Genomic DNA, 56,854 nt, shown 5'->3' with positions numbered 1-56,854 from the left:
GAGCGCGCCCGGCCCGCCGCCCGCCATGCCGTACGGGGGGACGCGCCGGTGCCCGGTCAGCAGCGCCACGGTCATCGGCTCCAGGAACCGGATCTCGCGGACGGCGCCGCACCCGCCGTGCCACCGGCCCCGCCCGCCGCTGCCGTCGCGCACCGCGAACGAGTCCACCCGGACGGGGAACCGCAGTTCCAGCACCTCGGGGTCGGTGAGCCGCGAGTTGGTCATATGGGTCTGTACCGCGTCCGCGCCGTCGAAGCCGTCGCCGGCGCCGGAGCCGCTCGCCACCGTCTCGTAGTACTGCACGCGCTCGTTGCCGAACGTCACGTTGTTCATCGTGCCCGAGCCCTCCGCCTGCACCCCGAGGGCCGCGTACAGCGCGCCGGTGACGGCCTGGGAGGTCTCCACGTTGCCCGCGACGGTGGCGGCCGGAGAGGTGGGGGCGAGCATGCAGCCGTCGGGCACCCGTACCTCGAGCGGCTCCAGGCAGCCGCTGTTGAGGGGGATGTCGTCGGCGACGAGGGTCCGGAACACGTAGAGGACGGCGGCCATGACCACCGAGGTCGGCGCGTTGGTGTTGTCGGGCCGCTGCGGCGAGGTGCCGGTGAAGTCGACGACCGCGCCGCGCCGTTCGCGGTCCACCCGCACGGCGACCTCGATGACGGCGCCGCTGTCGGTCTCGTAGCGGCACCGCCCGTCGTCCAGCGTGGCGATGATGCGGCGTACGGACTCCTCCGCGTTGTCGCGGACGTGCCGCATATATGCCTGGACGACGTCGGTGCCGAACTGCGCGGTCATCCTGCGGAGTTCGGCGATGCCCTTCTCGTTGGCGGCGATCTGCGCCGACAGGTCGGCGATGTTGGTGTCCGGGGCGCGCGAGGGGTACCGGGCGCCGGTGAGCAGGGCGCGTGTCTCGCTCTCGCGCAGTCGGCCGTCGCGGACCAGCAGCCAGTTGTCGAAGAGGACGCCCTCCTCCTCGATGCTGGTGCTGAAGGCCGGCATCGAGCCGGGGGTGATGCCGCCGATCTCGGCGTGGTGGCCGCGGGAGGCGACCAGGAAGCGCAGTTCACCGCCGTCGAAGACGGGGGTGACGACGGTGACGTCGGGCAGGTGCGTGCCGCCGTGGTACGGGTCGTTGACGGCGTACACGTCGCCGGGGCGCAGTTCCCCCGCCTCGCGGCGGCGCCGCAGCACCTCTTTGATGGACTCGCCCATCGAGCCCAGGTGGACGGGGATGTGGGGCGCGTTGGCGATGAGGTTGCCGTCGGCGTCGAAGAGGGCACAGGAGAAGTCGAGCCGTTCCTTGATGTTGACCGAGTGGGCGGTGTTCTCCAGCCGCACGCCCATCTGCTCGGCGATGGCCATGAAGAGGTTGTTGAACACCTCCAGCAGCACCGGGTCGACGTCGGTCCCGACGGCGACGCGCGCGGGCCGTGGCCGTACGCGGGTGACCAGGAGGTGCCCGGTGGGCCGGGCGGCTGCCTGCCAGCCGGGATCCACGACGGTGGTCGCGTCGGCCTCCGCGACGATCGCCGGGCCGGTCACCTCGTGACCCGGGCGCAGTTCGTCGCGCCGGTACAGCGGCACCCGGCGCGGCTCCCCGTCCACGAACATCTCCACCCGGTCGCCTGTCGGCCGGGGCCCGTCCGGCGCGGCGTCCTGGGCCGTGACGGCGGCGTGGCCGCCCGTACCGCCCGCCGCCTCGACGGAGACCGCCTCCACGACGACCGGCTTGTCCATGGTGAACGCGTACCGGGCCCGGTGGGCCGCCTCGAAGGCCGCGCGCATGGCCTCTGCGGTGTCCAGCGGCACGGACAGGCTCGCGTCCGTGCCCGCGTAGCGCAGCAGCACCCGCGCGTGGGTGCTGATCGCGGCGTCCGGGACGCCGTCGTCGCGCAGTTCGGCGCGGGTACGGGCGGCCAGTTGGTCGCAGAGAGTCCGGACCCTCTGCTCCGTCGGTCCGTCGAGCCCGGCCTCGACGGACCGCTCCCGCATCGCGGTCGCGTCGGCGAGGCCGATCCCGTAGGCGGACAGGACGCCGGCGAGCGGCGGAACGAGCAGGGTGTCGATGCCCAGGGCATCGGCGACCGCGCAGGCGTGCTGGCCGCCCGCGCCGCCGAAGGAGGTGAGCGCGTAGCGGGTGACGTCATGGCCGCGCTGAACGGAGATCTTCTTGACGGCGTTCGCCATGTTCAGCACGGCGATCTCCAGGAACCCCGCCGCGACCTCCTCGGGGCTGCGCCGGTCGCCGGTGGCGGCGGTGATCTCGTCGGCCAGGGCGGCGAAGCGCTCCCGTACGACCCCGGCGTCCAGCGGCTGGTCGCCGTCCGGTCCCAACACGGCCGGGAAGTGGCCCGGCTGGATGCGGCCGAGCATCACGTTCGCGTCGGTGACGGTGAGCGGGCCGCCGCGCCGGTAGCAGGCCGGGCCCGGGTCGGCGCCGGCCGAGTCGGGGCCGACGCGGTAGCGGCGCCCGTCGAAATGGAGGACCGAACCGCCGCCCGCGGCGACGGTGTGGATGCTCATCATCGGCGCGCGCATCCGCACACCGGCGACCTGGGTGCCGAGTTCGCGCTCGAACTCGCCCGCGTAGTGGGAGACGTCGGTGGACGTGCCGCCCATGTCGAAGCCGATGACCTTCTCGTAGCCGGCCTGCCCGGAGGTACGGGCCGCCCCGACGACCCCGCCGGCCGGGCCCGAGAGCACGGCGTCCTTGCCGCGGAAGTGGGTGGCCTCGCGCAGACCGCCGTTGGACTGCATGAACATCAGCCGGATGCCGGCCAGCTCGGACGCCACCTGGTCGACGTACCGCTTCAGGATCGGCGACAGATACGCGTCCACGACGGTCGTGTCGCCCCGGGGCACCAGCTTGACCAGCGGGCTCACCTCGTGGGAGCAGCTGACCTGGGTGAAGCCGGCGACCCGGGCCCGTTCGGCGACGCGCTGCTCGTGGTCGGGGCTGCGGTAGCCGTGCATCAGGACGACCGCGGCGCTGGTGATGCCGTCGGCGCGGACGCGCTCCAGTCGCCGTGTCACGGCCTCCAGGTCCAGCGGGCGGACGACGCCGCCGTGCGCGTCGACGCGTTCCGGTACCTCGACCACCCGGTCGTACACCGCCTCCGGCAGGAGAATGCGCCGGTCGAACAGGCGCGGCCGGTTCTGGTACGCGATGCGCAGCGCGTCGCGGAAGCCCTCGGTGACGACGAGCACGGTCGGCTCGCCGCGCCGCTCCAGCAGGGCGTTGGTGGCGACGGTCGTGCCCATCTTGACCGAGGCGACCAGGTCCGCCGGCACGGGCTCGTCGTCCGGCGTGCCGAGCAGCAGCCTGATACCGGCGACGGCGGCGTCGGGGTACCGGCCGGGGTCGTGCGACAGCAGCTTGCGGGTCACCAGCCGGCCGTCGGGGCGCCTGCCCACGATGTCGGTGAACGTGCCGCCACGGTCGATCCAGAACTCCCAGCGCCCGGTCATTCCCCCATTGTTGCCCCGACACGTCCGCCGGGGACGGCCGGCGACACGGCCGCGAGCGCGGCGGACAGGGCGAGCTCCGCGCTGCGGTCGAGCCGCTCGCCGGTGCCGCGCGCCGAGCGGTGCACCTCGTCGCCGGCGAGCCGCAGCAGCTGCGGCAGCAGGTCCGTGCAGCGCCGCGCCACCCGTTCGACCCCGTGTTCCTCGAGGTCGCGCATGGCGGCGGTGGACGGGGCGAGGGTGCGGTCGGCGCCCCCGTGCACGGCCCGGAGACGGCGCCACGCGGTGCCCTCTGCGGCGCCGACGTAGGTACGGGCGCAGCCGGCCAGGTCGGTCTGGTAGACGGCGACGGCCGGCAGCCCGGGCCTCGAGGCGGCGGCCCTGCCGCGGACCCCAGCACGAACGGCCCGGCCGGATGGACGAGGTCGGCCCGGTGCGCGGCGATCGCCGCCGTGACCCGGCGGCTGGCGAGTGCGACGCGCACCCGCGGACAGCCGGGCAGCGGCAGGGAGGGGACGCGTACGACCGGGCAGGGGGCGACGGCGTCACTGCTGTCCGCCCCGGCGGCCGCCGGGGCGGTGACGAGCGGCCTGGTGACCTCGGTCGGCGAGATGCCGGGCTGTCTGCCGGGCGCAGTGCGCCACACCATTGGCGTCGGGCGGAAAGGACTCGGTGACGATGACGACACGCATACCCGTGGTGTCGTCCCGCCCGGAGTGGCTGCGCCAACGTGGATCTTTCCGGATGCGGAACTTCCCGTGAGCGTTTGTGGCCGGGGCGGGCGCCATTCGTCGTCAACCGTCGCCGAACGCCCCCCGCGCGGCGCCCGTGGCCGGGCGCCTCTCCTGCATCAGGGACGTCACACGGCGGGCCTGTCGGGTCCGATCCGGCTCCGTACGGCGGTCTGCACCTCGGCCTCCTCCGCGGGGTCGGCGGCCAGTCGGCGCAGCCGCTCGGCGACGCGCACGTCACCCGTCTCGGCGTGCAGCGCGGCGACTTCTCTGGTGGTCTCCTCGCAGTCCCACAGGCATTCGACGGCGAAGCCGTTGGCGAAGGAGGGGTCGGTGGCGGCCAGTGCCCGGGCGGCGCGGCCCCGCAGATGCGAGGAGGCGGTCTCCCGGTAGACGTGGCGCAGCACGGGGGCCGCGCAGCCGATGCCGAGGCGTCCGGCGCCGTCGACGAGGGTCCACAGGCGGGGCGCGTCGGGTCCGTCCGCGCGGACGGTCTCGCGCAGGGCGCCGAGCACGAGTTGCGCGTCGCCGGCCCCGCCGCGGCAGGCGAGCACGCCGGCCGCGGACGCGCCGAGTTCGTCGGGACGGTGCACCCAGCTCCGCGCCCGGTCGGTGGCCTCGTCGCCGCACATCCGCTCGAACGCGGCGACGGCGGCCTCGGCGACGGTCCTGGACCCGGCGGCCACCGCGGCCTCGACCAGGTCGAGGACGACGGGGTCGCGCGACTCGGCGAGGTAGTGCAGGGCGGCGCAGCGGGCGCCGTCGGAGCCGCTGCGGGCGGCCTCGACGATGGCGGCGCGGTCCTCGGGGCCGGCCACCGCGGTCAGACAGCGGGCGGCCGGGACGTGCAGGGCGCTGCCGCGTTCGAGGCCCTGGTCGGCCCAGTCGAGGACCGCCTGGACGCTCCAGCCCGGGCGGGGCCCGGAGGGGCGCATCTGGCGCTGCCAGCGGTCGAAGGAGCCCGCTTCCTGTGCGGCTCTGACCCTGGCGCCGACGGTGTCCCGCGGGTCCTCGGCCCACAGCCGCCAGGGCCGCGGCTCGAAGGACTCGCGCATGGCGGCGGCGAGTTCGGCGTCGCCCTCCGCGGTGGCGGGGAATCTGGCCAGCACCGGGGCGGCGAGAGCGCGCAGGCCGGCGTCGTCGTCGCGCAGGGCGAGTTCGTCGAGGGCCCAGGCCCAGTTGGCGCCGTTCGCCGCGTACCGCCGCAGCAGGGCGAGTGCGTCGCCCCTGCCGTAAGAGGCCAGGTGCCCGAGCACGGCGAGGGCGAGACCGGTCCTGACCTCCTCGGTGTCGAGGTGGTCGTCGATGTCGCACAGGTGCCGTTCGATCTCCTCGAGACTGCCGTGGAGATCGAGGTAGAGGCGTGCGTAGTAGAGGGAGCGGTTCTCGACCTGCCAGTCGTGGCGGGGGTCGTTGAGGACGCAGTGGTTGAGGGCGGCGAGCGCTTCGGCGCGGGGAGCGGCGAGCGCGTGCAGCGTGCCGTCGCCGCGGCCTCTCTGCAGCAGGCCGAGCAGGGTGCCGCTCGGCGCTATGACTGGTTCGAACATGGGGAGTGCCTCACATCAAGCTGTCGACGCGACCGGGAAGTGGAGTGCCTAGGCCGCGCAGCAGCATGTAGGGCCGCCCGTCGTCATACGCGTCTTCCGCTTGGTGTAGAGCATCTTCCTCTGCCTCTCTTCGGTGGCCCCAGGGGAAAACTCCCGGTTGATGTCGTCCGGGATGGGGCTGACGTCATGATGATGACCCACCCATTTCGCCACCGCGACCACATTTACGGCGCCCCCCGTGGCGACGTCCTGGGCGCTGCGCGCGGGCCGCTCAGCGGCTCTCGAACAGCTCCAGGAGTTCTGTCTTCCCGAACATCCGCGCCGTATCCGCGGCGGACGGGGTTCCCGCGTCGGGATCGGCGCCGCCGGCGAGGAGGACACGGATCACGGCGTCCTCGCCCTTGAAGACCGCGCCGGCGAGCGGCGTCTGCCCGCGGTCGTTGGCCCGGTCCGGCTCCGCGCCGCGGGCCAGCAGCGTCTCCACCGCGGCGGCGTGGCCGTGGTAGGCGGCGAGCATGACGAGCGTGTCGCCCTTGTCGTTGGTGAGGTTGGCCGGGACGCCGGCGTCGACGTACGCGGCCAGCGCCTCGGTCTCCCCCTGACGCGCCAGGTCGAAGACCTTGGTCGCGAGTTCGATCACCTCGGAGTCCGGGACCTTACTCATCGGGGTGTACCGCCTTTCACACGCTTGACCTGGGGCGCACGACAGGAGAGCCGTACGAGTGAATCGACAGGGTACTGGCCCCCGGGCCCGACATGACGCCCGGTGGCGGCGGCAAGGGATCAGGTCGCGGAGGCACTGTGACGCGCCGCCCTGCCCTTTGCCCGCCGGGCAACGACCGGCAGTCCGCCAGTGCAGTGAAATGCTGAGAATTTCACTCATTTGCACCTTTTGTCGCATTGATACTTTCGGTAAGCCTGGGAGAACTGATGGTGACTGTCCCCTCACCCAGGAGAACCTCATGATTCTGTCCATGTCCGGCGTCGTGCTCCTCGGCATCATCGTCTTCCTCTTCTTCCGGAAGGACGGCCTGAAGGCGTCGCACGCATTCGTCTCCGCGCTGTTCGGCTTCTTCCTCGCGGGCACGGCGATCGCGCCCAGCATCACGGCGGGCACGACGAGCCTGGCCGGTCTGCTGGGCGGGATCAAGTTCTGACCGCCTGCCCCTTCAGCACTCAAGGAGACGATGTGGCCCGGCGCCCACTCCCCCGCATCCTGACCAGCGGTGGCGCGCAGCTCGCCCGCAGCCGCGAGATCGCGCGCACGGCCGCCGACAGCGCCACCGACGTCCTCCATCCGCTGATCACGGTCTCCCGCGGCCTGCGGAAACTGGCCGCGACGGGCCGGCAGAAATGGGCGGCGACCCCCAAGGAGCGGCGTGGTCCGACCCTGTTCCTCGTCGCCCTCTGCGTCTTCGCGGTCGCGGTCGTCCCGTACGGGCCCCTGATGGCCCTGATCACGGTGATGGCCGCGGCCGCGTGGCAGGGGCGCGTCCGCACGCCGGTCCGCACCGGGCCCGACGAGGCGGAGGCCGCACGCCTCAAGGCGCTCTACGAGGCGCTCGTCCCGTACTTCTCCGTCCCCGAGGACCCCGCCCCGCTGTACGCCCACGGCGGGGAGTGGAGCAAGGCCTTCAGCGAGTACGCGTTCGACGGCGACGGCCGGCTGACCCGGCTGCGCATCGCGTACCCGGCGTACTTCACCGACGGCGAGGCCACCGCCAGGTCCCGGATCGAGCAACTGCTGCACGCGAAGTCCGGGCGCGGCCGCGAATACCTCTTCACCTGGGACGAGGAGGGCAACGTGCTCGTCATGAGCGTGCTGCCCGCCCTGTCCACCGCCATCGCCGCCCAGCGCTTCGTCACCGTCCCCGGTGAGACCGTGCTGGGCTTCACGGACGCCGAAGCGGTCCAGCGCACGGTGCCGGTGACCCTCGACGGCGAGATCACCCAGGCGCCCCCGGTCGTCTGGCGCACCGGGCCCCGTTCCACCGAGCCGCATCTGCTCGCCGTCGGCGAGCCCGGCAGCGGCACCACGACCCTGCTGCGCTCCATCGCCCTGCAGGCGCTGCAGCACGGGGACGTCCTCGTCGTGGAGGGCAGCGGGACCGGCGAGTACGCCTGCCTGACCGGGCGCTCCGGCGTCCTGGCCGTCGAGTGCGGACTGGCCGGCGCGCTCTCCAGCCTGGAGTGGGCCGCCCAGGAGACGGAGCGGCGTCTCATCGCCGCCAACCGCGCCCGCCAGGCGGGGCAGCCCGCGCCGGACGACACCAGGCGGCCGCTGTGGATCCTGGTGGACCGGCCCAGCGTCTTCGGACATCTGGCCGCCGCCGACGGCCGCCGCGACCCTCAGGAGATGCTCTCCGTGCCGCTGCGCCACGGGCGCGCGGCCCATGTCACCGTCGTCGTGGCCGAGCAGTACGACAGCCTCGGCGCCCTGACCGAGACGGTGCGGACGCACACCCGCGCCCGGGTGGTGCTCGGCGCGGCCGACTTCGCGGACGTGGCGGCGGTGCTGGGCACGGCGCCGAGCACGACGCCGACGACCGCCGTCCCCGCCGGCCGGGGTTACGCACGGCTCGGTACGGGGCCCGTCCTGCGCCTCCAGGTACCGGCCACGCCCGACCCGTTCGACGACGCGACGACGGAGGCCCACCGCCGGGCGGTGCTGGCCCTGCTGCCGCCCGGACCCGACGCCCCGGCCCCGGTCGCGCCGCCGCCGGGAATCCCGGCGAAGCCCCTCACCCCGCCGACGGTCCAGGCGTAGCCCCCGGCGGCGCGGGCCTACGCCACGAACGTGCGGGGGGTTTCCGCCCCCGTCGACGCGCCCGTGGAGACGAGGCGCGCCGCCGCCGCCAGCCGGGCCGCCGCCTCGTCGGCCACCGGGCCGCCCACGGTGAACGGCAGGCGCACATACCCCTCGAACGCGCCGTCCACGCCGAAGCGCGGCCCCGACGGCACCCGGACCCCGACCCGCTCGCCGACCTCCGCGAGACGTGAGCCGGAGAGGCCACCGGTGCGGACCCAGAGGGTCAGACCGCCCCCGGGGACGTCGAACTCCCAGTCCGGGAGCTCCCGCCGCACCGCGGCGACCAGCGCGTCCCGGTTTCCGCGGGCCTGCTCGCGGCGGATCGCGACCGCCTCGTGCCAGCCGCCCGTCCGCATCAGCCAGTTGATCGCCAGCTGTTCGAGCACGGGGGTGCCCAGGTCCGCGTAGGCCCGGGCGGCGACGAGCGAGCGGATCACGTCCGGGGCCGCGCGGACCCAGCCGATCCGCATACCGGCCCAGAACGCCTTGCTCGCGGAGCCGACGGTCAGGACGGTCGACCCGGCGGGGTCGAACGCGCAGACGGGGCGCGGCATGTCGAGGCCGGGGTCGAGGTGCAGTTCCGACATGGTCTCGTCGACGACGAGCACCGTGCCGGCCGAGCGGGCCGCCTCCACCAGGGCGCGCCGCTGGGGCTCGTCGGCGAGCGCGCCGGTCGGATTGTGGAAGTCGGCGACGACGTACGCGAGGCGGGGCGCGGAGTCCCGCAGTACCTGGCGCCAGCGGTTCGGGTCCCAGCCGGTCAGGCCCTCCGCCATGGCGACGGGCACGAGCCGTGCGCCGGCCTCCCGCATCAGCTGGAGGATGTTGGCGTAGGAGGGGGACTCGACCGCGATGCGCTCGCCGCGGCCGGCGAAGAGATGGCAGATCGCGTCGATCGCACCCATCGCCCCGGTGGTGACCATGATCTGTTCCGGCATGGTCGGGATGCCGCGCTCGGTGTAGCGGTCGGCGAGCATCTGGCGCAGGGCGGGCAGGCCGGCCGGGTAGTCGCCGTGGGTGTGGGCGTACGGCGGCAGTTCTTCGAGGGCACCCTGGACGGCGCGGGTGAGCCACGGCTCGGGCGCCGGCAGCGCGGCGCAGCCGAGGTCGATCATGGAGCCGAGCGACTCGGGCGGCAGGGGTTCGAGGCCGCGGGCGGGCAGCGGGTTGCCCGCGGGGACGGCGGTCCAGCTGCCCGCTCCCCGGCGGGACTCGAGGAAGCCTTCGGTGCGCAGCGCCTCGTAGGCCGCGGCGACGGTGGTGCGGCTGACAGACAGGGAGAGCGCCAGTTCGCGCTCGGCGGGGAGCCGGGCCGCCACGGGGACGCGGCCTTCGAGGACGAGCAGCCGGATGCCGTCGGCGAGCGCCCGGTAGGCGGGCGGCTTGCGGGTGCCCGGTCCGGCGGGGCGCGCCTGCTGGGAGGTGAGCTGCCGGGCGAGTTGGGCCGCCCCCACCGCAGAGGTCCACTGCGTCATAGAAGTCAGTCCACCTTCCTCGAATTGGCCATGGCTGACGATCGTTCCGTAGCCACAGAGTGTCATGCATCAGTCCACTGACACCACAAGGGGGCGGCATCGTGTCCGCGCATCTCACCCGCAGGCTGCTGCAGCTGTACGTCGGCCTCGCGCTGTACGGAGTGAGCTCGGCGCTGCTGGTGCGCGCCGGGCTCGGCCTCGAGCCCTGGGGCGTGCTGCATCAGGGCCTGGCGGAGCTGACCGGGCTGACCATCGGCGTGGTGTCGATCATCGTCGGGGCCGTGGTGCTGCTGCTGTGGATACCGATCCGCCAGCGGCCCGGGCTCGGGACCGTGTCGAACGTGTTCGTCATCGGCCTCGCCATGGACGCCACCCTGGCGATCGTCCCGCGGGTGGACGGGCTCGGCGGGCGGATTCCGCTGATGGCCGGCGCGATCGTGCTCAACGGCATGGCCACGGGCCTCTACATCGCGGCCCGCTTCGGACCGGGCCCCAGGGACGGCCTGATGACCGGCCTGCACCGGCTGACGGGCCGGTCGATCCGGCTGGTGCGCACCGCGCTCGAGGTGACGGTCGTCGCGACCGGTTTCGCGCTCGGCGGCTCGGTCGGCGTCGGGACCGTGGCCTACGCACTGGCCATCGGGCCGCTGGCCCAGCTGTTCCTGCGCGTCTTCGACGTCCCGGAGAAGGACAAGGCCGGCACGGTGGTCGCCGGCGGGTCACCCGCACAGGCGATACTGCGGCGGTGACGCGCATACGCCATCCCTATCTGGATCATCCCGTGACGCTCCCCTTCGCCCACCGGGGCGGGGCTGCCGACGGCATCGAGAACACCGCGGCGGCCTTCCGGCGGGCCGCCGACGCCGGCTACCGCTACTTCGAGACCGATGTGCACACCACGGCGGACGGCCGGCTGGTCGCGTTCCACGACACGACGCTGGACCGGGTCACCGACGCCCGGGGACGTATCGCGACGCTGCCGTGGAGCGAGGTGCGGCGGGCGAGGGTCGGGGGCCGTGAGCCGATGGCCCTCTTCGAGGAGCTGCTGGAGGAGTTCCCCGAGGCCCGCTGGAACGTGGACCTGAAGGCGGAGTCCGCCCTCGTGCCGCTGATCGACCTGATCCGCCGGGCGGACGCCTGGGACCGGGTGTGCGTCGGCTCGTTCTCCGAGGGCCGGGTGGCCCGGGCGATGCGGCTCGCCGGTCCGCGGCTGGCGACCTCGTACGGAGTGCGCGGCGTGATCGGACTGCGCCTCGGCTCGTACGGGATACCGGCGGCGGTCCGCAGCGGCGCGGTGTGCGCCCAGGTGCCGGAGACGCAGGGCGGCATACGTGTGGTGGACCGGCGCTTCGTGCGGGCGGCACACGCGCGCGGGCTGCAGGTCCATGTGTGGACGGTGAACGACGCCGACCGGATGGCCGCCCTCCTGGACCTTGGCGTGGACGGCATCATGACCGATCATCTTGAGACGTTGCGCACGGTGCTGACCGCCCGGGGCGTGTGGATCTGACCCGGCGCTTCTGCGACGGCACGAGCGAGGGGGCGCGGGGTGACAGCGGAGACCGCGGACCGCACCGGGGACACCGGCGGGGACAGGCAGACGGCGGAACGCAGACGCGAACAACGGGGCTGGTACTTCTACGACTTCGCCTGCTCCGTCTACTCGACGAGCGTCCTCACGGTGTTCCTGGGCCCCTATCTGACATCGGTCGCGAAGGCGGCGGCCGACGCGGAGGGCTTCGTGCACCCGCTGGGCATCCCGGTGCGGGCCGGCTCCGTCTTCCCGTACGCGGTGTCCGTGTCGATGGTGCTCGCCATCCTGATCATGCCGCTGGCGGGGGCGGCGGCGGACCGCAGCGGCCGGAAGAAGCCGCTGCTCGCGGTCGCCGCGTACGTGGGGGCGGCGGCGACCGTCTCCATGTTCTTCCTCGACGGCGACCGCTATCTGCTGGGCGCGTTCCTGCTGATCGTCGCGAACGCCTCGCTGGCCGTGTCGATGGTCCTCTACAACGCCTATCTGCCGCAGATCGCGGAGCCCGACGAACGCGACGCGGTGTCCTCGCGCGGCTGGGCCTTCGGCTACACGTCCGGGGCCCTGGTCCTGGTGCTGAACCTGGTCCTCTACTCGGGCCACGAGTCCTTCGGGCTCTCCGAGGGGGACGCGGTCCGCATCTGCCTGGCCTCCGCGGGGCTGTGGTGGGGCGCCTTCACACTGATCCCGCTGCGGCGGCTGCGCGACCGGAGCATCGCGGCGTCCGGGGAGGGCGCGGTCGGCTCGGGCTGGCGGCAGCTGACGGCGACCCTGCGCGACATGCGCCGGCATCCCCTGACGCTGTCGTTCCTGCTCGCCTATCTCGTCTACAACGACGGCGTGCAGACGGTGATCTCACAGGCGTCCGTCTACGGCTCCGAGGAGCTGGGCCTCGACCAGACGACCCTGATCACGGCGGTGCTGCTGGTGCAGGTGCTCGCCATCGCGGGAGCGCTCGGCATGGGCCGGCTGGCCCGTACGTACGGCGCGCAACGCACGATCCTGGGCTCGCTCGCGGTCTGGACGCTGATCCTGGCCGCGGGATATTTCCTGCCCGCGGGCGAGCCGGTGTGGTTCTACTGCCTGGCGGCGGGCATCGGGCTGGTCCTGGGCGGCAGTCAGGCGCTGTCGCGGTCGCTGTTCTCGCACCTGGTGCCGCGGGGCAAGGAGGCGGAGTACTTCTCCGCGTACGAGATGAGCGACCGGGGCATGAGCTGGCTCGGGCCGCTGGTGTTCGGCCTGGCGTTCCAGCTGACGGGCAGCTACCGGGACGCGATCGTCTCTTTGGTGATCTTCTTCGTACTGGGATTCGTGCTGCTCGCGAGGGTTCCGGTGAGGCGTGCGGTGGCCGCGGCGGGGAACCCGGTACCCGACCGGATTTAGACGCCTGAGTAAAAGGCCGGTAGTGTACGCCTTTGGCTTGCCAGGCGGACCGTTACTGCGTGCTGGAATAGTGAAATCAGTGGGTGACACTTTCTGCCAGATGTGACAAACCGGGCACTGGTGGGTACCCCAACCAATGGCAAAGCAGCGGCACGACGGGCGACGCATGACCCGGAACGGGAATCTTTACCGCCGACCGGACGTTGACCGGATGACGACGACAGCGACACCTGTCCTGTGGGCGACAAGCCCGGGAGGCACGATTCATGAGTGAGCGAGCTCTCCGCGGCACGCGACTTGTGGTTACCAGCTACGAGACGGACCGCGGCATCGATCTGGCCCCGCGCCAGGCGGTGGAGTACGCATGCCAGAACGGACATCGGTTTGAGATGCCGTTCTCGGTCGAGGCGGAGATTCCGCCGGAGTGGGAGTGCAAGGCGTGCGGCGCCCAGGCACTCCTCGTGGACGGGGACGGCCCCGAAGAGAAGAAGGGCAAGCCGGCGCGTACGCACTGGGACATGCTGATGGAGCGGCGCACCCGCGAGGAGCTGGAGGAGGTCCTGGCCGAGAGGCTGGCGGTCCTTCGTTCCGGCGCCATGAACATCGCGGTGCATCCGCGCGACAGCCGCAAGTCCGCGTAGCGCGCGCAGGCGCGCCAAGCGAGCGAGACAGAGCCGCGGGGGGGGGGGGGGGGGGGGGGGGGGGGGGGGGGGGCCGCGCGGGGGGGGGGGGGGGGGGCGGCGGGGGGGGGGGGGGCGCCGCCGCCCCCCCCCCCCGGCGGGGGCCCCCCCCCCGGGGGGGGGGCCCCCCCCCGCGGCTCTGTCGTGCGGGGGCGCGGCCCGCGCTGCGGGTTGGCCCGCTGCGCGGGCTTGTTCCCCTACCCTCCCCTTCCCGAAACCGGGGCAAGCCCCGGACCCCGGTACCGCGCTCCGCGCGGTGGCCTCGAACTCCCCCTACGGCCTGGCCGTGGGAGGTGGTACCCCCGGGCCGGGCTCCTTTGGAGCCTCGCCGGCGATTGAGGCGCGGGGCTCGGGGCGGAGCCCCGACGTGACCGGCCCACCCAGCCCCGCTGGGGTACTCCTCCTACGCCTGGCGGCGTGGGAGGTGCCCCCACCCACGGCCGCCAGGCCGTAGGGAGATTGAGGCGCGGGTCCGGGCGGAGCCCGGTTCGGGAAGGGGCGGGGAGGGGGAATGGTCCGCCGCGGGCGACGCCCAGCCCTCAGGGGGTCAGCGGCGGGCGGGGAGCCTCGTCGTCACCCCGGCCGGCGCCCGGGTCGCGGATGACCTCGCCCGGCACCACCTTGCCGTCCGGGTGGTGCATACGCGCCTGCTGGAACGGGTTCCCCGCGCCGTCCGGCAGCACCGCGTTCATCCGCCGCTCCAGCGAGCGCTCGGCGAGCGCGCCGAGCCGGGTCCGGACCGGCGGGAGCAGGAGGAGCAGGCCGGCCACGTCCGAGACGATGCCCGGCAGCATGAGCAGCAGCCCGCCGAGCATGAGCAGCCCGTTCCCCTCGCCGGAGGGCGCGGGCTGCTGTCCCGGCTGCTGCTGCAGGGTCCGCGTGAGGTTCGCGAACGCCCGCCGCCCCGCCCGCTTGATCACCACCGCTCCGAGCACCGCCGCGCCGACCAGCAGGCCGAGGACGGCGAAGCCGCTCGCCGCCTCCGCGACGACGGTGAGCAGCCAGATCTCGAGGATCAGCCAGGCGGCGACGGCGAGCGGGACGAGGGTACGGGCGCGGGAGCGCCTGCGGGCGGTCGGGGGCGGTGCGCCGGTCGTCATGTTCCCAGTGTGCCTGGGCGCCCGCCGGAGCGGCGTAAGGGGGTCGTCAGGAAGATCGCGGGGGCCGGGCCGCCGGGGGCCGGCGGCCGAGGACGCGTCCCGCCCGCTCCCGCACGCCCCACGCGGTGACCCGCCAGAGCGCCTCGACGACGATGTCCCTGTTCATCTTCGAGTCGCCGTGCTCGCGCTCGACGAAGGTGATCGGGACCTCGACGACGTGGTACCCGGCGGCCACCGCGCGCCGGGCGAGGTCGACCTGGAAGCAGTACCCCTGGGAGGCGACGTCGCTGAGGCCGAGGCCCTCGAGGGTCTCGGTGCGGAAGGCGCGGAAGCCTCCGGTGATGTCCCGCAGGGGCACGCCGAGGAGCAGCCGGGAGTACGTGCTGCCGCCGCGGGAGAGGAACTCCCGGTGCTTCGGCCAGTTGACGACGCGTCCTCCGGGCACCCAGCGGGAGCCGAGCACGAGGTCGGCCCCCTTCAGCGCGGTCAGCAGTCTGGGCAGTTCCTCGGGCTGGTGGGAGCCGTCGGCGTCCATCTCGACCAGGACGCCGTAGTCGTGCTCGATCCCCCAGCGGAAGCCGGCGAGGTAGGCCGCGCCGAGCCCTTCCTTGCCCTTGCGGTGCAGGACGTGGACCTGATCGTCCTGGGCGGCGAGTTCGTCGGCGAACTTGCCGGTGCCGTCGGGGCTGTTGTCGTCGGCGACGAGTACGTCCGCGTCCGGCACGGCGGTGCGTACGCGGGACACGATCGCGCTGATGTTCTCGGCCTCGTTGTAGGTCGGGATGATCACCAGCGTGCTGCCGAGCGGACCGTACCGCCTCCCCCGGGCTCCGCCATGGGGAACCGCACCACCGTCGTTCACTGCTGCCCCTTAAAGTCCGTACGCGGAGCCCAACCATAGCGAGCCCGCGCAGCGCGCTCGCAGCGACACGGATCTTCGCGAAGCGGGGCGGGGGCGGGCGGGGCGGCCGGGCCCGGACGCAGCGGATCGGGCCCGGCGTCCTTCGGGCCGACCTGGGGCCCGCTGGCTGCGGGTCGACCGAGAGCCGTTGTCTACTGAACGCCGGGCCCCACCCGGGTCGCACCTGCCGACCGGCTGAAAACCTTCCCTCTGCCCCCGAGGCGCGGGCGCTGAACCTGGCTCCCAGTGACGGTGTGCCGGTGCGGCACACCACCCCATGACCCAGCGGCGTTCGACGACTTGCGTGGAGGTTGCCGGTCGGACGTTCTTCGGTGGACTGCCCGAACCTACCGGCCGGTGGGCGCTCGCTGTCAACAGTCGCCTGATCAGCGACAATTCACGGAAGTGCCAGGTCAGGCAGGAAGATCCGCAGGTCGCGGCGGAACGGTGGGAGTATCCGCCGGGAGTGCGAAATGTCCCTACGTCACCCGTTCGGTCCCTCGAAGACCGTCCGCCCCGAGACCACGGTCCGCAGACAGACGGGCAGCTCCGCGCCGGGGCCGAGATCGGGCAGGCCGGGGGTGCCGGAGCGCGGGTCGGTGGACCAGCGGGCGACCCGGTCGTCGGGAGCCTGGACCAGCAGTTCGCCGGTGCGCCAGACCGCGTAGTCGGCGGGCGCCCCGGGGACGAGCACGCCGGCGTCGTCGCGGCCGACGGCGCGCCAGCCGCCGCGCGTGTGGGCGGTGAAGGCGGCCCGGACGGAGACGCGGTGCTCGGAGGTCCGGTGGAAGGCGGCCGCACGCACGGTGCCCCACGGGTCGAGCGGGGTCACCGGGCTGTCGGAGCCGAAGGCGAGCGGCACCCCGGCGCGCAGCAGCGCGGCGTAGGGGTTGAGGGTACGGGCCCGTTCGGTGCCGAGCCGCTGGGCGTACATGCCGTCCTCGCCGCCCCAGGCGGCGTCGAAGGCCGGCTGGACGGAGGCGGTGAGGCCGAACTCGGCGAAGGCCGCGATGGTTTCCGGGGTGAGCATCTCGGCGTGCTCGACCCGGTGCCTCGCCGCGCGGACCCGGGCGGCCCCGAGCCGGTCGGCGGCGGCCCGCAGGCCGTCGACGACGGCGCTCAGCGCGGCGTCGCCGATGGCGTGGAACCCGGCCTGCAGTCCGGCCTCCGTACAGGCGGTCAGATGGGCCGCGACGGCCGCCGTGTCGAGGTGGGCGCTGCCCGTGGTGGTGGGGCTGTCGGCGTACGGGGCGTGCAGGCACGCGGTGTGCGAGCCGAGGGAGCCGTCGACGAACAGGTCGCCGGCCGCGCCCACGGCGCCGAGTTCGCGGATGCGCTCGGCGCCCTTGTCGTCGGTGACCTGTTCGGCCCAGTAGCCGACCACCCGGGGGCCGGGTTCCGTGCGGGCCAGCGCGAGGAGGGAGGTGAAGTCGTCCTCGTCGGAGATCTCGGGGCCGGCGCACTCGTGGACGCTGCCGATGCCGAGGGACGCGGCGCGGGCGAGCGCGGCCCGCTGCGCCGCGCCGCGCTGGGCCGGGGTGATCGCCGCGTGGGCGGCGGCGCGGACGGCGTGGTGGGCGGCCGCGGTCAGCGGGGCGTCGGGGTGGTAGCCCGCGAGGGCGGTGACGCCGGGGACGAGGTCGAGCAGGGCGGTGGTGACGACGGCTGAGTGGACGTCGACGCGCGGCAGGTACAGGGGCCGCCCGCCGGCCGCCTCGTCGAGCTCCGCACGGCTCGGGGGCCGCTGCTCGGGCCAGCGCGTCGCGTCCCAGCCGTGCCCGAGGAGGACCTGCCCGCCGGGGTTCGCCGCGCTGTGCTCCCGTACGAGGCGCAGGGCGTCGGAGAGGGACCGGGCGCCGGAGAGGTCGAGGCCGGTGAGGGCGAGACCGGTGGCGGTGGTGTGGACGTGCGCGTCGGTGAACGCCGGGGTGACCAGGGCCCCTTCGAGGTCGACGACCTCGTCGACGCCGGTGGCGAAGGCGTCGGCCGCGCCTTCGGAACCCACCCAGGCGATGTGTCCCTTCTCGACGACCATCGCGGTGGCGAAGGGGTCGGCGGGGCTGTGGACTTCTCCACCGCGCAGCAGCACGGTGCGGTGTTCGCTCTGGGGGGCGGTGCTCTCGGTCATGGACCAAGACTAGATACGCGGCGGGCGGGCCTCGTACGGGGTGGAGAGGACGACCGTCGTGCGGGTGGAGACACCGGCCAGGGAGCGGATGCGGGTGAGCAGGTGTTCCAGTTCGAGCGGGGTGGCGACACGCACCTTGAGGATGTAGTTCTCGTCACCGGCGACGCTGTGGCACGCCTCGATCTCCGGGACGCCGGAGAGCCGGTCCGCGATGTCGTCCGGGGCGCTGGGGTCGAACGGCTTCACCGAGATGAATGCGGTGATGGGCAGCCCGACGGCCTCGGGGTCGACGACGGCGGCGTAACCGCGGACGACGCCCCGCTGCTCCAGGCGGCGGACGCGCTGATGCACCGCCGAGGTGGACAGGCCCGTGGCCTTGCCCAGGTCGGTGTAGCTCATCCGCCCGTCCTTGACGAGCAAATCCACGATCTGACGATCCAGCTCCTCCATGCGGATCAACCTATTGCCCAAGGTCCCCTCCGGCACAGTCCAGAACGGTCCGGAACGACACCCAGGGGGGGCATGTGACGAACACCACAGGTTTGCCGCCCGATGCGCCGTGACCTTACGGTTACCCGCCCCGTGCGATGGGCATTGCTTGCTGTGGTCGAGGCCGCAAGTGCCTGGTCGGCCCATCCGAGGGGGAGATTCTCCATGCAGAACACCAAGACTCTGACGTCCAAGGGCGGCGGGCGCACCGAACCGGAGCCCGTTGATCCGGCCGAGCCGTCGGACGCGGACATCCTGAGCGAGTACGACACCTTCGAGATGTTCCGGGTCGTCTGCCCGGACTGCGCGCAGCCGATCGCGCTGCTGGCGGACGAGGACATCCTGCCCGAGCACGCGCTGTGCCCCACTCCGTGGAACCCGTTCGGGCTGACGGTGTGCTCGGGCACCGGCCGGGATGCCTCCTCGGCCCGCCCCGCCGACGAGTCGCTGGAGCCCCAGGAGCAGGACACCGCGCTGCTGCTGACGCTGCCCCAGGGGCTGGACTGGCGCACCCAGCCGTTCTCCCACGTGGGCGGCCCCGGGTCGCGTCCGCTGAAGATGCAGCCGCTGCGGCGGGCCGCCTGACAGAAGTGACCGGCGGGACGGCGGGTGTCGCTGTCCCGCGTCGGTGAAGACCACTGTCCGGGGCGCGCGAGCGTCATGCCCCGGACCGTACGGGTCGCCGTCCCCGCGCCTGCGCGCCGAGCGCCCCTCCGCGAACCGCCGCGCCACCGCGGCCCGCTCGCCACAGGACGGGCCGGGGCGGGCAGTCCCCGCACTGGCGCTCGATTGGCCCCGGCGGTAACCGTTTGTGCGCGTGGCGCGTTGGCCCGGCATGAGCCTGCACTCCGCGACCGCGCCCGGACGTCGGCGTCTCGTCGTGCCCGTCCGCGCCACCTATGAAGAATCGGTTCTGCGCCCGTCCGATCCGCCCATCTACCGAGAGCTGGTCCAGCTGTGGGCGAGCCGGGGGAGAACACTGCCGGGGCGCCGCGAACCCGCATGGATCGGACTCGCGGCGCCCCGGCTGCCCGGCGCGCGGGTCAGCGTGTCTCCGGCCCGGCCAGGTGGCGGGCGATGACCATCCGCTGGATCTGGTTGGTGCCCTCGACGATCTGCAGCACCTTCGCCTCGCGCATGTAGCGCTCGGCCGGGAAGTCCTGCGTGTAGCCGTAGCCGCCGAGGACCTGGACCGCGTCGGTGGTGACGCTCATCGCCGCGTCGGTGCAGAACAGCTTGGCCATGGCGGCCTGCTGCGAGAACGGCCGGCCCGCGTCCCGCAGCCGGGCCGCGGACAGGTACAGCGCCCGTCCCGCCTCGATCCGGGTGGCCATGTCCGCGAGCATGAAGCGCAGGCCCTGGAAGTCGGCGATGGGACGGCCGAACTGCTTGCGCCCCGTGGCGTATTCGAGCGCCTGGTCGAGGGCCGCCTGCGCGACGCCGATGGCGCAGGCGGCGATGCCGAGGCGGCCGGAGTCGAGCGCGGAGAGCGCGATGGCGAACCCCTGCCCCTCCTCGCCGAGACGCCGGGAGTCGGGGACGCGGACGCCGTCGAAGTGGAGCTGGGCGGTGGGCGAGCCCTTCATGCCCATCTTCTTCTCGGGCACGGCCGCGTTCAGGCCCGGTGCGTCTCCCGGCACCAGGAACGCGGTGATGCCGCGCGGCCCCTCGACGCCCGTGCGGGCGAGGACCGTGTAGAAGTCGGCGACGCCGCCGTGGGTGATCCATGCCTTCGTCCCGGTGATCACCCAGTCGTCGCCGTCGCGGACCGCCTTCGTGCGCAGCGAGGCGGCGTCCGAGCCGGAGGCGGGCTCGGAGAGGCAGTACGCGCCGAGCAGGCCGCCGCCGAGCATCGCGGGCAGGTGCTCGCCCTGCTGCTCCTTGGTGCCGTAACCGGCGAGCGCGTGACAGGCGAGGGAGTGGACGCTCACGCCGAGACCGACGGTGAGGCGGGCGGCCGCGAGTTCCTCCAGGACCTGGAGGTAGACCTCGTAGGGCTGGTCACCGCCGCCGAATTCGGAGTCGTAGGGCAGGCCGAGCAGTCCGGATTCGGACAGCAGCGAGAAGACCTCACGCGGGAAGTGCCCGGCGTCCTCCTCCTCGGCCGCGCGGGGGGCGATCTCCCGCTGGACGATGTCGCGGACCAGGGTGATCAGATCCCTGGCCTCCTCGGTGGGCAGCTGACGGTCCACCGGCTGCGGGGCGCGGTCGGGCATTGCGGCGCTCTCCTCCCTGTCGGGCGCTGCGGCGGTCGCGCGCGATGGGTGAGGGCGCACGCCGCCGGTTGTACTGCCAGGCCGATGGTGCCCTTCCGGATCACGAAAGCAGCTGGACAGCGGCGTGTGGCGCGTTGAGTATGCCCGATTCGGCTCTGCCCGTCACGGGTGCGGAGAAGCCCGGGGCCTTGATCGACGATCTCGGCCGGAATCGATCCGTACGCGGGCGGGCGGGGGCCCGCCGGTCCGGGCCGTGCTACAGCAGGCCGACCTGGGTGATGAGCATGGCGAGGACGACCACGAGCGTCCAGCCCAGGATGTGCTCGAGGGCGTTGCTCTCGTCGTCCGGGCCGCCGGTGCGGGTCGTCGGCAGGGCGTGGTCGGCGGTGGCTGCGGTCGAAGTCATGGCGGTCTCGTTCGGTCGTCCGGCAGGTGGCTCCCCCATTGCCCCACCACAGTGCCAGCGGCACCGGCCCCCGGGGTAGAGAGATTGGTCACTGCCCCGGGGAGCGGTGGTGTGCGTCAGTGGACGCCGACGGCCTCGAGTGCCGTGCGCTGGGCGGCCGTGGGGTGGGCCGGCCAGTACAGGTAGCAGACGCCGCCTGTGCCGGAGACCACTTTCCCGCTCGCGTTGTACCGCTTCGTGCGGAGCCAGATCGTCTCCCACTCCGCGCGCCGGTAGACGCGGCGCACGGCCTCGTTGCTCGGGGAGGCCGGGTCGTTCGCGATCACGTCGCCGTCGGCGGTGAAGCCGATCACCGTCATCAGGTGGCCCGCGGTGCCGTAGCCCGCTCCGGTCAGCTCGGAGGCGAGGAAGGACTGGGACGTGATCGCCGGGATGCCCGCGCCGGTCAGCCTCTCCAGGTCGGTCAGGGAGGAGAGCCGGGTGACGACGGCGCTCATGTCGGGGTAGGTGGCGGCGTAGGCCGCGTTGAAGGGCCAGTTGCCGCAGCCGCGGTACTGGTAGTCGTACGTGTACCGGGCGGCGTGGCAGACCTGCGGGTCGTCGAAGGCGGGGTTCACCCACGCCAGGTCGGCGGCGGAGGGCTTGCGGCCCCAGTACTCGATGATCATCTGGGACGAGGTGGGGCTGCACCACGCCTCGCCGCCGTTGTCGTACTCGGGGTACTGGCCCACGTGCGTGTTCTGCGAGTAGCGCGGCACGGTCAGCTCGCGGGCGAGGCCGGGCTCGGACGCGGGGACCCCGAAGCGGTCCGGGACGTCGGAGGCCATGGCCCCCAGCCGCCACACGGTCGGGGTGAGCCCGCTCCCGGGCCGCCGGTAGAGGGTGAGCCGCAGCCGGTAGGTGTCGAGACGCAGCCCGCTAGCGGCGTCGTCGACGGAGAAGGTGTCGGTCCAGATGCTCGCCCTGCCGTCGCCCTGGTCGTCCACCGAGGTGCGGCGGATGTCCGTGTCACCGGCGGCCCAGCGCCCCATCACGAACCACGGGGTCGCGGCGCCGTCCGAGTACCGGCCGCTCAGCTCCACCTGGAGCCAGGTGCCGGCGGGGGTGTCGGCGTTCCACGAGGCGATGACCTCGGTGGCGGGCACGCGCGAGCGGTGCACCGGCGAGGTCCAGGTGGCGTACTCCCAGCGCGCGGTCCTGCCGGTGTGCGGGTCCGTGTGGTCGGTGGCGCCGACGGGCTCGGCGATCACCACACCGGGGCGGCGGCCGGCGACGGCCCGCGTGCCGTCGCGATCGCCGCACCGCCAGTCCGTGTAGGTGGACCAGAAGCGGTTGTCCACGGGCGTCGCCGGCTGCCGGCCCCGGGCCGGCGATGAAGAGGCCGCGGCGGCCGCGGGTGCGGCGGAGGCGGACAGCGTGCCCGCGGCGGCGGCAGCGGCGATCGCGGCGCCCAGTACGTTTCTGCGCGAAGTCGGTCTGGCCATGGGACCCCCAAGTCAGGTGCGCGGCAGTGGGGCCACTATCGCCGCTCCCGACGCGCTTCTGCCAGAGACGCGCAGCGCGCCACGACGACCACTATTGGTCTGTTCCACTGGCATGACCTGCGGCGCCGCACCGGGCCGCCCGCGACGCCGCCCGGCGGCCTCCTAGGCTGGCCCCATGGACGACCTCGACCGGCAGGCGGCCCGGCTGCGGACGCTGCCCCCCTCCTGCGGCCCGGTACGCCTGGTCGCCGTGGACGGTCACGCCGGTTCGGGCAAGAGCACCTTCGCCGGCCGGCTCGCGCGCGCGCTCGGCGGGGACCCGCCCGTACTGCACCTCGACGATCTGGCCAGCCACGCGGAGCTGTTCGAGTGGACCGGGCGGATGCTGAGCCAGGTGATCGAGCCGCTGGAACGGGGCCGGGACGCGGCGTATCACCCGTACGACTGGAATCTGCGGCACTTTCTCGCCCCGCGCACGCTCCCCCCGGCGCCCGTCGTCCTGATCGAGGGCGTCGGGGCGGGACGGCGGGCGCTGCGGCCGTATCTGGCGGCGCTGCTGTGGATGGACCGGGGCGCGGAGGAGTCCTGGGTGCGCGGCCGGGCGCGGGACGGGGCCGGGCTCACCGGGTTCTGGGACGGCTGGACGGCGGCGGAGACGCGCCATTTCCAGTCCGACCCGTCGCGGCCGTACGCCGATGCCCTGATAAGGGAGTGCCCTGAGGGGTACGAGTGGCTCCCGGTGCCTCCAGAGACCGCGGGTCCGCACCAGAGAGTCACGCACCGTGAGGGCTCTCCCCCGGCATGCTGAGCAGTCGGAATTCGGGCTCAAGAGTGGCTCAACTCTGCTTGACCGACGGGCCGTACAGGTCTTACGTTCTCAATGTGCGGCTTTTCGGAGCCGCCGCAGACGCGAAGCCCCCGGTTGTTCCCCCGTGATCGGGGGCTTCGTTCTGCCCCTTTCCCCCTTCCGTCGCCCGTTCCCGGGCACCGGCGGTCACCCTGGGTCACCGTCGCGGGCCGGCGCCGAGGCGCCCACGGCGCTCTTAAATCACCACCCCCCGCGCAGGTACGATGCACCCGGTGGGTCGCCAATTCCCGTTCCCGACCGGGCTGTTCGGCTGCGGCCCGCGGGCGTCCACCCGGCGCGACAACACTGGTGCACGGTTTGTGGGGGGAGTGGTGGGGACCCTATGGACATCGGCACGCAGGGCGGAGGGTCGCCGGCGGACGTCGCCTGGGTGCGCGGTGTGGACGCCTGCACCATGGGCGCGTACCCGCAGGCCGAGGAGGAGTTCCGCACGGCCGTCCGGCTCGATCCCGGCATGGCCGACGCCTGGCTGGGCCTGCACGCCCTGCGCGTGGACACCCCGACCGCCCTGCTGCACATGTACCGCAGCCGCGACCGCTTCGGCGAGCAGCGCGCCCGGCACCGCCGCACGCTCAACTCCTGGTACTGGCTGGGCTGGTGGGTGCAGCCGGTGCTGGAGAGCCCGCGCGACCTGCTGCTCGCGCACGCCTCGCACTGGCTCGACGGCCGCCATGTGCCCGAGCTCGACCGGGCGCTCGCCGCGCTGCCGCCCGTCGACACCGACCCGCAGGTCCGCTTTCTGCACGCCTGCCGGGCCTATCTGGTCAAGGACTGGGAGCAGCTCGTACGGCACACGGAGCCGCTCGTCGACGATCCGCTGCTCGGCATCGAGGCGGGGCTCTTCGGCGGCATGGCCCGGGTGCGCCTCGAGATGTACGGGCAGGCCCAGCCGATGCTCTCCGCCGCGCTGATGCGCTGCCGCAGCGAGCAGCCGCAGCGCAAGGAGCTGCGGTACTGGCTGGCCCGGGCGCACGAGGGCACCGGCCGCAGCGCGGCGGCGCTGCCCCTGTACCGCGCGGTGCACCGCATCGACCCGGCGTTCATGGACACCTCCGCACGCCTCGCGGCCATCGCGGAGTACGACGGGATCGACGCGTACGACGACTCGGCAGGCCTTGCCGCCGTGTCCCTCGGCGGCTACGGCAGCGACGTGGTGGACGGCCGGCCGGAGGGCGAGGCGCCGCAGGGGCCGGAGCCGCGGTTCGGCGCCGACCTCGGCGGGCCGTTGCCGGGGACCGTCCCCGTGGTGCCGGACGAGATGCCGCGGCGCAGGGGGACCGTACCGGCGCAGTCCGCTCCCCCGCGGTTCCCCGCCGGGCCCACCGACCCGGTGCTGCTCGCCCGGGCGCTGGCGGAGCTGGAGCGGATGGTGGGTCTCGAACCGGTGAAACGGCAGGTGAAGGCGCTGTCCGCACAGCTGGAGATGGCCCGGCTGCGGGCCGGGGAGGGGCTGCCCGTACAGCCGCCGAAGCGCCACTTCGTCTTCTCCGGGCCGTCGGGCACGGGCAAGACCACGGTCGCCCGCATCCTCGGGCGGGTGTTCTATGCGCTGGGGCTGCTGGGCGGCGACCATCTGGTGGAGGCCCAACGCGCCGATCTGGTGGGCGAGTTCCTGGGCCAGACCGCCGTGAAGGCCAATGAGCTGATCGACTCGGCGCTCGGCGGGGTGCTCTTCGTGGACGAGGCGTACAGCCTGTCCAACTCCGGCTACAGCAAGGGCGACGCGTACGGCGACGAGGCCCTGCAGGTGCTGCTGAAGCGCGCCGAGGACAACCGCGACCATCTGGTGGTCATCCTGGCCGGCTATCCGGAGGGGATGGACCGGCTGCTCGCGGCGAATCCGGGCCTGTCGTCCCGTTTCACCACCCGCGTCGACTTCCCGTCGTACCGGCCGCTGGAACTGACCGCGATCGGCGGGGTGCTGGCCGCCGACAACGGCGACGTGTGGGACGAGGAGGCGCGCGACGAACTCCGCTCGATCAGCGGCCATGTGGTCGACCAGGGCTGGATCGACGAGCTGGGCAACGGGCGCTTCCTGCGCACGCTGTACGAGAAGAGCTGCGCGTACCGCGATCTGCGGCTGTCGGGCTGCGCGAGTCCGCCGACCCGCGAGGATCTGTCGACGCTGCGGCTGCCGGACCTGATGCAGGCGTACGGGGAGGTCCTGTCGGGCCGCGGTCCCTCGGCCCGGGGCCCGCAGGACCCTCCCCTGAGCTGATCCGCGCGGACCGTCCCCGCGCGGTGCGGCTGTTCAGCCGTTCACGAGCTCCCCGGCTCCGTCCTGCGCATCCGCCTCCTCGGGCTCCGGAGCCACGGCGGAGGCCGGAGCGACCGCGGAGGCCGGAGCGACCGCGGAGGCCGGGGACACCGGCACGACGGGGGCCCTGCGGACCGCCCCGGTGGCCGGCAGCCGGTGGGCCGGGTCGCGGACCTCGCCGACGAGCATCTCCAGGACGTCCTCCATCGCGACCAGCCCCAGCACCCGCCCCGACGCGTCGGCGACCTGCGCGAGATGGGTGGCCGCACGCCGCATCACGGTGAGCGCGTCGTCCAGCGGCAGTTCGGCGCGCAGCGTCGCCATCGGCCGCCAGATGTGCTGGGGCACGGCCCGCTCGCCGTCCTCGAGGTCGAGCACGTCCTTGACATGCAGATACCCCATGAACGGGCCCCCGCCCTCCGCGCAGATCGGGAAGCGGGAGAAGCCGGTGCGGACCGTCAGTTCCTCCAGGTGCCGCGGGGTGACCGACGGCGCGACGGTGACCAGTTGGGCACGCGGGATCAGGACATCGGTGACCGGGAGGCTGCCGAGTTCGAGGGCGTCCTCCAGCCGCTCCTGCTCCTCCGGGTGCAGCAGCCCCGCGTGGCCCGCGTCCTCGACCAGCCGGCCCAGCTGCACACTGGTGTAGACGGCCTCGACCTCGTCCTTCGGTTCGACCCCGAAGGCCCGCAGCACCAGCCGGGAGCAGGCGCCGAGTCCGCTGGTGACGGGGCGGCAGAGCCGGGCGAAGCCGACCAGTCCCGGACTGAGCCACAGGGCGGTCCGCTCGGGCGCCGCCATGGCCAGGTTCTTCGGCAGCATCTCGCCGACGACGAGGTGCAGGAAGACCACGACGGCCAGGGCGATCACATAGCCGAGCGGGTGGACCAGCGCCTCGGGGACATGGGCCGCGTGGAAGACCGGCTCCAGCAGATGGGCGACGGTCGGCTCGGCGACGGCGCCGAGTGTGAGGGAGCAGACCGTGATGCCGAACTGGGCGGCGGCCATCATCTGCGGCAGGTTCTCCAGACCGTGCAGAACCCGGCGGGCCCGTGCGGAGCCGGCTGCGGCGAGCGGCTCGATCTGGCTGCGGCGTACGGAGACGAGGGCGAACTCGGCTCCGACGAAGAAGCCGTTCGTCACCACCAGCAGCAGGGCGAACAGCAGTTGCAGGGCGCTCACCGTGCGGCCCCCGTCATCACGTCGTACGGCGCGGCCGCGTCGGCGGTCCGCACCAGGCGCACGCGCTCCGCGCGGTAGCGGTCGACCTGGCGCACGGACAGTCGCCAGCCGGGCAGTTCGGCGCGGTCGCCGGGAGCGGGGATGCGTCCGAGCAGGTCGGCGACGAGGCCGGCGACGGTCTCGTAGGGGCCGTCGGGCACCTCGACGCCTATCCGGCGCAGCGTCAGGACCCGGCAGCTGCCGGCCGCCTCCCATGCGGGCCGTCCGTCCTCCGGCGCGGCCGGGGCCAGCTCGGGGTGGCCTTCTGTCTCGTCGTCGTGCTCGTCCCGGACCTCGCCGACGAGTTCCTCGACGATGTCCTCGAGGGTGACCACGCCGGCCGTGCCGCCGTACTCGTCGACGACGACGGCTATCGGCTGCTCGCTGCGCAGCTGCTCCAGCAGTTGGCGGACCGGAAGGGTCTCGGGCACCAGCAGCGGGGGGACGGCGATCCGTTCCACCGCGACCCGCCGGCGTTCGTCCGAGCGCACCGCGAGGGCGTCCTTGAGGTGCACCATGCCGACGATCTCGTCGATGCGTTCCCGGTACACGGGGAAGCGGGAGAGTCCCGTGGCGCGCGTGAGGTTGAGGACGTCCGCCGCGGTGGCGCCGGTCTGGAGGGCGCTCACCTTCACCCGGGGCGTCATCACATGCTGGGCGGTGAGGTGGCCGAGCGACAGGGTGCGTACGAACAGGTCGGCCGTGTCCTGCTCCAGGGTGCCGGCCCGCGCCGAGTGGCGGGCCAGCGACATCAGCTCGCCGGGGGTGCGGGCGGACGCCAGCTCCTCGGCCGGCTCCACCCCCGCCAGCCGTACGAGCCGGTTGGCGGCGGCGTTCAGCAGGGTGATGACCGGGCGGAAGACGGTCGAGAACGCGGTCTGCGGACCGGCCACGAACCGGGCCACCTGGAGCGGCCTGGACACCGCCCAGTTCTTGGGGACCAGTTCGCCGATCACCATCTGGACGGCGGACGCCAGCAGCATGCCGATGACCACCGCGACGCCGGGCACGGCGCCGGCGGGCAGCCCGGTCGCGGTCAGCGGTCCGCCGAGCAGCCCGGCCAGGGCCGGCTGCGCGAGCATGCCGACGACGAGCGAGGTGAGGGTGATGCCGAGCTGGGTGCCGGAGAGCTGGAAGGACAGTTCGCGCAGCGCGGCGACGACGCGGCGGGCGCGGCGGTCGCCCTCGGCCGCGGCGCGCTCGGCGTCGGCGCGTTCCACCGTGACGAGCCCGAACTCGGCGGCCACGAAGAAGCCGTTGGCGAGGATGAGAAGGAACGCTGCGGCGAGCAGCAGAAGCGGGATGATCATGCCGCCGCCTCCTGGGAGAGGGCGGCGCAGGTACTACCGGACGATCCGTCCATCGCTGGAGGGAGTCACTCCTCGGGTCGCAGGATGCCCCGCCGGCCGACGGGCCGTACGAGCGCGGGGCGGGGCGCACTCGGCGCCGCCGCCCATAGAGTAATCAAGCCCGCCCGGCGGGGGCAGGGGCACCGCCGCTCAGCGTTCCTCCGGCCGGGTGCCCAGCGTCTCGGCGAGAGCCCGCAGGGCGCGGGCGTCCTCGATGGCCCGGGCCTTGGCGATACCGGGTTGGATGCCGAGGACGGGCAGGCTGGTGCCGTCGCTGAGGTCGAGGAAGACCCAGGGGTCGCCGGACCGCAGATTCACCCGCAGGATCTCCGCCCACGCGAGTCGGCGCGTCCGGGTGAGGTTGACGACGGTGACGCCCTCGTCGTCGGCGACGACCTTGGGCCGGCTCAGCAGGGCCAGCACACCCAGGAAGAGCAGCGCCGTGAAGACGAAGCTGGCCTTCTCGGGCGGGCTGAGCCGGTCCAGCATCAGGGTGACGGCGGTGACGGTGGTGAACATGACCGCGCCCACGGTGAGCAGGACGATCCGGGTACGGGTCGGCCGGAACGTGACCGGGAGCGCGGGCGGCGGGGCCGCCGGTGCGGGTGAGGACATGGTGTGCGGTGCGTCCCTCAGAGGCGGCAGGCGTGGATGGCCGTGGTCAGGATGGCCCGCGCGCCGAGGGCGTACAGGTCGTCCATGATCCGCTGGGCCTCCTTGGCGGCGACCATGGAGCGGACGGCGACCCAGCCCTCGTGGTGCAGGGGGGAGATGGTGGGCGACTCGAGGCCGGGGGTGAGGGCGACGGCCTGCTCCAGGTTCTCCACCCGGCAGTCGTAGTCCATCATCACGTAGCTGCGGGCGACGAGGACGCCCTGGAGGCGGCGCAGGAACTGCTGCACCTGGGCGTGGTCCGGGTCGGCGCCGGTGCGCCGGATGACGACGGCCTCCGAGGTCATGATCGGCTCGCCGATGACCTCCAGGCCGGCGTTGCGCAGGCTGGTACCGGTCTCGACGACATCGGCGATGACCTGCGCGACGCCCAGTTCGATCGCCGTCTCGACGGCGCCGTCGAGGTGGACGACGGAGGCGTCGATGCCGCTGTCGGCGAGGTGCTTGGCGACGATGCCCTCGTAGGAGGTGGCGACCGTCATCCCGCCGAAGTCCGCCACGCCCTTCGCGGTGCCGGGCTTGGTGGCGTAGCGGAAGGTGGACCGGGCGAAGCCGAGCTGGAGGATCTCCTCGGCGTTCGCACCGGAGTCCAGCAGCAGGTCGCGGCCGGTGATGCCGATGTCGAGCTTGCCGGAGCTCACGTAGATCGCGATGTCGCGCGGGCGCAGGTAGAAGAACTCGACCTCGTTCTCGGGGTCGACGAGGACGAGTTCCTTGGACTCCTTGCGCTGCTGGTAGCCGGCCTCATGGAGCATCGCCGACGCAGGTCCGGACAGTGAACCCTTGTTGGGGACGGCGATGCGCAGCATGAGACGGGCTTCCTTTGTTCGCGGGGGGGTGATGTTCGCGTGGGTGTTTACGTGCGTGTGGAGCCGGGCCGGCTCAGAGATGGGCGTAGACGTCGTCGAGGGAGATCCCGCGGGCGACCATCATCACCTGGACGTGGTACAGCAGCTGCGAGATCTCCTCCGCGGCGGCTTCCTTGCCCTCGTACTCGGCGGCCATCCACACCTCGGCGGCCTCTTCGACGACCTTCTTGCCGATGGCATGGACGCCCTTGTCCACCAGCTCGGCGGTGCGGGAGGTGGCGGGGTCGCCCTCGGCGGCCTTCTGCTGGAGCTCGGCGAAGAGCTCCTCGAACGTCTTATTCGGCATGGTGGTCCCAGAGTACGCGGAAGCGGTCGCTGCTCAGCGCCAGGGTTCAGATACTGAACGCAGGACGGTCGCGGTGGCCACGGCCGCCGTGACGGCCTCGTGGCCCTTGTCCTCGTTCGAGCCCTCGATGCCCGCCCGGTCGAGGGCCTGCTCCTCGGTGTCGCAGGTCAGCACGCCGAAGCCGATCGGGACGCCGGTGTCCACGGAGACCTGGGTCAGGCCCTGGGTGACGCCCTGGCACACGTACTCGAAGTGCGGCGTGCCGCCGCGGATGACGACGCCGAGGGCGACGATCGCGTCGTAGCCCCGGCCGGCGAGGACCTTGGCGACGACGGGCAGCTCGAAGCTGCCGGGGACGCGCAGCAGCGTCGGTTCGTCGATGCCGAGCTCGTGCAGTGCGCGCAGGGCGCCGTCGACGAGGCCGTCCATGACCTTCTCGTGCCACTGGGCCGCGATCACCGCCACCCGGAGGTCGCCGCAGTTGCGGACGGACAGTTCGGGCGCACCCTTGCCGCTCATGATTCTCCCTAGCCGTTCTTGCTTCGTTCGCCGCGCGGGTTGGTCGCGCGGTTCGTACTACTGGTTGCCGCAGGTCGTCGCGGGGGCCGCGTCGAGCCAGGGCAGGTCGTGGCCCATCCGGTCGCGCTTGGTGCGCAGGTACGTCAGGTTGTGCTCGCCCGCCAGGACCGGCATCGGCTCGCGGCCCAGGACGGTGATGCCGTACCGGACGAGGGCGGTGGACTTGTCGGGGTTGTTGGTCATCAGACGCACGCTGCGCACGCCGAGGTCGGCGAGGATCTGCGCCCCGGCGGCGTAGTCGCGGGCGTCGGCGGGCAGTCCGAGCTCCAGGTTGGCGTCGAGGGTGTCCCTGCCGCGCTCCTGGAGTTCGTAGGCGCGCAGCTTGGACAGCAGTCCGATGCCGCGGCCCTCGTGCCCGCGCAGATAGACGACGACGCCCCGGCCGGCCTCGGTGACGCGCTCCATGGAGGTCTGCAGCTGGGGACCGCAGTCGCAGCGCAGCGAGTGGAAGATGTCGCCGGTGAGGCATTCGGAGTGGACGCGCACCAGGACGTCCTCGCCGTCGCCGATCTCGCCGTGGACGAGGGCGACGTGCTCGACGCCGTCGACGGTGGAGCGGTAGCCGTAGGCGGTGAACTCACCGGCCGAGGTGGGCAGTCGCACCTCGGCCTCGCGCCTGACGGTCGGTTCGGCGCTGCGGCGGTAGGCGATCAGGTCCTCGATGGAGATGATCGTCAGGCCGTGCTTGCGGGCGAACGGGATCAGCTCGGGCAGCCGGAGCATCACGCCGTCCTCGCCGGCGATCTCGACGATCGCGCCGGCGGGGCGCAGGCCCGCGAGGCGGGCGAGGTCGACGGCGGCCTCGGTGTGGCCGGGGCGGGTGAGGACTCCGCCGGCCTTGGCGCGCAGCGGGAAGACGTGCCCGGGGCGCACGAAGTCGCCGGGCCCTGCCGTGCCGCCGGCCAGCAGCTGGAGGGTGGTGGCGCGGTCGGACGCGGAGATGCCGGTGGTGACCCCGTAGGCGGGGCCGGCGTCGACGGAGACGGTGAAGGCGGTCTGCATCGACTCGGTGTTGCGCTGCACCATCTGGGGCAGCTCGAGCCGTTCCAGCTCCTCGCTCTCCATCGGAGCGCAGATCAGGCCGCGGCACTCGCTCATCATGAAGGCGACGACCTCGGGGGTGGCCTTCTCGGCGGCGATGACGAGGTCGCCCTCGTTCTCACGGTTCTCGTCGTCGACGACCACGACGGGCCGGCCGGCCGCGATGTCGCGGACCGCCTGCTCGACGGGGTCGAGCGCGAGGTCCTCGGCGCTGTCGGTCAGGTACCAGGCGGGCTGCGCGGTCATGCCGTAGCTCCTTCCAGAGAGGGCCGGCCGCTCCGGCGGGAACGCAGCCACCAGTCGCGCATGCCCCACAGGACGAGCGCGCCGTAGACGACGTAGACGAAGCCGGAGAAGGCGAAGCCGTTGGCGAAGTTGAGCGGCACGCCGACGAGGTCGACGAGCAGCCAGGCGAACCAGAACTCGACCATGCCGCGGGCCTGGGCGACCATCGCGACGAGGGTGCCGACGAAGATGTACGCGTCGGGCCAGGGGTCCCAGGACAGTGACGGGTACAGGGTGAAGAGGCCGCCGACGGCGAGGGTGCCGACGACCGCGCCGCCGGCCAGGTAGCCGCGCTCGCGCCAGGTGGCGAACCTGACCGCGACGGAGCCGTCCTGGGCCTGCTGCCGGCCGCGGGACCACTGCCAGTAGCCCCAGGCCGCCACGGCCATGACCACGACCTGTTTGCCGGCGCTGCCGGTCAGATGGGACGTGGCGAAGGCGGCGAACAGGATGACGCCGGAGAGGAACTGGGCGGGCCAGGTCCAGATCGAGCGCCGCCAGCCGAGGGCGAGGGCGAGCAGCCCGATGATGTTGCCGATCATGTCGGACCACTTGATGTGCTGACCGAAGGCCGTGAAGGCCTCGCCGTTCAGCCAGTCCAGGGCGCTCACTCGGCACTCTCCTGCGCCTGCGCGCCGAGCAGCCGCTCGACGTACTTGGCGATGACGTCCACCTCGAGGTTGACCGGGTCGCCGGGCTTCTTGAGGCCGAGCGTGGTCAGGGCGAGGGTGGTGGGGATGAGGCTGATCGTGAAGTGGTCTGCGCCCGCCTCGACCACGGTGAGGCTGACGCCGTCGACGGTGATCGAGCCCTTCTGGACGACGTAGCGGGCGAGTTCGGCGGGCAGCGAGATCTTCACGATCTCCCAGTGCTCCGAGGGCATGCGCTCGAGGATCGTGCCGGTGCCGTCGACGTGGCCCTGCACGATGTGGCCGCCGAGCCGTGCGCCGACCGCGGTGGGCCGCTCCAGGTTGACGCGGGAACCCGCGCCGAGCGCGCCGAGGCCGGAGCGCTTCAGTGTCTCGGCCATCACGTCGGCGGTGAACTCGCCGCCGGCGGTCTCGACGACGGTCAGGCAGACGCCGTTGACGGCGATGGAGTCGCCGTGCTTCGCGTTCTCGGTGACGACCGGGCCGCGCAGGCGGAAGCGGGAGGCGTCGCCGAGGTGCTCGACGGCGGTGACCTCGCCCAGTTCTTCGACGATTCCGGTGAACACTTCAGGCTCCCTTGGGGACGGTCGCGGTGACACGCAGATCGGCGCCGATGCGCTCGGCCCCGGTGACGTCGAGCCGCAACGCTTCGGTGATGGTGGTGATTCCGCCGCCGGCGAGGGCGGCGGGGCCCGCGCCGAGGAGTACGGGGGCGAGATAGCCGATGACGCGGTCGACGGCCCCGGCGGCCACGAAGGAGCCGGCGAGGGTGGGGCCGCCTTCGAGGAGTACGGAGCGGACGCCGCGCTCGTGGAGCGCCGCGAGCAGCGCGGGCACGGACAGCCCGCGCTCGTCCCGCGGCAGCCGCACGACGGTTGCCCCGGCCGCGGCGGACGGCGGCGGGGCGTCGTCGGCGACCGCGACGAGCGTCGGCGCCGCGTCGTCCAGGATCCGCGCGCCGGGGCGCACCGCGGTGGCGTTGGTGTCCACCGCGACCCGCAGCGGCTGGGTGACGCCCTCGGCGCCCCGTACCGCCAGATGGGGATCGTCGGCGCGCAGGGTGCCGGAGCCGACCACGACCGCGTCGGACTCGGCCCGCAGCCGGTGGACGTCGGCGCGGGACTCGGGTGAGCTGATCCAGCGGCTCGTGCCGTCGGCGGCGGCGATCCGGCCGTCCAGGGTGGCGGCGTACTTCCAGGTCACGTACGGGCGGCCGAGGCGTACGGAGGTGAGCCAGGCGATGTTGCCCGCCTCGGCCTCCGCCTCCAGCAGGCCGTGCGCGACGTCGACGCCCGCGGCGCGCAGGGTGTCGGCGCCGCCGGTGGCCTGCGGGTCGGGGTCGGCGACCGCGTAGACCACACGGGCGATCCCGGCCTCGGTCAGCGCCTGGGCGCAGGGGCCGGTGCGGCCGGTGTGGTTGCACGGCTCGAGAGTGACGTACGCGGTGCCGCCGCGGGCCAGGACGCCGGCCGCGCGCAGGGCGTGGATCTCGGCGTGCGGTCCGCCGGCGCGCTGGTGGAAGCCCTCGCCGACCACGTGTCCCGAGGCGTCCGTGATGACGCACCCGACGACCGGGTTGGGGCTGGTGGAGCCGAGTCCGCGGGCGGCGAGCGTGATCGCTCGGCGCATGGCGTCCGTGTCGGCTGCGGTGGCCACCGGTTCTCCTGCCTCTCGGGCACGGACTCCGGGGCCTGTCGGAACGACAGAGAGCGGGAACGACACCAGGGGAACGCCGAGGCCGGAAAGCCGGTCGCCGGATCGTGCACGGCGATCGACAGACGGCCGACGCACCTGACGGTGACACCCGCCGCGCACTGCCTCCCATCCGGACTTTAACCGTCGGTCCAGGAATTTCACCTGGTCAACCGGCCGCTGGCTGCGGACGGGTCGCGGACTGTAACCGCCGGTTCGGAATTGCACCGACCCCGGAGTGCGCTGCTGCTGATACAGGGACAGTGTGCCACGCCGCGCACTCAGCCATGCGGGTGACTTCTGTGGACTCAGTCACATGCGCGCACATCACGTCACCCGGCGTCACATTCACCCGGAACTGGTCCAGACCTATTGACGCACTGGTCTAGTCCTTTTAATGTCTGCGGCACCTCCGCGGACCAGGCCCGCCGGTCTGCGCACACCACGGCCAACCCCTTGTCTCCATTCGCCAGTTGGCGAGGCCAAACCCCCTGTGCTCCTGGCGGGCGATACAGGGGATCCCCACCAGGAGGAACCGATCGTGCAGTCCCCCACCCGCACCAGAGCCGGGGCGTCCCTGCTCGCGGCCGGCGCCGCCGCGGCCGCGCTGCTGGCCGGCGTGCTCTCCCCCGGCGTCTCCCACGCCGCGTCGCCGGAGAACTGCCGGCCCGACGGGCTCTACGCGACCCCCGGCGTCGACGTCCCGTACTGCTCGGTCTACGACGCCGAGGGCCGCGAGAAGATGGGCGCGGACCACCAGCGCCGGGTCATCGGCTACTTCACCGGCTGGCGCACCGGCAAGGACGGCGCCCCCGCCTACCTCGCCTCCGACATCCCGTGGGACAAGGTCACCCACATCAACTACGCCTTCGGGCACATCGACTCGGCCAACAAGCTCTCGGTGGGCGCCGACAGCGCCAAGAACGCCGCGACGGGCATGACCTGGCCGGGCGTCGCCGGGGCGGAGATGGACCCGGCGCTGCCGTACAAGGGCCACTTCAATCTGCTGAACAAGTTCAAGAAGCAGCACCCGGACGTCAAGACGCTGATCTCCGTCGGCGGCTGGGCGGAGACCGGCGGCTACTTCGACGACGACGGCGACCGGGTGGACTCCGGCGGCTTCTACACGATGGCCACCAACGCCGACGGCTCGGTCAACCAGGCCGGCATCGAAACCTTCGCCGACTCGGCCGTCGCCTTCATCAAGAAGTACGGCTTCAACGGCGTCGACATCGACTACGAGTACCCGACGTCGATGAAGGACGCCGGCCACCCGGCCGACTTCCCGGTCTCCAACGCCCGCCGGGCCGGCCTCAACAAGGGCTACGCGGCACTGATGAAGACGCTGCGCGAGAAGCTCGACCGGGCCGGGGCCGCCGACGGCAGGCACTACCTGCTCACCGTCGCCGCACCGTCCTCCGGCTATCTGCTGCGCGGCATGGAGACCTTCCAGGTCCAGAAGTACCTGGACTACGTCAACATCATGTCGTACGACCTGCACGGCGCCTGGAACGAGTACGTCGGCCCGAACGCCTCGCTCTTCGACGACGGCAGGGACGCCGAACTGGCCTCGGCGAACGTCTACGGCAGCGCGCAGTACGGCGGCATCGGATACCTCAACACCGACTGGGCGTACCACTACTTCCGCGGCTCCATGCCGGCCGGCCGGATCAACATCGGCCTGCCGTACTACACCCGCGGCCACAAGAACGTGCAGGGCGGCACGGACGGCCTGTGGGGCAGGGCGGCCGCGACCTCCTGCCCGGCCGGCTCCGGCCTGGCCAAGTGCGGTGACGGCGCCGTCGGCATCGACAACCTCTGGCACGACAAGGACGACAACGGCAACGAGTCCCCGGCGGGCTCCAACCCGATGTGGCACGCCAAGAACCTGGAGAAGGGGATCGTCGGCGACTACGTCACGCGCTACGGCTTCCCCGCGGACACCCGGCTGACCGGCACGTACGTGCGCAAGTACGACTCCACGCTCGTCGCACCGTGGCTGTGGAACGCCGAGAAGAGGGTCTTCCTCTCCACCGAGGACGAGCAGTCGGTGGCCGCCAAGGCGGACTACGTGGTCGACCGCGGCATCGGCGGCACGATGGTCTGGGAGCTCGCGGGCGACTACGACTGGAACGCGGCGAAGGGCCAGTACGAGATCGGCGACACGCTGACGACGGCGATGTACGAGAAGTTCAGGTCGGCCGCGCCGTACGGGGCGAAGAAGAGCAACACGCCGCTGCCCACCGACGCGGTGGACATCGCCGTGGACTTCACCGACTTCAAGCTGGGCGACTCCAACTACCCGATCACGCCGAAGCTGAGGATCACCAACAACACCTCCGCGACGCTGCCGGGCGGCACGGAGTTCCAGTTCGACTACGCGACGGCCGCACCGGCCAACGCCTCCGACCAGTCGGGCTTCGGCACCAAGGTGATCAAGAGCGATCACACCGGCGACAACATCGGCGGCCTGAAGGGCGACTTCCACCGGGTGTCGCTGAAGCTCCCGGCCTGGCAGTCGCTGGCCCCGGGCGCGACCGTCGACCTGGCGTTCAACTACTACCTGCCGGTGTCCACGCCCTCCGACTGGACCGTGACCATCGGCGCCACCACCTACGCGCTGGCGGGCGACCTGGCACGCGGCACCACCCTGGTCGAGCCGGGCTCCGGCGGCGGCCCGGACCCGTCCCCGACGCCGACACCGACTCCCGGTGACTGCTCCGCGCCCGCCTGGGACGCCGGCTCCGCCTACGGCGGCGGGACGACCGTGTCCCACGGGTCGCACCAGTGGAAGTCCAAGTGGTGGACGAAGGGCGAGGAGCCCGGTACGACCGGTGAGTGGGGTGTCTGGCAGGACCTCGGTCCCTGCTGACACCGCGCACTGTGACAGCCCGGCGGCGGTTGACGGCCCTTGCCGCCGCCGGGCCCCGGCGGGCCGCTGCTCCGGCAGCGGCCCGCCTCCACGCTCAGCGGTGGGTGGCGCGGCTTCACCCGCAAGCGGGCGTGGCGCGGGTGCCGCTCAGCCGGGCGCGGCGCGGCTGCGCAGGACGAGAAGGGCGATGTCGTCGACGCGCTGCCGCCCGGCGGGCACCTGGCTCACCAGGGTGTCGACGACACGGCCGAGGTCGTCGTCCTCGACCCGGGCGAAGCGCTCCGCGAGCCGCTCGATGGACACGTCGAGATCGGTGCCGGGCGTCTCGACGAGACCGTCGGTGTAGAAGGCGAGCGTCGTCCCCGGCACCAGCGGGATCTCGGTGACGGGGTAGGCCGCGCCCGCGAGGACGCCCAGCGGCGGTCCCGCGGGGACCGGAAGCGGGCGCGTACGGCCGTCGGGAAGCCGCAGCAGCGGAGGCGGATGCCCCGCGTTGGCCAGACTCACGCGGCCGCGCACGAGGTCGATGTGGGTGTAGAGGCAGGTGCTGAACAGCCCGGGATCGAGATCGGTGACGAGCCGGTTGGTCCGGAACAGCACCCCCCCGGGGCGCGGGCCCAGACTCGCGAAGGCGTGGACGGCGGTACGGACCTGCCCCATGAGAGCGGCCGCCTCCACGTTGTGGCCCTGCACGTCGCCGATGACGGTCGCGGCGGCCGTGTCACCCAGCGGAATCAGGTCGTAGAAGTCGCCGCCGATGTCCATGCCGTGCGTGGCGGGCAGGTAGCGCGCCGCGACGTCCAGTCCCGCGATGTCGGGCAGGGTGTGCGGCAGCAGGGCCTGCTGCAGGCCGTGGGCGAGTTCGTGCTTGGTGTCGTACAGGCGGGCGCGGTCCAGCGCCTGGGCGACGAGCCCCGCGAGCGACGTCATGACGGCGCGCTCCTCCGCGGAGAACACACGGGGACGGTCGTACGTCAGGACGCAGACGCCGACGGGGCGGCCGGAGACGATCAGCGGCAGGAACGCCCAGGCCTGCTTGCCGCTGGCCTGTGGCGCCTCCGGATAGCTCCGGGCCATCTCCCCCGGCTCCGCGAAGAACGAGGGGATGCCGCTGGCCAGGGCCTGCCCGGCCGGGGTGAACCGGGTGTCGAGCGGCAGGCCGTCGAGTCGCTCGATGACCGACGCGGGGTAGCCGCGGTGCCCCGTGATCTTCAGCCGGCCGTTCTCGGCGGCGGACAGGACAAGGCCCTGCGCGCCGAAGGCGGGCATGATCTGGTCGGCCACCAGGTCGACGACGTCCCGCACCCCGACGACCTCGGTCAGCGCGGCGGCGAGATGCAGCAGCTGATAGAGCTGCCCCGGCCGGGCCGGGTTGGCGACCGCCGTGGGCACCGGCGGTGCCGGCGCCGCGGGCGGCGCGGCCCCGGTGGGCACGACACGGACGCTGATGCCGCTGACATCGGGGTAGAGGTGGAAGTCCAGCCAGCGGTCCGGCGGCCGGCAGGCCGTGAAGGACACGGGCCGGCGGCTGAGCACGGCCGTGCGGTAACGGTCCTCGTAGACGGGATCGTCCAGCCAGGGCAACGACTGCCACGGCAGCGTGCCCATCAGCTGCTCCGCGCTGCGGCCCAGCAGCTCGGCGGCGCCGGAAGTGATGAAGGCGAAGCGTCCTTGCAGGTCGAGCGCGCAGGAACCGCCGGGCAGACGCTCCGCGAAGTCGGCCGCGGCCAGCGGCGGCCGGGTGTCCCGGTGTCCGGTCTCGATCGGCAGCACGCGCGGGCGGTCCCCGCAGCTGCGCGGCCGGCCGGACTCGGCCGCTTCGTCCAGCAGCCGTGCCAGGCGGCGGCAGCTCGTGGCGACATGACCCTGCTCACGCCGGGTCAGGCGGTTCGTGTGGCCGGCCGGCCACATCAGCAGCAGCGCTCCCCAGCGCCGGACCCCGGTGACGGGCGCGGCGACGAGCGCGAGCGGAAAGGGCAGCGCCACCGCGCTGCGCGGATAGGAGCGGGCCAGCTCCTCGTGACTGCCCATCCAGACCAGCCGCTCCTGGCGGACCGCCTCGGCCACCGGGGCAGGCGCGGAGAGGGGGACCCTGCTCCACGGATCGGCGAAACCGGCCGGCACGCCGCACAGCACGTCCAGGCACAGCACTTGCCCGTCCGGCGTCAGCAGGAACAGAGCGCCGACTCCGGCGCCGGTCCGGCGTACCGTCTCGACCAGCGCCGCGCCCAGGACGTCCTCGCCGGCCGCTGGTTCATCCGGCCTGGTCACAGCACACCTCCGGCGTCAGAGGCCCGCACACGCCGTCCGGGCGCCGGACGGGCGACGCATCAGCCCGCATGACCCGAACCCCTCATACAGGGACGTTACGCCCACGGGGCAGCACGCGCCCGGGTTCGGAGCTGCCCCGGAGCCTCACCGCCTCGCGCCTCCCGCGCTGCCCGTACTTCCCGTGCCTCCCCCGAAGAGTTCGCCCCGCGCCACCTCCCCCGCCGTCAGCAGGGCGCCGCTCAGGACGGCGGTGCCGCCGAGGGCGCCCGCGCGCACCTGCGTCCGCAGCGGTGAGAGGCGGGCGACCCTCGCCTCGACGCGCGACGCCAGCGGCCCGCCGCCCGCGTGTCCGGTCTCGCCGCCGAGAACGACGCATCCGGGGTCCAGGACCGCGGCGACAGCGGCGGCCCCGAGGGCCAGGCGGTCGGCGAGGGCGTCGAGGAAGGCGTGGCGGCCCTCTGCCACGGCCGCCCTGACGACGCCCGCCGCGGGCGGTTCCTGCGCCGCCGCCCCGGCGGCGAGACCGTACCGCTCCCCGAGTTCGCAGATCGCCGCCGACCCGGCCAGCGAGTGGAAGCCGCCCGCGCAGTCGACGGCCGAGGGGATGCCCGAGGTGCCCGGCACCGGGAGGAAGCCGATCTCGCCCGCGCCGCCGGACACACCCCTGCGCAGCCGGCCGTCGAGGAAGATGCCCGCGCCGACCCCGTGGCCCAGCCAGAGGAAGGCGAAGGAGTCACGGTCGCTCGCGGCGCCCAGGCGCTGTTCGGCGACGGCCGCGAGGTTGGTCTCGTTCTCGACGATCACCCGGGCGGGCAGCCGCTGCTGGAGGGCGGCCACGAGCATCCGGTGCCAGGCCGGCAGGCCGGTGGTGTCGCGGAGTTCGCCGGTGGAAGGGTCGATGAGGCCGGGCGCGCCGACGCAGACGCTGTGCAGGGTGGCGGCTCCGGCGCCCTGGTTCGGGCGCTGGGCGGCTCCGGCGCCCTTGGCCGTGCGCTCGACGAGGGCGGCGGCGCGCTCCACGGCCGGGCCGGGCTCGGCGGCGTCGCCGATCGGCAGGGACGCCTCGGCCAGACGCCTGCCGAGCAGGTCCGCGACGACGACGGACACGCTGTCGGTGCGTACGTCGAGCGCCGCGAGGTGAGTGCGGTCGGCGACGATCCCGTAGAGCCGGGCGTTCGGCCCCCGGCGCTCCGAGCCCGCCTCGCCGACGACCCGGATGAGGCCGGACTCCTGGAGGCGCTCCACCAGATCGGCGACGGTGGGCCGGGAGAGGCCGGTCATGGTCTTCAGCTGGCCTGCCGTCAACGGGCCTTCCCGCTGGAGGAGTTCCAGGGCGAGCCGGTCGTTGATGGCCCGGGCGGTGCTCGGGGATGCGGGCATGCCGGAATCCTTCCAGATGTACATCACTCATCTATCAGGCAGGGTTCCTGATAGTTTACCGCTCACGTTCTCGGGGAGGGGTTTCCGCATGTCCAGCGAACCGACGGCCGGGCTCCGGCGACTGAGGCGCGCCCGCTTCGCCGTGGCCGCCGTCTTCTGTGTGCACGGAGCGGTGACCGGCAGCTTCGCGACCCGTATTCCCTGGATCCAGGACCATGCCGGGGTGAGTGCCGGCCAGCTCGGCCTCGCCCTCGCCTTCCCGGCGCTCGGCGCCTCCGTGGCGATGCCGCTGGCGGGTGCCGTCAGCCACCGCTTCGGCGCACGCACGGCGCTGCGCGGCCTGCTCGCCCTGTGGACGCTGAGTCTGGTCCTGCCGGCGTTCGCCCCGAACCTGCTCACCCTGTGCGGGGCGCTCTTCGTCTACGGCGCGACCTCGGGCATGTCCGACGTGGCGATGAACGCCCTGGGCGTCGAGACCGAGAACCGTCTCGACCGGTCGATCATGTCCGGGCTGCACGGCATGTGGAGCGCGGGCGCGCTCATCGGCTCGGCGGGCGGCACCGTCGCCGCGCACTTCGGCAGCGACGCCCGGCTGCACCACGTACTGGCCGCCCTGACGCTGACCGTCCTCGGCCTGATCGCCTGCCAGGGCGTGCTGGACGTGCGCAGCGCCGCCGGGGACGAGCCGCCGCCCCGGTTCGCGCTGCCGCCGAAGTCGGCGGTGGTGATCGGCGCGGTCGGCTTCTGCGCGGTCTTCGCGGAGGGCGCCAGCCTGGACTGGTCGGCGGTCTACCTGCGGGACGTACTGGACACCTCGCCGGGGCTCGCGGCCGCCTCCACCACGGCGTTCGCGCTGACGATGGCCGTGGCACGGCTGGCCGGCGACCGGATCGTGGACCGCTTCGGGCCGGTGCGGACCGTACGGACCGGCGGCGTGCTGGCCACGACCGGCGGGCTGCTGGTGGTCCTGGCCCCGCATCCGGCACTCGCCATGTCCGGCTTCGCGCTCATCGGCCTCGGTGTCGCCGTGGTCGTGCCGCTGGCCTTCGCGGCGGCCGGGCGCAGCGGCCCGAACCCGAGCCAGGCGATCGCCGGCGTCGCCACGATCACCTACACCTCCGGCCTGATCGCTCCGTCCGCCATCGGCGCGGTCGCCGACGCGACGAGCCTGGTGGTGTCGTTCGGCCTGGTGACCCTGCTGGCCGTGGGCCTGGTCCTGGGGGCCGGCGTACTGCGCTCGGCGGGCCGGCAGAGCGTGAAGGTCACCGAGTCGACCCCAGCAGTGCACGACCCTCGGCTCTGAAACGCTCGCTCCACGGAGCGGGCCGCAGCGTGTCCGGGTCCAGCCTGACGAGGACCCGGACACCCCGCGCGTACGTCACGGCGCCGTCCGCGGAGCAGAAGCGGAAGCCGTAGGTGAGGCCCGTACGGCCCAGCCTTTCCAGCCACAGGTGAACCGCGTAGTCACCGGTCCGGTTCACAGGCCGCTCGTAGCCGATGCGCAGTTCCTTGACGGCGTTGCAGGCGTCGCCCGCCGCCGCCCAGTCCCCCTCGAAGGCGAATCCGCGCTGCTGCCAGTACGCCGCCCAGGCGCGCTCCACCATCAGCGGATAGCGGGCGTTGTGGAGCAGGCCGAGCGCATCGAGGTCGTCGAAGTGGACAACGACCGGGACGAGCGCGCCGTCCTCGACACCGGGCACGGGCGGTGCGGAGGGAGCGTGCGGGGCGGCGGACGGGGCGTGCGTGGTCACGGACGGGCTCCTGAGCAGTACTGGCCGAAAACCGTCCTATCCTAAGCGCCCGCTCATCGGTGATCCGACCGCTCCGGAACGGCCACTACCACTGACGCCGATCGTTGACGACTGGACGAAATGGAGCGGCCCGTGCACCTCGGCGTGCGCTGGACCCTGCACGACGACGGGCGGACTCCCGCTCCCGGTGCCGTCGTGCGACCCGACGAGCGGCTGTCCTGGCCCCGCACCGCGGGGCTCGGCGCGCAGCACGTGGTCGCGATGTTCGGGCGAGCTTCGTCGCGCCGGTGCTCATGGGTCTCGACCGAACCTCGCGATCATGATGTCCGGCGTCGCGACCGCGATCTTCCTCCTCGCCACGCGAGGCAAGGTGCCCAGCGCGCGCAGATCCGGGTCAACGCCAAGGTGGACCTGCGCAACCCGCTGAACCTGGTGCCGGCCGCCGTGGGCATCGTCATCGGCGTGGGCGGCGTCAGTCTGAAGATCACCGACGACTTCGAGCCCGGCGGCATCGCGCTCGGCACCCTCGTCGTCATCACGGGCTACCACGGGCTGCGCGCCTTCGCACCGCCGCACACGAAGGAGCGGGTGCGGGAGGAGGAGCCCCTGCTGGACGCCGGCACCTCCTCGTACGACGGGACGGCCGACCGACAGGCGCAGGCGCAGGCGCAGGCACCGCCACCGCCACCGGCACCGGCACCGGCACCGGCACCGGCACCGGAGGCAAACGGCCGGTAGCCGCTGCAAAACGTCCCTCTTTCCGGGGAAGCCCGGGCCCGTCACCTCACCGGCGGCCCCGGGACTGGCACCCTTCCCCCATGGCGCAGACGGAACAGTTCGCGGTGCGTACGGTCCACGGCCCGTCCGAGTGCCACTCGGCGGCCGGTTCGCCGGTCGACGCCGTGGTGGAGCGCATGCGCGCCCTGCGCTCGGAGTTGCCGCCGGCGGACGGGCTGGCGGTCTTCAACCGGGTTTATCTCACGGTCACCGAGGAGTTCGCCCGGCACCTCGACGGCGGGCACTTCCGGGACCGGCCGGCCGCGGCGGCGCTCGGCGTGCTCTTCGCCCGCCGCTATCTGGCGGCCGTGGAGGCCGTGGCGGCGGGCGGACGTCCGCCCGCCTGCTGGCGGCCGTTGTTCCAGTACCGGCGTCATCCCGGCGTACGGCCGCTGCAGTTCGCGCTCGCCGGGATCAACGCCCACATCGGGCACGACCTGGCCCTCGCGGTCGTGGACTCCTGCCGGGTGCTCGGCTGTGAACCGGCCGGGCTGGAAGCCGGGTTCGAACGGGTCGGCGACATCCTCGTACTGCTGGAGGAACGCATCCGCGAGGACCTGATGCCCGGCCCCGACCTGCTGGAGATCGCCGATCCGCTGACCCATCTCGTCGGCTCGTGGAGCCTCGAGCGGGCGCGCGACGGCGCCTGGTCGGCGGCGCGGCTGCTGTGGCGGCTGCGGGAGGCGCCCGAGCTGGCCGAGGAGTTCACCGAGCGCCTGGACGCGGGCGTCGGCCTGGTGGGGCGCTGCCTGCTCACGCCGTGCCGGTGAACTCCCGGCAGGGCGTGGGCGGACGGCGCCATGGGCAGACGGACCCGCCCGCGGATCAGTCCTCCGGCAGTTCGACCGGCGCGATCTCGTCGTACAGGTCGCCCGGGCCCGGGTTCGTCGGGTCGGTCGTACCGCCGAAGTGGGCCATCACGCCCCACACGGCGTTGAGCGCGGTCTGCACGGCGCCCTCCGCCCAGCCCGCCGTCCACGAGATGTCGTCGCCGGCGAGGAAGATGCCCCGCTTGTCCTCGGGCAGCCGGTCCTGCATGAAGTGGGTGAACAGCCGGCGCTGGTAGCGGTAGTGGCCGGGCAGGTTGGCCTTGAACGCGCCCATGAAGTACGGCTCGTTCTCCCACGACACGGTCACCGGGTTGCCGATGATGTGGCTGCGGATGTCGACGTTCGGGTAGATCTCGCCGAGCGACTTGAGCATGACCTCCATCCGCTCGTTCGCGGACAGCGGCAGCCACTTCAGACTGTCGTCGCACCAGGTGTAGGAGAGGCAGATGACGGCCGGCTGGTCGGGCCCGTTGTCCAGCAGGTACGTGCCGCGGGTCATCCGGTCGGTCAGGGTCATCGACATGGTGTCGCGCCCCGTGACCTCGTCCTTGTCCAGCCAGAACGGCCGGTCCACCGGCACGAACAGTTTGGACGACTCCATGTAGTGGGTGCGCTCCATCGCCGTCCAGTGGTCGATGGGGAAGAGCGCGTCGTCACAGGCGATCTTCGAGAGCAGCAGCCACGACTGGGCCGTGAAGATCGCCGCCCGGTAGGTGCGGATGTCGCCGGACGCGTCGGTGACGGTGATCCGGTTGCCGGCCGTGCGGTTCAGCCGGGTCACGGCCGGGCGGGGCGCGCCGTCGTGCAGGGACGCCAGCGAGGTGCCGAGCGGCCAGTGGACGAGCTTCTGCGGCTCGCGCTCCCACAGGCGCAGCGGCAGCTGCTGGCTGCCCTCGACGATGCCGCGGTGGTGGTCGTCGGCCTCGGAGTAGACGACCCGCAGGATCTCCAGGATGGAGTTGGGGAAGTCGGTGTCCCAGCCGCCGGTGCCGAAGCCGACCTGCCCGAAGATCTCCCGGTGCCGGAAGGACTTGAAGGCCTCGGAGTCGCAGAGGAAGCCGTAGAAGGTCTGGTTGTCCAGCTTCTCGACGAGCCTGGCCCAGATCTCGCGGATGCGCGGGATGTCGCGCTCGCGCATGGCCTGGTTCATGTCGGAGAAGTCGGCGCCCTCCTCCAGGCAGGCGTTCCACGCGTTCATCACGTCGCGGTAGACCTGCGGCAGGTCGTCGATGCTCTCCGCGTAGTGCGACTCGCCCTTGAGGTCGACGACGGTCGACGGCGTCGAGGGCGCGAGCGGGTTGGGGAACGGCTCGGTGGTCAGGCCGACGAGGTCGATGTAGTGCTGCAGCGCCGTGGAGGACGGCGGGAAGCGCATCGCGCCCATCTCGGCGGTCAGCCCGTCCGTGCCAGTGCCCTCGAAGCCGACGGTGCGCAGCCGGCCGCCGATCTGGTCGGCCTCGTAGACGACGGGCTTCAGGCCCATCTTCATCAGCTCGTACGCGGCGACGATGCCGGAGAGGCCACCGCCGATGACGGCGACCTCGGCGCCGTGCTCGGTCGCCGGTATCTGGCCGAGGCCCGCGGGGTGGGCCAGGAAATCGTCGTAGGCGTACGGGAAGTCCGGACCGAACATGGTGATCGGCGGCTGGGCGTCGCTGTGCTGGACGGCAGTGGTGGGCACCGTGGACGTCATGGGGTACGGACTCCTTGCACGAACTTGATGAAGCGGGAGAGGGGTTCGGGGGGCGTCAGCTGAGGGAGCCGTACAGCCCGGGGCGCCGGTCGCGGAGGTACGGGTTGTTCTCCCGCGAGGCGCCGAGCAGTACGGGGTCGACGTCGCCGATCACCAGCTCCTCGCCGCGGCCGGCCCGGGCGCGCGCCGTGCCGTCGGGGCCGGCGAGGCAGCTCAGGCCGGTGAACTCGAAATCTCCCTCGTGCCCGACCCGGTTCGCGTACGCGACGTAGAGCTGGCTCTCGAACGCCCGGACCGGGACGAGGGACTCGGCCACGAAGGGGAACGGGTGCATCAGCGCGGTGGGGACGAGGAGGAGGTCGGTGCCGGCCAGGGCGTGGGCCCGGACGTTCTCCGGGAACTCCACGTCGTAGCAGATCAGCATGCCGACGCGGACGCCGTCGAGGTCGGCCTGGACGACGGGCTCGTCGCCGGGGGTGAACCACTGCTGCTCGAAGGAGCCGAAGAGATGCGTCTTGCGGTAGTTCGCGAGACGGTCGCCGGACGCGTCGATCAGCTGGGCGGAGTTGTGGATGACCTCGCCCGCGCGCTCGGGGTAGCCGTAGTGCACCGCGACGCCGTGGTGCGCCGCGATCCCGGCGACGGCGGCGGCGCCCGGCCCGTCCGCGGGCTCGGCCAGCACGGGGACGTCGTCCCCGATCGCGTACCCGGTCAGGAACAGCTCGGGGCAGACGAGCAGCCCCGCGCCGCCCCGGGCGGCCCGGCCCGCGGCCTCGTCCAGCACCTTCAGGTTCTCGGCGACCGAGCCCGGTCGGCCGGAACTCTGGAGCAGGGCGGTGCGCAGGGGCATGGGTGACCTCGGGCATGGGGCGGGGATGAAAGGGAGACGCCTATGACGGTACGGTCCGGCGCTCGGGCGGGACAAGCCGTCACCGTTGCACGCGATCGGGCGATCCGTTGCGTCCCCGGCCGGTCCCCGGCGATTCGTTGCGCAGGGCGCGGGCCTGCCCGTTCCATGCACCCTGCGTCGCACGGCGATTACGTCTCCGGGACTACCCGGAGGCCGGTCTCCCCATCCTCGGGGCGGAGGCCGGGGAAGCCTTCGGCGCGATGTGCGCGGGGCGGGTGGCCGCAAGAGTGGTGGGCGTCCCAACCGCACACTCGACGAGGGGGAACCGTGAACCGTTCCGTCCATCACCGTACGAAGATCGCAGCGATCTGCGCGGCACTGCTCATGACGGCCGGCGCCGCCGGATCGGCCGTCGCCGCCGGCGAGGACCGCCCGGCCGGCGAGGACCGCCCGGCAGGCAAGCAGCGCGAGGCCGCGTCGCTGACCGGGTCCGCCAAGCTGTACCGCTCGCTGGGCGACGACATCACCTTCACCTTCGACGCGCACCTGGCGGCCGAGCACAACGACGATCCGTCGAAGGCGACCGGCACGTTCCGGTTCAGCCACTACCTCGACGGGGAGGGCGCGTTCGCGGAGGCGGAGGTCGACTGCCTGATCACCGGCGGCAAGGTCGCCGTCGTCTCGGGTGTGATCACGAAGTCGGACCTGGAGGGCGCGGAGGGCAAGCGGGTCGGCGTCACGGTCCACGACACGGGGCACAAGGACCGGCTCGGCTACAGCTGGGCGTCCACCGGAAGCCCCACCGAGACCCCCGACCTGCCCAAGTGCGTGAGCTCCGCGCCCTTCGAGACGGTCAAGGCCGGCACCGGTGACTTCCGCGTGCTGCCCTGGAAGCCGGCCCTGTAGAGCCCGTTCTTGCGCAGAGCTACGTGGGGGCGCCGGACGAGAAGCGGCGCAGCAGCGGGGAGAGCACCAGGACCGACTTGGTGCGTTCCACGAACGGCTCCCCCGCGATCCGCTCCAGCACCCGCTCGAAGTGCCGCATGTCGGAGGCGAAGACCTGGACGATCGCGTCCGCCTCACCGGTCACGGTGGACGCGGACGCGATCTCCGGGTAGCGCTTCAGGCCGCGCTCGATCGCCTCCGGCGATGTGTTGCGGCTGCAGTAGATCTCGATGAACCCCTCGGTCGCCCAGCCGAGCGCCTTGGGGTCGACGCGCACGGTGAAACCGGTGATGGCGCCTTCCGCACGCAGCCGGTCCACCCGCCGTTTCACGGCCGGGGCGGAGAGGCCCACCATCGAGCCGATGTCGGCGTAGGAGCGGCGGGCGTCCTCCGCCAGGGCGTGGACGATGCGCTCATCGAGATCGTTCAGGGTCACTGCGGACTGTTCACTTCTCTGCGGCGTTCAGACGGGAGCGGCGGTAGCCGTACAGGAAGTAGAACACGAGCCCGGCGGCCATCCAGAGTCCGAAGACCTTCCAGGTGACGAGGTCGAGGCTGTACATGCTGTAGCCGCAGCAGAGGAAGCCGAGGGCCGGGAAGACCGGGCCGAACGGCACCTTGAAGGAGCGGTCCATCGTGGGCCTCGTCACGCGGAGCACCACGACGGCGACGTTGACCAGGGCGAAGGCGAAGAGGGTGCCGATGCTGGTCGCGTTGACGAGCTCACCGAGCGGCACCGCCGCGGCGAGAACGCCGCAGAACAGCGAGACGATCACGGTGTTGACGCGCGGTGTGCCGGTCCTGGGGCTCACCCGGCCGAAGACCTTGGGCACCATGCCGTCGCGGGACATGGCGAACAGGATGCGGGTCTGCCCGTAGAGGACGGTGAGGACGACGCTGGCGATGGAGACCACCGCGCCGGCGGCCAGGAGCGTGCCCCAGAACGACTGCCCGGTGACGTCGTTCATGATCGCGGTGAGGGACGCCTCGGACCCCGCGAACTTCCGCCAGTCCCAGGCGCCCACGGCGACGGTCGCGACCAGCACGTACAGGGCGGTGACGATGACGAGGGAGAGCATGATCGCCCGCGGCAGGTCGCGCTTCGGGTTCCTGGCCTCCTCGCCCGCGGTGGAGGCGGCGTCGAAGCCGATGTACGAGAAGAACAGGATCGCGCCCGCGGCGCCGATGCTCTGGACGCCGAGCGGCATGAAGTCGGCGTAGTTGCCGGACTTGAAGCCGAGGAAGCCGATCACGCAGAAGAGCACCAGTGCGGCCATCTTCACCATGACCATGATCGTGTTGGCGCGGGCGGACTCCTTCGCGCCGCCCAGCAGGAACACCATCGCCAGCATCACGACGATCAGGGCCGGCAGGTTGAACAGGCCGCCGTCACCGGGGGGCGCGGAGAGCGCGGCGGGAAGCGTGACACCGATCGTGCCGTCGAGGAGTTCGTTCAGGTAGTCGCCCCAGCCGACCGCGACGGCCGCGACGGAGACGCCGTACTCCAGCAGCAGGCACCAGCCGCAGATCCAGGCGACGAGCTCGCCGAGGGTGGCGTAGGCGTAGGAGTACGACGAGCCCGACACGGGGATCGTGCCGGCCAGCTCCGCGTACGACAGCGCCGAGAACAACGCGGTGAGGCCCGCGAAGACGAAAGCCAGCGTCACGGCGGGACCGGCCTTGGGCACGGCCTCGCCGAGGACGACGAAGATGCCGGTGCCCAGCGTGGCACCGATGCTGATCATGGTCAGCTGCCACATCGAGAGCGAGCGGCGCAGCGCGCCGCCCTCGCCCTGGCCGCCCTCGGCGACGAGCTGCTCGACGGGCTTGCGCCGCGCCAGCCGGGCGAGGATGCCCGCTGCGCGCGCGCCCGAGCCGGGGGCGGACGATGGTTCTGTCGCGGGCGGCGCTGCGCCGGGGTCCAGCACGTCGGGCTCCTTCATCTGCTGCGGGGTCGGCGGCGGCGAAAGCCGGCTGTACCCGTCGGCACACGAGAAACCCGTGCGAAGGCAGGACCGCCGAGCTGACGGTCACCGCCACTCCTGGTACGGGGCCTGAGCCTATGTTTCGAAGGCTCACACCCGGAATGCACCATTGTTGCGCAACTACGGACGATCATTGCGCACGGGGCGGAGGTATGGGGAAACGTTGCGCCGAGGTGAACGAAAGCCTCACGGGGGGCGAAGCCGGCCGGCTGGCAGGCGCGTGCCGGTTCGTGCGGGACGGGGCCGGCAGGGGCCGGGGCCGAGGGCCGGGGCGCCAGGCACGAAGAGGCCCGACGGGACACGTCCGGTTCGCGAGGTTGATACTTCCGCGACTTCTGGGTATGCGAGCCGTGATGAACGCACAGCCCCAGGTGGTGATCGAGGAATCACCGCACGAGGAGAGCAGGCACAGCGCGGGCGCCCGTACGGCCACCGCGGAGTTTCTGCTGCAGCACTGCCCGTGGGTGGACCCGGACGCGGTGCTGCTCGTCGTCTCCGAACTCGTCACCAACGCGGTGCGCCACACGGCCGGATGGTGGCGGCTGCGGCTGACGGCGGGGCACGACATGCTGCTCGTGCAGATGGACGACTCCAGCCCGCAGGCACCGGTCGCCAGGGAGCCGGACTTCGCGGGCGGCGGCGGATTCGGCTGGCACATGGTGCAGCGGCTCGCGGGCCGCGTCGAGGTCCGTCAGTACCCCTGCGGCAAGAGCATCCGGGCGACGTGGGTGCGCCCGGCGCCGTCGGGCGCCGTCTGCTGAAGGAACGTCACGGCAGGAACGGCCCGACGCGGAGGGGGCCCGGTACAACGCCCGCGCCCGCGACACGACGCAGAAGCCGATGCAGAAGCGGCGTCCTGCGCAGAAGCGGCGTCCTGCCGGGCAGGACGCCGCTTCTGCCCGTGGGGGGCATCGGTTCAGGCCTCCCGAACCGCCCCCGGCGTCCGCCGCCGGGGACCGGTTCGGGCGGAAGTCCGCTGCGGACAGCGGGACGGCCCCTCGGTCACTCCACGACCGGTCACTCCACGACGAGCAGCCCCTCGCGCAGCCGCCCGGTGATCCGCGACAGCAGCCGGGACACATGCATCTGGGACACGCCGAGCTCGTCGCCGATCTCCGACTGCGTCATCTCCTCGCCGAACCTCATCTGCAGGATGCGCCGGTCGCGGTCGTCGAGCTCCTCGATCAGGGGCTTGAGCGCCTGCACGTTCTCCGCGGTCTCCAGCTCGGCGTCGGGCTCGCCGAGCCGGTCGGACAGCGGCACCGCCGCGTGGTCCGACGCGTCGTCCATGGGCATGTCGATGGAACCGGCCGTGTAGCCGTTGCTCGCGACGACGCCCTCGATGACCTCTTCCTCGTCCATCCCGAGGTGCTCCGCGAGTTCCGCGGTGGTGGGTGTGTGGTCGAGCTTCTGGGAAAGCTCGTCCACCGCCTTGGCCAGGTCGATCCGCAGCTCCTGGAGCCGGCGCGGCACATGCACGGCCCAGCTCGTGTCGCGGAAGAACCGCTTGATCTCTCCCACGATGTACGGGACGGCGAACGTCGCGAATTCCACCTCGCGGGTCAGCTCGAACCGGTCGATCGCCTTGATCAGGCCGATCGTGCCGACCTGGACGATGTCCTCCATCTGTTCCGCGCGGTTGCGGAAGCGGCCCGCCGCGTACTTGACCAGGGCCAGATTCAGCTCGATGAGGGTGTTGCGCACGTACTGGTACTCGTGGGTGCCCTCCTCGAGGGAAGCCAGCCGCACGAAGAAGACTTTCGAAATCTCACGTGCGTCCTTGGGTGCAACCTCCCCCGGGTTCTCCACCGCCGGGAGGTCCAGCGCCGCCATGTCGGGGCGCTGCACTCCGGGCTGCGTGAGTTCGGTCGGGACCGTGCTCGCCGTGGACACTTCGTCCTCCCCAGCTCCGATGTCAGTGCGAAGGAGCGCTTACCCCGGTTCCCCAGCCACATGCGCAGAAAGCGCAGTTGGCCGAAAACACGTCGTCCGGCCCCCACCGGTGCGAGGGGCCGGACGACGTGACGCGGGATCAGTTCCAGCTGGCGTGCAGGGGCTTGCCCTCCGCGTAGCCGGCGGCGCTCTGGATGCCGACGATCGCCTTCTCGGCGAACTCCTCGAGGGAGCCCGCTCCGGCGTAGGTGCACGAGGAGCGGACGCCCGCGATGATCGAGTCGATCAGGTCCTCGACGCCGGGCCGGGTCGGGTCGAGAAACATCCGGGAGTGCGAGATGCCCTCCTCGAAGAGGCCCTTGCGGGCCCGGTCGTACGCGGACTCCTCGCTGGTCCGGTTGCGCACGGCGCGCTTGGACGCCATGCCGAAGGACTCCTTGTAGAGCCGCCCGTCGGGAGCCTGCTGGAGGTCGCCGGGGGACTCGTACGTCCCGGCGAACCAGGAGCCGATCATGACGTTGGACGCACCGGCGGCCAGCGCCATGGCCACGTCGCGCGGGTGGCGGACGCCACCGTCGGCCCAGACGTGCTTGCCGAACTTCTTGGCCTCCGCGGCGCACTCCAGGACGGCGGAGAACTGCGGCCGGCCGACGCCGGTCATCATGCGGGTGGTGCACATCGCGCCGGGGCCCACGCCGACCTTGACGATGTCCGCACCGGCCTCGATCAGATCGCGCACACCCTCGGCGGCGACGATGTTCCCCGCGACGATCGGCACCTGCGGATCGAGCGCGCGCACGGCCTTGACCGCGCTGATCATCGACTCCTGGTGGCCGTGCGCCGTGTCGACGACGAGCGTGTCGACGCCCGCGTCGAGCAGCTGCTTCGCCTTGCCCGCCACGTCGCCGTTGATGCCGACGGCGGCGGCGATGCGCAGCCTTCCCCGGGCGTCGACGGCGGGCGTGTAGAGGGTCGCGCGCAACGCGCCCTTGCGGGTGAGCACGCCGGCGAGCCTGCCCTCGCCGTCGACGGCGGGGGCGTATCGCCGGTTGGCGCCGTCGAGGGTGTTGAACGCCTCACGCGGGTCGATGTCCGCGTCGAGCAGCAGCAGGTCCTTCGACATGACCTCGGAGAGCTGCGTGAAGCGGTCGACCCCGGCCAGGTCGTGGTCGGTGACGATGCCCACGGGACGGCGCTCCTCGTCCACCACGACGCCGGCGCCGTGCGCCCGCTTCGACAGCAGGGACAGCGCGTCGGCGACGGTCTGGTGGGGTTCGAGGACGATCGGGGTGTCCAGCACGTGGTGGCGGCTCTTCACCCAGGTGATGACGTCGGTGACGACCTCGATCGGGATGTCCTGGGGGATGACGACGAGTCCGCCGCGGCGGGCGACGGTCTCCGCCATCCGGCGGCCCGCGATGGCCGTCATGTTGGCCACGACCAGCGGCACGGTCGTGCCGGTCCCGTCCGGGGAGGAGAGGTCCACGCCCTGCCGCGAGCCGACGGCCGAGCGGCTCGGCACCATGAACACATCGTCGTACGTGAGGTCGTACGGCGGCTTGATGTCATTGAGGAAACGCACGTGCTTAACATCCCAGTCGATCGGAGTCGGCCCCCCGACGATGCGGCCGGAGGAAATCGCACGTACTTCATTCTCCCATGTCGACGCGTCCGACCGTGCCGGGACAATCGTCCAGGTCAGCAGGGGTGGCTTGGTCCGATCACACAAACGTCCCGCGCGGGCGGGGCGCCGCTGGGGTCTGTCGTTCGGATCAGGCCGGACCAGTGAGCGGGGTCTGGTGCACATGGTCTCCCGAGGCCCGCCGGGGCCGAGGCATGGGGTCTCCCCAGGGCCGAGGGGACGCAACGCAAGGCGGAGGATGGGAGTCCCCCCGCCGAAGGCAGGGGGAGAGAGTCCACGCGGGGGGCGCCTCCCGTGCCCGAAGGGCTACGAAGGACTCGGCGACTGACGACGACGCGGCGAGGTGCGGTGCCGGGGCACGCGAGCCGGCAGGGTCCGAACGAGAGGCCCTAACGGCCGGACGCGATGCCCTGGTCGTCGGGGTCGGCCCGCTCGAGGGCCGGGCGCGGGTTCGGGGCCGCGGCGAGGAGCTGGTCGGCGGCGGCCGTGTCCGTCACCAGGCTGGTGACCAGGCCGGAGCGGAGCACAGCGGCGATGGCGTCGGCCTTGCGCGGGCCGCCCGCGATGGCGACGACCTCGGGGATACGGCGCAGCCGGTCGGCCTCGACGGTGATGCAGCGCTCGCCGAGGTCGCGGCCGACGCGGCGGCCCTGGGTGTCGAAGAGGTGGGCGGACATCTCCGCGGCCACGCCGAGCGAGGCGTAGTGGGCGCGCTCCTCGTCCGAGAGCATGTCGTGGACGGTGGAGATGCCGGGCTCCCAGGAGCCGATCGAGACGCAGGCGACGGTGACCTTGTCGAAGTACTCGAAGGCCCGGGCGATGCCGGTCTGGTGGCGCAGGGCCGCCGCGGTCGCGGGGTCGGGCAGCAGCATCGGGGCGTAGATGGGGTGGGCCTCGCCGCCCGAGACCTGGGCGGCTCTTCGTACCGCCTCCACCGAGCCGCGCTCGGCGGTGCCCGCGTCGTACACGCCGGTGAGCTGGACGACCGTGCACGGCGGCAGCCGGTCGAGGGCGGCGGCCATGTGGATGGTGGAGCGGCCCCAGGCCAGGCCCAGTACGTCGCCCTCCGCCACGAGTTCACCGAGCAGGTCGGCGGCGACCTCGCCCAGGTTCTCCGGGTCGGGCGACTCGTCCGACCCCTCGGCCGGGGACTCGACGACGACCGCGTGCCGCAGACCGTAGTGGGCGCGCAGTGCGTCGGAGCGTTCCGCGTCCAGCTCCGCGGGGACGCGGATCTCGATCCGGACGAGATCTCGCTCGAGCGCCGTCTCCAGGACCCTCGCGACCTTGAAACGGCTGACGCCGAACTCCTCCGCGATCTGGATCTTGGACTTGCCCTCGAGGTAGAAGCGACGGGCCATGGCCGCCGCCTGCACAAGCTCGGCGGGTCCCATCCGCAGGGCAGATCGTCCCGCCGACCTAGCAGACACCGCGATCTCCTCCACTGCTGTTCATGCCGTACACACTGACTTACCGCCGCACACACTCCGGATCTGCCATCCTGTCAGATCCGTCCCTTCTTGATCAGCCCTGCCGGGCCAACATCCGTTGAACAAGCACCGTCGCCTTCAGTGGGCGCACGCCCAGGGCGCGGAGGCGGTCACCGCGGCCGCCTGCTCACGCAGCTGCCGCACCGCCGCGGCGGGATCCTCGGCCCCGTAGACCGCGGAGCCGGCCACGAACACATCGGCGCCGGCCTCCGCGCACCGCTCGATCGTCGACGCCGACACCCCGCCGTCGACCTGCAGCCAGAGCTGGAGGCCGTGCTTGGAGACGAGCTCACGGGTGCGGCGGATCTTCGGCAGCATGATGTCGAGGAACGCCTGGCCGCCGAAGCCGGGCTCCACCGTCATGATCAGGAGCATGTCGAGCTCCGGCAGCAGGTCCTCGTACGGCTCGATCGGGGTCGCGGGCTTGAGCGCCATCGAGGCACGCGCGCCCTGGGCCCGGATCTCCCGCGCCAGCCGTACGGGGGCGGCGGCGGCCTCGACGTGGAACGTGACCGAACCCGCCCCGGCCTCGACGTACTGAGGGGCCCAGCGGTCCGGGTCCTCGATCATCAGATGGCAGTCCAGCGGGGTGTCCGTCGCTTTGGCGAGCGACTCGACCACCGGCACGCCCAGGGTCAGATTGGGCACGAAGTGGTTGTCCATCACGTCGACGTGCAGCCAGTCGGCGCCCTCGACGGCCTTGGCCTCTTCCGCCAGGCGGGAGAAGTCCGCGGAGAGAATGCTGGGATTGATCTGAACGGCCATGCGCCAAGACTGCCATGCCCTCGGCCGCTTCCCGGCGTCGGGACCGCAATCGGTCCGGACCAAGAGAGGACCGGACCACGCCAGGCCACCTCAATCCCGGCGATTTCGCTCCTGACCTCCGCGCTGCCGCGACCGAACCGAAACCGCCACGGTGGTCGGCCGGCGGCGGTTGACGTCAGTGGTCGACCGGCGGCGCGGCCTCCGCGGGCCCGCCGCGCCCTGCCCTCAGCCGGTGCGGCGCAGGAGTGCCAGGTACATGGCGTCCGTGCCGTGCAGATGCGGCCACAGCTGTACGTCGGGGCCGTCGCCGAGCGCCGGAACGCCGGGCATCAGCGGGCGGGCGTCCAGCAGCTCCGCCTCCGCCGCGGGGCCGCCCCGGCCGCGCAGCACGTCGTCCACGACGACGCGCGTCTCCGCCAGGTGCGGGGAGCAGGTCGCGTAGCCGACCACCCCACCCACCCGGACGGCCTTCAGCGCCTCGCGCAGCAGCTCCCGCTGGAGCGGGGCGAAGCCGTCCAGGTCCTCCGGACGCCGGCGCCAGCGGGCCTCCGGGCGGCGGCGGAGCGCGCCCAGGCCCGTGCACGGGACGTCGACGAGCACCCGGTCGAAGGAGCCCTCGCGCCACGGCGGGCGCGTACCGTCGGCCGCGATCACCTGGTACGGGCCCGGATTGCCGGCGAGCGCGCGCTCGACCAGCCTGGCCCGGTGCGGCTGCTTCTCCGAGGCCAGCAGCGAGGCGCCGCGGCCCGCGGCGAGCGCGCCGAGCAGCGCCGCCTTGCCGCCCGGACCGGCGCACCCGTCCAGCCAGCGCTCGTCACTGCCCTCCAGCGGCGCGTTCGCCAGGGCGATCGCCACGAGCTGGCTGCCCTCGTCCTGGACGCCCGCCCGACCGTCCCGTACGGCCGCGATGGCACCCGGCTCGCCGCCCTCGGCCAGCCGCACGGCGTACGGGGACCAGCGGCCGGGCAGGCCGGAGTCCTCACCGAGGACATCGAGCAGCTCCTCGGGGGTCGACCGCCCCGGCCGGGCGACCAGCGTGACCTCGGGCCTCTCGTTGTCGGCCTCCAGCAGGTCCTCGATGCCCGCCCGGCCCCCGCCGAGCGAGTCCCACAGCGCCGAGACGACCCACCGGGGGTGCGAGTGGACGACCGCGAGATGGTCCTCGGCGTCCTCGTCGTACGGCGGGGCGACCCGCTCCAGCCACGCGTCCAGATCGTGCTGCGAGATCTTGCGGAGTACGGCGTTCACGAACTTCGCGCGCCCGTCGCCGAGCACCACCCGCGCCAGCTCCACGCTCGCGGAGACCGCGGCGTGGGTCGGGATACGGGTGCCCAGCAGCTGGTGGGCACCGAGCGCGAGGACGTCCAGCACGGGCGGGTCGACCTCGCGCAGCGGCCGGTCGATGCAGGTCGCGATGATCGCGTCGTAGGTGCCCTGGCGGCGCAGCGTCCCGTACACCAGCTCCGTGGCCAGCGCCGCGTCCCGCGCGTCGAAGCCCTCCTTCTCCCGCGCCTTCCGCAGCAGCGGCGGCAGGACGAGGTTGGCGTACGCGTCCCTCTCGTCGACGGCCCTCAGCACCTCGAAGGCGAGGATCCG

At 72.7% G+C, this 56,854-nt stretch carries 47 protein-coding genes, 3 pseudogenes and 1 riboswitch (2 of these 51 cut by a window edge); of the genes and pseudogenes, 16 read left to right on the top strand and 34 right to left on the bottom strand.

Features of this window, described 5'->3' with window-relative positions; translation table 11 throughout:
* The 4 genes and pseudogenes from ACFYOP_RS30725 to ACFYOP_RS30710 all read right to left on the bottom strand — a co-directional run.
* A protein-coding gene (locus tag ACFYOP_RS30725; RefSeq protein WP_356899375.1) for a hydantoinase B/oxoprolinase family protein crosses the window boundary here: on the bottom strand, window positions 1–3,468 show its 5' portion. 132 nt of this gene lie to the left of the window's left edge; only the first 3,468 of its 3,600 coding nucleotides appear in the window; the start codon lies at window positions 3,466–3,468; its stop codon lies beyond the left edge, outside the window.
* Window positions 3,469–3,647: 179 nt separating this feature from the next.
* Window positions 3,648–4,157, bottom strand: a pseudogene (locus ACFYOP_RS30720) (glycosyltransferase); the annotation flags it as partial.
* 167 nt (window positions 4,158–4,324) lie between these two features.
* Complete coding sequence (locus ACFYOP_RS30715; protein ID WP_356899376.1) at window positions 4,325–5,743, bottom strand: HEAT repeat domain-containing protein; 1,419 nt, start codon at window positions 5,741–5,743, stop codon at window positions 4,325–4,327.
* A 271-nt stretch (window positions 5,744–6,014) separates the two neighbouring features.
* A complete protein-coding gene (locus ACFYOP_RS30710) occupies window positions 6,015–6,407 on the bottom strand; it encodes an ankyrin repeat domain-containing protein (RefSeq protein WP_356899377.1) in 393 nt (130 codons plus the stop codon).
* Between the two features lie 298 nt (window positions 6,408–6,705).
* On the opposite strand from ACFYOP_RS30710, the gene ACFYOP_RS30705 reads away from it, so the two are divergent.
* Together ACFYOP_RS30705 and ACFYOP_RS30700 are read left to right on the top strand one after the other, a co-directional pair.
* Window positions 6,706–6,900 (top strand): hypothetical protein, encoded by a 195-nt coding sequence (locus ACFYOP_RS30705; protein WP_147990831.1) that lies wholly within the window; start codon window positions 6,706–6,708, stop codon window positions 6,898–6,900.
* A 32-nt stretch (window positions 6,901–6,932) separates the two neighbouring features.
* The gene (locus ACFYOP_RS30700) at window positions 6,933–8,510 is read left to right on the top strand and encodes a hypothetical protein (RefSeq protein WP_356899378.1); all 1,578 of its coding nucleotides are present in this window, start codon (window positions 6,933–6,935) and stop codon (window positions 8,508–8,510) included.
* A gap of 17 nt (window positions 8,511–8,527) precedes the next feature.
* Here the strand turns inward: ACFYOP_RS30700 and ACFYOP_RS30695 are convergent, their stop codons facing one another.
* Complete coding sequence (locus ACFYOP_RS30695) at window positions 8,528–10,027, bottom strand: PLP-dependent aminotransferase family protein (RefSeq protein WP_356899379.1); 1,500 nt, start codon at window positions 10,025–10,027, stop codon at window positions 8,528–8,530.
* Window positions 10,028–10,125: 98 nt separating this feature from the next.
* On the opposite strand from ACFYOP_RS30695, the gene ACFYOP_RS30690 reads away from it, so the two are divergent.
* The 4 genes from ACFYOP_RS30690 to ACFYOP_RS30675 all read left to right on the top strand — a co-directional run bounded on the left by ACFYOP_RS30690 (window position 10,126) and on the right by ACFYOP_RS30675 (window position 13,582).
* Entirely contained in the window at window positions 10,126–10,776 is a 651-nt protein-coding gene (locus tag ACFYOP_RS30690) for a YitT family protein (RefSeq protein WP_388453572.1), read from the top strand.
* Window positions 10,773–11,537, top strand: a complete 765-nt coding sequence (locus tag ACFYOP_RS30685; RefSeq protein WP_356899381.1) for a glycerophosphodiester phosphodiesterase family protein — start codon at window positions 10,773–10,775, stop codon at window positions 11,535–11,537. The genes ACFYOP_RS30690 and ACFYOP_RS30685 overlap by 4 nt, the downstream gene beginning before the upstream one ends.
* Before the next feature lie 39 nt (window positions 11,538–11,576).
* Entirely contained in the window at window positions 11,577–12,941 is a 1,365-nt protein-coding gene (locus ACFYOP_RS30680) for an MFS transporter (RefSeq protein WP_356899382.1), read from the top strand.
* Between the two features lie 266 nt (window positions 12,942–13,207).
* Window positions 13,208–13,582 (top strand): RNA polymerase-binding protein RbpA, encoded by a 375-nt coding sequence (locus ACFYOP_RS30675; protein WP_003959706.1) that lies wholly within the window; start codon window positions 13,208–13,210, stop codon window positions 13,580–13,582.
* Between the two features lie 578 nt (window positions 13,583–14,160).
* Here the strand turns inward: ACFYOP_RS30675 and fxsA are convergent.
* The 4 genes from fxsA to ACFYOP_RS30655 all read right to left on the bottom strand — a co-directional run bounded on the left by fxsA (window position 14,161) and on the right by ACFYOP_RS30655 (window position 18,200).
* Window positions 14,161–14,721, bottom strand: coding sequence for an FxsA family membrane protein (gene fxsA / locus ACFYOP_RS30670; RefSeq protein ID WP_356898333.1), 561 nt, complete (start codon window positions 14,719–14,721; stop codon window positions 14,161–14,163).
* Window positions 14,722–14,767: 46 nt separating this feature from the next.
* Window positions 14,768–15,583, bottom strand: coding sequence for a polyprenol monophosphomannose synthase (locus ACFYOP_RS30665; RefSeq protein ID WP_356898332.1), 816 nt, complete (start codon window positions 15,581–15,583; stop codon window positions 14,768–14,770).
* A gap of 523 nt (window positions 15,584–16,106) precedes the next feature.
* Window positions 16,107–17,750, bottom strand: coding sequence for an amidohydrolase (locus ACFYOP_RS30660; RefSeq protein ID WP_356898331.1), 1,644 nt, complete (start codon window positions 17,748–17,750; stop codon window positions 16,107–16,109).
* A gap of 9 nt (window positions 17,751–17,759) precedes the next feature.
* Window positions 17,760–18,200, bottom strand: a complete 441-nt coding sequence (locus ACFYOP_RS30655; protein WP_356898330.1) for an Lrp/AsnC family transcriptional regulator — start codon at window positions 18,198–18,200, stop codon at window positions 17,760–17,762.
* Between the two features lie 204 nt (window positions 18,201–18,404).
* On the opposite strand from ACFYOP_RS30655, the gene ACFYOP_RS30650 reads away from it, so the two are divergent.
* Entirely contained in the window at window positions 18,405–18,824 is a 420-nt protein-coding gene (locus ACFYOP_RS30650; protein ID WP_356898329.1) for a hypothetical protein, read from the top strand.
* Window positions 18,825–19,282: 458 nt separating this feature from the next.
* Here ACFYOP_RS30650 and ACFYOP_RS30645 read toward each other — a convergent pair whose 3' ends face one another.
* The 3 genes from ACFYOP_RS30645 to ACFYOP_RS30635 all read right to left on the bottom strand — a co-directional run bounded on the left by ACFYOP_RS30645 (window position 19,283) and on the right by ACFYOP_RS30635 (window position 22,345).
* Window positions 19,283–20,455 (bottom strand): acyl-CoA dehydrogenase family protein, encoded by a 1,173-nt coding sequence (locus ACFYOP_RS30645; protein WP_356898328.1) that lies wholly within the window; start codon window positions 20,453–20,455, stop codon window positions 19,283–19,285.
* A 256-nt stretch (window positions 20,456–20,711) separates the two neighbouring features.
* Window positions 20,712–20,861 carry an SCO1431 family membrane protein gene (locus tag ACFYOP_RS30640; protein WP_356898327.1) on the bottom strand — a complete coding sequence of 50 codons (150 nt, stop codon included), beginning with the start codon at window positions 20,859–20,861 and terminating at the stop codon, window positions 20,712–20,714.
* 116 nt (window positions 20,862–20,977) lie between these two features.
* On the bottom strand, window positions 20,978–22,345 hold the full coding sequence (locus ACFYOP_RS30635; protein ID WP_356898326.1) for a peptidase C39 family protein: 1,368 nt from the start codon (window positions 22,343–22,345) through the stop codon (window positions 20,978–20,980).
* A gap of 175 nt (window positions 22,346–22,520) precedes the next feature.
* Here ACFYOP_RS30635 and ACFYOP_RS30630 point away from each other — a divergent pair, with 175 nt between their 5' ends.
* The gene (locus tag ACFYOP_RS30630; protein ID WP_356898325.1) at window positions 22,521–23,153 is read left to right on the top strand and encodes a hypothetical protein; all 633 of its coding nucleotides are present in this window, start codon (window positions 22,521–22,523) and stop codon (window positions 23,151–23,153) included.
* A 382-nt stretch (window positions 23,154–23,535) separates the two neighbouring features.
* Window positions 23,536–25,431 carry an AAA family ATPase gene (locus ACFYOP_RS30625; RefSeq protein ID WP_356898324.1) on the top strand — a complete coding sequence of 632 codons (1,896 nt, stop codon included), beginning with the start codon at window positions 23,536–23,538 and terminating at the stop codon, window positions 25,429–25,431.
* A gap of 33 nt (window positions 25,432–25,464) precedes the next feature.
* On the opposite strand, the gene ACFYOP_RS30620 is transcribed toward ACFYOP_RS30625, so the two are convergent.
* The 10 genes from ACFYOP_RS30620 to ribD all read right to left on the bottom strand — a co-directional run bounded on the left by ACFYOP_RS30620 (window position 25,465) and on the right by ribD (window position 34,078).
* Window positions 25,465–26,652: a hemolysin family protein gene (locus ACFYOP_RS30620; RefSeq protein ID WP_356898323.1), complete on the bottom strand. Its 1,188-nt coding sequence runs from the start codon at window positions 26,650–26,652 to the stop codon at window positions 25,465–25,467.
* Window positions 26,649–28,001: a hemolysin family protein gene (locus ACFYOP_RS30615; RefSeq protein ID WP_356898322.1), complete on the bottom strand. Its 1,353-nt coding sequence runs from the start codon at window positions 27,999–28,001 to the stop codon at window positions 26,649–26,651. Before ACFYOP_RS30615 ends, ACFYOP_RS30620 begins: the two co-directional genes overlap by 4 nt.
* A gap of 189 nt (window positions 28,002–28,190) precedes the next feature.
* The gene (locus ACFYOP_RS30610) at window positions 28,191–28,655 is read right to left on the bottom strand and encodes a PH domain-containing protein (protein WP_356898321.1); all 465 of its coding nucleotides are present in this window, start codon (window positions 28,653–28,655) and stop codon (window positions 28,191–28,193) included.
* A gap of 17 nt (window positions 28,656–28,672) precedes the next feature.
* A complete protein-coding gene (hisG, locus tag ACFYOP_RS30605; protein ID WP_356898320.1) occupies window positions 28,673–29,521 on the bottom strand; it encodes an ATP phosphoribosyltransferase in 849 nt (282 codons plus the stop codon).
* A 73-nt stretch (window positions 29,522–29,594) separates the two neighbouring features.
* Window positions 29,595–29,867, bottom strand: a complete 273-nt coding sequence (locus ACFYOP_RS30600; protein WP_356898319.1) for a phosphoribosyl-ATP diphosphatase — start codon at window positions 29,865–29,867, stop codon at window positions 29,595–29,597.
* 33 nt (window positions 29,868–29,900) lie between these two features.
* The gene (ribH, locus tag ACFYOP_RS30595; RefSeq protein WP_356898318.1) at window positions 29,901–30,386 is read right to left on the bottom strand and encodes a 6,7-dimethyl-8-ribityllumazine synthase; all 486 of its coding nucleotides are present in this window, start codon (window positions 30,384–30,386) and stop codon (window positions 29,901–29,903) included.
* Window positions 30,387–30,443: 57 nt separating this feature from the next.
* Window positions 30,444–31,733 carry a bifunctional 3,4-dihydroxy-2-butanone-4-phosphate synthase/GTP cyclohydrolase II gene (locus ACFYOP_RS30590; protein ID WP_356898317.1) on the bottom strand — a complete coding sequence of 430 codons (1,290 nt, stop codon included), beginning with the start codon at window positions 31,731–31,733 and terminating at the stop codon, window positions 30,444–30,446.
* Window positions 31,730–32,374, bottom strand: a complete 645-nt coding sequence (locus ACFYOP_RS30585; protein ID WP_356898342.1) for a nicotinamide mononucleotide transporter family protein — start codon at window positions 32,372–32,374, stop codon at window positions 31,730–31,732. Before ACFYOP_RS30585 ends, ACFYOP_RS30590 begins: the two co-directional genes overlap by 4 nt.
* A gap of 5 nt (window positions 32,375–32,379) precedes the next feature.
* Window positions 32,380–32,988, bottom strand: a complete 609-nt coding sequence (locus ACFYOP_RS30580; protein ID WP_356898316.1) for a riboflavin synthase — start codon at window positions 32,986–32,988, stop codon at window positions 32,380–32,382.
* A 1-nt stretch (window position 32,989) separates the two neighbouring features.
* Complete coding sequence (ribD, locus tag ACFYOP_RS30575) at window positions 32,990–34,078, bottom strand: bifunctional diaminohydroxyphosphoribosylaminopyrimidine deaminase/5-amino-6-(5-phosphoribosylamino)uracil reductase RibD (RefSeq protein WP_356898315.1); 1,089 nt, start codon at window positions 34,076–34,078, stop codon at window positions 32,990–32,992.
* Between the two features lie 151 nt (window positions 34,079–34,229).
* Window positions 34,230–34,360: riboswitch (FMN riboswitch) on the bottom strand.
* A 295-nt stretch (window positions 34,361–34,655) separates the two neighbouring features.
* Between ribD and ACFYOP_RS30570 the strand changes: the two genes are divergently transcribed.
* A complete protein-coding gene (locus tag ACFYOP_RS30570; protein ID WP_356898314.1) occupies window positions 34,656–36,986 on the top strand; it encodes a chitinase C-terminal domain-containing protein in 2,331 nt (776 codons plus the stop codon).
* A gap of 147 nt (window positions 36,987–37,133) precedes the next feature.
* On the opposite strand, the gene ACFYOP_RS30565 is transcribed toward ACFYOP_RS30570, so the two are convergent.
* Window positions 37,134–39,257, bottom strand: coding sequence for a SpoIIE family protein phosphatase (locus tag ACFYOP_RS30565; RefSeq protein ID WP_356898313.1), 2,124 nt, complete (start codon window positions 39,255–39,257; stop codon window positions 37,134–37,136).
* A 144-nt stretch (window positions 39,258–39,401) separates the two neighbouring features.
* Complete coding sequence (locus ACFYOP_RS30560) at window positions 39,402–40,637, bottom strand: ROK family transcriptional regulator (RefSeq protein WP_356898312.1); 1,236 nt, start codon at window positions 40,635–40,637, stop codon at window positions 39,402–39,404.
* An 88-nt stretch (window positions 40,638–40,725) separates the two neighbouring features.
* Between ACFYOP_RS30560 and ACFYOP_RS30555 the strand changes: the two genes are divergently transcribed.
* Window positions 40,726–41,940 carry an MFS transporter gene (locus ACFYOP_RS30555; protein WP_356898311.1) on the top strand — a complete coding sequence of 405 codons (1,215 nt, stop codon included), beginning with the start codon at window positions 40,726–40,728 and terminating at the stop codon, window positions 41,938–41,940.
* Here ACFYOP_RS30555 and ACFYOP_RS30550 read toward each other — a convergent pair.
* On the bottom strand, window positions 41,900–42,337 hold the full coding sequence (locus ACFYOP_RS30550; protein WP_356898341.1) for a hotdog domain-containing protein: 438 nt from the start codon (window positions 42,335–42,337) through the stop codon (window positions 41,900–41,902). The two genes, ACFYOP_RS30555 and ACFYOP_RS30550, sit on opposite strands and share 41 nt — an antisense overlap.
* A 183-nt stretch (window positions 42,338–42,520) precedes the next feature.
* Between ACFYOP_RS30550 and ACFYOP_RS30545 the strand changes: the two are divergent.
* The 3 genes and pseudogenes from ACFYOP_RS30545 to ACFYOP_RS30535 all read left to right on the top strand — a co-directional run.
* A pseudogene (locus ACFYOP_RS30545) lies at window positions 42,521–42,767 on the top strand (nitrate reductase); the annotation flags it as partial.
* A gap of 26 nt (window positions 42,768–42,793) precedes the next feature.
* A complete protein-coding gene (locus ACFYOP_RS30540) occupies window positions 42,794–43,126 on the top strand; it encodes a hypothetical protein (protein ID WP_388453535.1) in 333 nt (110 codons plus the stop codon).
* Between the two features lie 80 nt (window positions 43,127–43,206).
* Window positions 43,207–43,935 (top strand): DUF5995 family protein, encoded by a 729-nt coding sequence (locus ACFYOP_RS30535; protein ID WP_356898310.1) that lies wholly within the window; start codon window positions 43,207–43,209, stop codon window positions 43,933–43,935.
* Window positions 43,936–43,990: 55 nt separating this feature from the next.
* On the opposite strand, the gene ACFYOP_RS30530 is transcribed toward ACFYOP_RS30535, so the two are convergent.
* Window positions 43,991–45,688, bottom strand: a complete 1,698-nt coding sequence (locus tag ACFYOP_RS30530) for an NAD(P)/FAD-dependent oxidoreductase (protein WP_356898309.1) — start codon at window positions 45,686–45,688, stop codon at window positions 43,991–43,993.
* A gap of 55 nt (window positions 45,689–45,743) precedes the next feature.
* Entirely contained in the window at window positions 45,744–46,538 is a 795-nt protein-coding gene (locus ACFYOP_RS30525) for a carbon-nitrogen hydrolase family protein (RefSeq protein ID WP_356898308.1), read from the bottom strand.
* A 384-nt stretch (window positions 46,539–46,922) separates the two neighbouring features.
* Here ACFYOP_RS30525 and ACFYOP_RS30520 point away from each other — a divergent pair, with 384 nt between their 5' ends.
* A complete protein-coding gene (locus ACFYOP_RS30520; RefSeq protein ID WP_356898340.1) occupies window positions 46,923–47,444 on the top strand; it encodes a Repetin in 522 nt (173 codons plus the stop codon).
* A 19-nt stretch (window positions 47,445–47,463) separates the two neighbouring features.
* On the opposite strand, the gene ACFYOP_RS30515 is transcribed toward ACFYOP_RS30520, so the two are convergent.
* Entirely contained in the window at window positions 47,464–47,919 is a 456-nt protein-coding gene (locus ACFYOP_RS30515) for an Lrp/AsnC family transcriptional regulator (RefSeq protein WP_356898307.1), read from the bottom strand.
* A gap of 10 nt (window positions 47,920–47,929) precedes the next feature.
* Window positions 47,930–49,411, bottom strand: coding sequence for an amino acid permease (locus tag ACFYOP_RS30510; protein WP_356898339.1), 1,482 nt, complete (start codon window positions 49,409–49,411; stop codon window positions 47,930–47,932).
* 410 nt (window positions 49,412–49,821) lie between these two features.
* Here ACFYOP_RS30510 and ACFYOP_RS30505 point away from each other — a divergent pair, with 410 nt between their 5' ends.
* Window positions 49,822–50,229 (top strand): ATP-binding protein, encoded by a 408-nt coding sequence (locus ACFYOP_RS30505; RefSeq protein WP_356898306.1) that lies wholly within the window; start codon window positions 49,822–49,824, stop codon window positions 50,227–50,229.
* A 256-nt stretch (window positions 50,230–50,485) separates the two neighbouring features.
* On the opposite strand, the gene ACFYOP_RS30500 is transcribed toward ACFYOP_RS30505, so the two are convergent.
* From ACFYOP_RS30500 to ACFYOP_RS30480, 5 genes and pseudogenes are all read right to left on the bottom strand, one after another.
* Entirely contained in the window at window positions 50,486–51,361 is an 876-nt protein-coding gene (locus ACFYOP_RS30500) for an RNA polymerase sigma factor SigF (RefSeq protein WP_388453530.1), read from the bottom strand.
* A gap of 139 nt (window positions 51,362–51,500) precedes the next feature.
* Window positions 51,501–52,943, bottom strand: coding sequence for a GuaB1 family IMP dehydrogenase-related protein (locus tag ACFYOP_RS30495; protein WP_356898305.1), 1,443 nt, complete (start codon window positions 52,941–52,943; stop codon window positions 51,501–51,503).
* A 449-nt stretch (window positions 52,944–53,392) separates the two neighbouring features.
* Window positions 53,393–54,458, bottom strand: a pseudogene (locus ACFYOP_RS30490) (sugar-binding transcriptional regulator).
* Between the two features lie 113 nt (window positions 54,459–54,571).
* Window positions 54,572–55,258, bottom strand: coding sequence for a ribulose-phosphate 3-epimerase (gene rpe / locus ACFYOP_RS30485; protein ID WP_356898303.1), 687 nt, complete (start codon window positions 55,256–55,258; stop codon window positions 54,572–54,574).
* Window positions 55,259–55,483: 225 nt separating this feature from the next.
* Window positions 55,484–56,854 carry the 3' portion of a transcription antitermination factor NusB gene (locus ACFYOP_RS30480; RefSeq protein WP_356898302.1) on the bottom strand. The gene runs 63 nt beyond the window's last position, so only the last 1,371 of its 1,434 coding nucleotides appear in the window; its start codon lies off the right edge, out of view; the stop codon is at window positions 55,484–55,486.

Origin of the sequence: Streptomyces sp. NPDC006294 (assembly GCF_042870895.1) — a bacterium.
Lineage (GTDB): Bacteria > Actinomycetota > Actinomycetes > Streptomycetales > Streptomycetaceae > Streptomyces.
This window is presented reverse-complemented; position numbering and strand designations above follow the sequence as displayed.

Bases quoted from the DNA above. Each gene is read 5' to 3' on its own strand.
- ACFYOP_RS30715 (WP_356899376.1), bottom strand. From the start codon at position 5,743: ATGTTCGAACCAGTCATAGCGCCGAGCGGCACCCTGCTCGGCCTGCTG.
- ACFYOP_RS30710 (WP_356899377.1), bottom strand. From the start codon at position 6,407: ATGAGTAAGGTCCCGGACTCCGAGGTGATCGAACTCGCGACCAAGGTC.
- ACFYOP_RS30705 (WP_147990831.1), top strand. From the start codon at position 6,706: ATGATTCTGTCCATGTCCGGCGTCGTGCTCCTCGGCATCATCGTCTTC.
- ACFYOP_RS30695 (WP_356899379.1), bottom strand. From the start codon at position 10,027: ATGACGCAGTGGACCTCTGCGGTGGGGGCGGCCCAACTCGCCCGGCAG.
- ACFYOP_RS30675 (WP_003959706.1), top strand. From the start codon at position 13,208: ATGAGTGAGCGAGCTCTCCGCGGCACGCGACTTGTGGTTACCAGCTAC.
- fxsA (WP_356898333.1), bottom strand. From the start codon at position 14,721: ATGACGACCGGCGCACCGCCCCCGACCGCCCGCAGGCGCTCCCGCGCC.
- ACFYOP_RS30660 (WP_356898331.1), bottom strand. From the start codon at position 17,750: ATGACCGAGAGCACCGCCCCCCAGAGCGAACACCGCACCGTGCTGCTG.
- ACFYOP_RS30655 (WP_356898330.1), bottom strand. From the start codon at position 18,200: ATGGAGGAGCTGGATCGTCAGATCGTGGATTTGCTCGTCAAGGACGGG.
- ACFYOP_RS30650 (WP_356898329.1), top strand. From the start codon at position 18,405: ATGCAGAACACCAAGACTCTGACGTCCAAGGGCGGCGGGCGCACCGAA.
- ACFYOP_RS30645 (WP_356898328.1), bottom strand. From the start codon at position 20,455: ATGCCCGACCGCGCCCCGCAGCCGGTGGACCGTCAGCTGCCCACCGAG.
- ACFYOP_RS30640 (WP_356898327.1), bottom strand. From the start codon at position 20,861: ATGACTTCGACCGCAGCCACCGCCGACCACGCCCTGCCGACGACCCGC.
- ACFYOP_RS30635 (WP_356898326.1), bottom strand. From the start codon at position 22,345: ATGGCCAGACCGACTTCGCGCAGAAACGTACTGGGCGCCGCGATCGCC.
- ACFYOP_RS30630 (WP_356898325.1), top strand. From the start codon at position 22,521: ATGGACGACCTCGACCGGCAGGCGGCCCGGCTGCGGACGCTGCCCCCC.
- ACFYOP_RS30625 (WP_356898324.1), top strand. From the start codon at position 23,536: ATGGACATCGGCACGCAGGGCGGAGGGTCGCCGGCGGACGTCGCCTGG.
- ACFYOP_RS30615 (WP_356898322.1), bottom strand. From the start codon at position 28,001: ATGATCATCCCGCTTCTGCTGCTCGCCGCAGCGTTCCTTCTCATCCTC.
- ACFYOP_RS30610 (WP_356898321.1), bottom strand. From the start codon at position 28,655: ATGTCCTCACCCGCACCGGCGGCCCCGCCGCCCGCGCTCCCGGTCACG.
- hisG (WP_356898320.1), bottom strand. From the start codon at position 29,521: ATGCTGCGCATCGCCGTCCCCAACAAGGGTTCACTGTCCGGACCTGCG.
- ACFYOP_RS30600 (WP_356898319.1), bottom strand. From the start codon at position 29,867: ATGCCGAATAAGACGTTCGAGGAGCTCTTCGCCGAGCTCCAGCAGAAG.
- ribH (WP_356898318.1), bottom strand. From the start codon at position 30,386: ATGAGCGGCAAGGGTGCGCCCGAACTGTCCGTCCGCAACTGCGGCGAC.
- ACFYOP_RS30590 (WP_356898317.1), bottom strand. From the start codon at position 31,733: ATGACCGCGCAGCCCGCCTGGTACCTGACCGACAGCGCCGAGGACCTC.
- ACFYOP_RS30560 (WP_356898312.1), bottom strand. From the start codon at position 40,637: ATGCCCGCATCCCCGAGCACCGCCCGGGCCATCAACGACCGGCTCGCC.
- ACFYOP_RS30555 (WP_356898311.1), top strand. From the start codon at position 40,726: ATGTCCAGCGAACCGACGGCCGGGCTCCGGCGACTGAGGCGCGCCCGC.
- ACFYOP_RS30535 (WP_356898310.1), top strand. From the start codon at position 43,207: ATGGCGCAGACGGAACAGTTCGCGGTGCGTACGGTCCACGGCCCGTCC.
- ACFYOP_RS30530 (WP_356898309.1), bottom strand. From the start codon at position 45,688: ATGACGTCCACGGTGCCCACCACTGCCGTCCAGCACAGCGACGCCCAG.
- ACFYOP_RS30525 (WP_356898308.1), bottom strand. From the start codon at position 46,538: ATGCCCCTGCGCACCGCCCTGCTCCAGAGTTCCGGCCGACCGGGCTCG.
- ACFYOP_RS30520 (WP_356898340.1), top strand. From the start codon at position 46,923: ATGACGGCCGGCGCCGCCGGATCGGCCGTCGCCGCCGGCGAGGACCGC.
- ACFYOP_RS30505 (WP_356898306.1), top strand. From the start codon at position 49,822: ATGAACGCACAGCCCCAGGTGGTGATCGAGGAATCACCGCACGAGGAG.
- rpe (WP_356898303.1), bottom strand. From the start codon at position 55,258: ATGGCCGTTCAGATCAATCCCAGCATTCTCTCCGCGGACTTCTCCCGC.